The sequence below is a fragment of the Pseudomonas sp. NFX224 genome (assembly GCF_048565165.1).
GTDB lineage: Bacteria > Pseudomonadota > Gammaproteobacteria > Pseudomonadales > Pseudomonadaceae > Aquipseudomonas.
On record NZ_CP183416.1, the window covers coordinates 403,700 to 461,370 of the forward strand.

Here is a 57,671-nt window from a genome sequence, read left to right on the forward strand (position 1 = left end):
CAACGGCGCGCCGAATTCGGCCTGACTGATCTCGAATACATCGCCCGGTTGCGTGCGTATCCCATCGGCAAACGACAGGGTCGCGGTGCCGAAGAAGTGAATGTGCACATCCCCCGGACGCAGGAACTGACTGTATTTGAAATGGTGGAATTCCAGGTTCGCCAGGCTATGGCACATGTTGGCCTCGCCGCTGAGGAACTCGTTCTGCCACAGCACTCCGCCGTCGCGCAGGATGCGGCTGGTGCCGGCCAGGTGCTGCGGCAATTCGCCAACGCGCAATTCCGGGCCGTAGCTGCAACTGCGCAGTTTCGAGTGGGCCAGATACAGGTAGTTCTTGCGCTCCATGACGTGGTCGGAAAACTCGTTGCCCACGGCAAAACCGAGGCGATACGGTTTGCCATCATGACCGATGACGTACAGGCCACTGAGCTCCGGCTCTTCCCCTGCGTCTTCGGCAAACGGCGGCAGCGGGAATGGCTGGCCGGGACGCACGACGATGCTGCCGTCGCCCTTGTAAAACCATTCCGGTTGCACACCCGCCTGACCCGCTGGCGGCTTACCGCCCTCCACGCCCCATTTGAAAATGCGCATGGTGTCGGTCATCGCCGCTTCGTCGCCGGCCTGCTGGTGCATTTTGTCCCGGGCCGAGGCGCTGCCCAAGTGGGTCAAACCGGTGCCGCTGACCAGCATGTGCGCCGGGTCCGGATGATCCAGCGGCGGCAGGATGCGCAATTGCGCCAGTAGATCGGCGTAGTCGTGGCTGATGCCCAGGCCCAAGGCGTTGACTTGCTGCTCAAGGCCGACGCCCGCTTCGATCGCCGCCAGGGCCAGGTCGCGCACGGTGCGTGCGTCCTGCACTTCACGCACCAGCCCCTCCTCGACGACACCAACGCGGCGCTCGCCGTTACTCAATTCGAATTGAACCAAACGCATGGATTTTTCTCCTGTAGACGCAACACTTCAAAACAACGCAGCCCCCCTGAGGGAGCGAGCCTGCTCGCGATGAGGTCGTAAGATCCGACATTGATGTCGACTGATGGACCGCTATCGCGAGCAGGCTCGCTCCTACAGTTGATCGGGGCTGATCCCAAGATTCAGCTACGGATTGCGCCCCGCGCACTCGCCGCAAATTCATCCGCGGGCAGCACGCGCTTGCGCTCCAGCAACCGGTAGACCACGCCCGTCAAAATCAGGCCGAAGACCATCACGCAGGACAGGAAATACAGCCCTGAAGCCAGGTTGCCGGTGTATTCCTTGAGCGCGCCGATGACGAACGGGCCGATGTAGCCACCGAGGTTGCCCACCGAGTTGATCAGGGCAATCCCCGCCGCCGCACTGGCCCCGGCAAAGAAGCGACCGGGCAAGGTCCAGAACACCGCCGTGCAGGAGAACAGCGAGAACGCCACCAGGCACAACGCCGCCAGTTGCAGCACCGGCACCGACAGCCAGGCACTGAGGAACAGGCCAATGGCACCCAGTACATAAAGCACCGCGAGGTGACCGTAGCGATCATTCAAACGGTCGGAACTGCGCGGGATGATCAGCAGGCCAATGATCCCGAAGATGTACGGCACCGATGACACGAACCCGGTGACCAGGTCGCTGCCGCCGAACTGTTTGATCAGCGTTGGTAGCCACAAACCGAGGCCATAGATGCTGAGAGTCACCGGCAGGTAGAACAACGCCAGCAGCAAAACGCGTTTGTCCTTGAGGGCGTGCAGCGGGTTGCCGTGGCGGGTCTGGCCGTACTGTTCCAGGTCTTTTTTCAGCTCGCCGGCCAGCCAGTCTTTTTCCGCCTGGTCCATCCACTTCACTTGCTGCGGGCCGTCGGGCAACCAGCGCAATACCGGCCAGGTTAGCAGGATCGCCGGGGTGCCGATGACGATGAACAGCCACTGCCAGCCATGTAGCCCGAGCACGCCGTCCATGCCCAGCAAGCCACCGGACACAGGGCCGGTGATCATCATGGCGATGGGTTGGGACAGGATGAACAGCCCGAGGATCTTGCCGCGATGGCGAACCGGGAACCACTGGGTGATGTAGTACAGAACGCCCGGGAAGAACCCGGCTTCGGCGGCGCCGAGCAAGAAGCGCATCACGTAGAAGCTGTTCGGCCCCTGGACAAAGGCCATGCCGATAGTGATGGCGCCCCAGGTGATCATGATCCGCGCAAACCAGCGTCGTGCGCCGAAGCGATCGAGCATCAGGTTGCTGGGGATTTCCAGCAGGAAGTAACCAATGAAGAACAACCCTGCGCCGAGACCATAAGCCGCATCGCCCAGGCCGATGTCGGCGCCCATGTGCAATTTGGCGAAGCCCACTGCGGAGCGATCCACATAGGCGATCAGGTACAGCAGGATCAGGAAGGGAATCAGTTTCAGCGTGATGCGACGAATAAGCCGCAGTTCCTGGCTCATGAGATCGGTCTCCGATTGTTGTTTTTATAGAACCTCGGGGGACGCCTCTCGCGACAAATCGCCAGGGCCATCCCTCCGCTGAAAATGACTATATAGTAATACTATTTACTCAACAACACTTCCAAAGCGGCGAATTTGCGCTTATGTTACGCATCAGCTCGAACAATATAGTCATACAATAAGAGAATCGATCATGTCTGATAAGAAACCCACCCTGCGCTCCGCCCAATGGTTTGGCACCGCCGACAAGAACGGCTTCATGTACCGCAGCTGGATGAAGAATCAGGGCATCGCCGACCACCAGTTCCACGGCAAGCCGATCATCGGCATCTGCAACACCTGGTCGGAACTGACCCCGTGCAACGCGCATTTCCGCCAGATCGCGGAACACGTCAAACGCGGCGTGATCGAGGCCGGTGGTTTTCCGGTGGAATTCCCGGTGTTCTCCAACGGCGAATCGAACCTGCGCCCGACCGCCATGCTCACCCGTAACCTGGCCAGCATGGACGTGGAAGAAGCCATTCGCGGCAACCCGATTGACGGTGTAGTGCTGCTGACCGGCTGCGACAAAACCACCCCGGCCTTGTTGATGGGTGCGGCCAGTTGCGACGTGCCGGCCATCGTCGTCACCGGCGGGCCGATGCTCAACGGCAAGCACAAAGGCAAGGACATCGGCTCCGGCACTGTGGTCTGGCAGCTCAGCGAGCAGGTCAAGGCCGGCACCATCACCATCGACGATTTCCTGGCAGCCGAGGGCGGCATGTCGCGTTCGGCGGGCACCTGCAACACCATGGGCACAGCGTCGACCATGGCCTGCATGGCTGAAGCACTCGGCACTTCCCTGCCCCACAACGCGGCAATTCCAGCCGTCGATGCGCGGCGTTATGTGTTGGCGCACATGTCCGGCATGCGTGCCGTCGAGATGGTCCGCGAAGACTTGAAGCTGTCGAAGATCCTGACCAAGGAAGCGTTCGAAAACGCCATCCGCGTCAACGCTGCCATCGGTGGTTCGACCAACGCGGTGATCCACCTCAAAGCCATCGCCGGGCGCATTGGCGTCGAACTGGATCTGGACGACTGGACCCGCATGGGTCGCGGCATGCCGACCATCGTCGACCTGCAACCGTCCGGGCGTTTCCTGATGGAAGAGTTCTACTACGCCGGTGGTTTGCCAGCGGTATTGCGCCGCCTCGGCGAAGCCAATCTGATTCCGAATCCGAATGCCTTGACCGTCAATGGCAAGTCCATCGGCGAGAACACCAAGGATGCGCCGATCTACGGCGAAGACGAAGTGATCCGCACCCTCGACAACCCGATCCGCGCTGACGGCGGCATCTGTGTGTTGCGCGGCAACCTGGCACCGCTGGGTGCCGTGCTCAAGCCCTCCGCCGCCAGCCCTGAGTTGATGCAGCATCGCGGCCGTGCGGTGGTGTTCGAGAACTTCGACATGTACAAGGCGCGGATCAACGATCCGGAACTGGATGTGGATGCCAACTCGATCCTGGTGATGAAAAATTGCGGGCCGAAAGGCTATCCGGGCATGGCCGAAGTCGGCAACATGGGCCTGCCGGCGAAACTGCTGGCCCAGGGCGTGACCGACATGGTGCGCATTTCCGATGCACGCATGAGCGGCACCGCGTACGGCACCGTTGTGCTGCACGTCGCGCCGGAGGCGGCGGCAGGCGGACCTCTGGCAACGGTGAAAGAAGGCGACTGGATCGAGCTCGATTGCGCCAGCGGCCGACTGCACCTGGACATCCCGGACGCCGAACTCGCCGCGCGCATGGCTGACCTGCAACCACCGCAGCAATTGCTGGTGGGCGGTTATCGTCAGCTGTACATCGACCATGTGCTGCAAGCGGACCAGGGCTGCGATTTCGACTTCCTGGTCGGCTGCCGCGGCGCCGAAGTACCGCGTCATTCTCACTGACACCACCCTCCCCCTGTGGGAGCGAGCCTGCTCGCGATGGACGTCAACGATAACGCGCGCTGTCTGAATTTACGCGTCGTCGTTGCGTCCATCGCGAGCAGGCTCGCTCCTACAGTGTCTTATGCCTTCCTCAGGAGGGTGTCGTGCCTGCTATCATGCGCGACACCCCACCGCTCAGGACCGCGTCGCTCCCCATGGATTACCGCAAACCTTCCGACCGCAAAAGCATGCACTCGCGCATCGTCCAGGAACTGGGCATGCAGATCGTCTCCGGACGCTTCCTGCCGGACGACAAACTGCCCGCCGAAGCCCTGCTGTGTGAGGAATATGCCGTCAGCCGGCCGGTATTGCGTGAAGCCACGCGGGTGCTGGTCGCCAAGGGCCTGGTGTACTCCCGCCCGCGGGTCGGCACCGTGGTCAAGCCGCGTCGGGAATGGCACATGCTCGACCCGGACGTGCTGCACTGGCTGATGCAAAGCAGCCCGCAGAATGAATTCTTCAACCTGTTGACCAGCGTGCGCAGCATCATCGAACCGGCCGCCGCTGCCCTTGCCGCACAATTTGCCACCGACGCCGACATCGCCTCCATCGGTGAAGCCTACCAACGCATGGAAGCCGCACCGACGCCGGAAGCCTTGCTGCAACCGGACCTGGACTTCCACAGCCGCATCGCCGATGCGACCCACAACGACTTGCTGGCCAACCTGTGCAACATGCTTTCGGTGGCCATCGCCGAAGCCTTGAAGCATTCCAACCAGCGACCGAACCTGCATGAACTGGCCTTGCCACGGCACAGGGCGATTCTCACTGCCATCGAGAACCGCGATGCCCTCGGCGCGCGGCATGCGACGCTGGTGCAACTCGATGATGCGCGCAGTGCGTTGAATGTGGTGTTGGGTAGCGATCCTGCCTGACCGCTTCAGCCCGGTAGCAGTTCGTCGATGTGTCGATAATCGGACTGCAACTGCGCCGCCAACACCTTGCTGCGACCGAGCCGAATCGGCCCGCGCTCGATGTCGATCAGCAGGCCCGGACATTCAAGCACGGGCAACGTCTGCCAGTCCTTCAGCCGCCCATCGGTGACCAGCAGTAGCCGTTGCTGCTCCGCCGGAAAACGCTTCTGCCGCGCAGTGAGCCAGCGTCCCGCTTCGCCCAACGCTGCCAGCAACGGTGTGCCGCCCCCCGCGCCGAGGCCATCGAGCCAATGGCGCAGTCCGCTGGACGCTTTCAACCCTTGAACCTGCCACTTCGGCACTTGCCCGCTGGCCGTCAGCAAAGCGAGGCGCGCGCGTTGGCGATAGGCGTCATCGAACAGCTGCGCAAGCAAACCCTTGGCATCGCTCAACGCCTGATGACGGCGGGTGGACGCCGAGGCGTCGACAATCACCAGCCACAATTCATGGGGCGAACGGGTGCGCAGATGGAACACTAGCTCTGAGTGCTGACGCGGTCGGCCATTGAGCAGCGTGCCAGGCCAGTTGACCGTGCCGTTGCGGGCGGCGTGACGCTTGCCTTGTTTGCCGTGATCCAGCTGTCCGGCGCGGGGTCTGGCATTCGCCCCCGCGTCAGATCGAGGGCGAATGCCTAGGGCTTTTTTGGCCAGCTCGGCACTTCACGTCGGGTGCCGATGGGCAGCGTTTGAGCGGGCATTTCGCCCCACTGGCCCTGGCCTTCGCTCGAATGGGTGTTTTGCGCAGCCGCCTGTTGCGGCGCTGGCGCGGATTGCGGCGCGGGCGGTGTGTGTTCGCGACGGCGATGGCGCAAGGCGAATTCGGCAACGGCGTCGATATCTTCCTCGGCAATGCTGCTCGCCCCGCGCCAGGCCGCGTGGGCACGTGCGGCACGCAACCAGACCAGGTCCGCCCGCAAGCCATCGACCCCGGCAGCAAAACAGCGCTCGGTGATGTGCGCCAGCGCTGCATCGTCGAGGGGAATGTTCGCTAAAGCGCTGCGCGCCTTCTGACAACGCTCGCGCAGGTTCGCTTGCTCGCTTTCCCACTCGCCACAGAAGCCTTCGGGATCGCTGTCGAAATCCAGGCGTCGACGGATGATCTGGCCGCGCTCGGCAGGCTGGGTGTGTCCGCTGAGCGCGACGTTCAAGCCAAAGCGGTCGAGCAGTTGCGGACGTAACTCGCCCTCTTCCGGGTTCATGGTGCCGATCAACACGAACCTCGCCGAATGCCGATGGGAAATACCATCGCGCTCCACCAGATTGGTGCCGCTGGCTGCCACATCGAGCAGTAGATCAACCAGGTGATCGGGCAGCAGATTGACTTCATCGACGTAAAGCACGCCACCATCAGCCTTGGCCAGTACACCGGGAGAAAACTGCGCACGACCTTCGCTCAGGGCCGCATCCAGGTCGAGGGTGCCGACCAGACGTTCTTCGGTCGCACCCAAGGGCAAAGTGACGAACTGACCGCTGGCGAGCAGATCCGCCAGGCCCCGGGCCAGGGTCGACTTGGCCATGCCACGCGGACCTTCGATCAGCACGCCGCCGATCTTCGGGTCGATGGCGGTCAGGTACAACGCAAGCTTCAAATCGTCGGCGCCGACCACGGCGGAGAGCGGGAAATGCGGGGTGTCGGTCATTGTTCTGTCTCAGTCATGGTCGGTGATGTCATGAACACCTTCATCCCTGTGAGAGCGATGCGGTCAGCCATCTTCTTCTATATCCAATAGCAGGTTTTCCAGCGCCGCACGGTACTCGCCCGGCTCTTTCCACATGCCCCGTTGTTGCGCTTCGAGCATGCGTTCGGTCATGTCGCGCAAGGCATGGGGATTGTGCTCCCGGACAAAATCCCGGGTGCTCGGGTCGAGCAAGTAGGCATCGGCGAGCAAGGCGTACTGGTGATCGTCAATCAGTTGCGTGGTGGCGTCGAAGGCGAACAGGTTGTCAACCGTCGCCGCCATTTCGAACGCGCCTTTGTAGCCGTGACGCTTGACCCCGTCGAGCCACTTCGGATTGGCCGCCCGCGAGCGAATCACCCGATTCAGTTCTTCTTTGAGCGTGCGGATTTTCGGCAAGTCCGGCTGACTGTGATCGCCATGGTAACTGGCCGCCGCGGCACCGCTGAGGCTTTCGACTGCCGCGAGCATACCGCCCTGGAACTGGTAATAGTCGTTGGAATCGAGCAAGTCGTGTTCGCGGTTGTCCTGATTTTGCAGCACAGCCTGCACCTGGCTCAGACGCTGGGCAAACTGCTCACGGGCCACGGTGCCTTCGTCGGAACCGCCATAAGCGTAACCGCCCCAATTCAGGTAAACCTCGGCCAGATCCTCACGACTCTGCCACAGGCGACCGTCGATCGCGCCCTGCACACCTGCGCCATAGGCACCGGGTTTCGCACCGAAGATCCGCCAACCGGCCTGACGCTTTGCAGCCTCTTCATCGAGACCCGATTGCAGCAGCACTTCTCGTTCGGCGCGGACCTTGGCTGCCAACGGATTGAGGTCGTCCGGCTCATCCAGCGCGGCGACGGCTTGTACAGCGGCGTCGAACAAACGGATCAGATTGGCAAAAGCGTCACGGAAGAAACCCGACACTCGCAAAGTGACATCGACTCGCGGGCGGTCGAGCAGGCTCAGCGGCAGAATTTCAAAGTCGTCGACCCGCTGACTACCAGTGGCCCACACCGGACGCACACCCATCAATGCCATGGCCTGGGCGATGTCGTCGCCGCCGGTGCGCATGGTCGCCGTGCCCCAGACCGACAGGCCGAGCTGGCGCAAATGATCGCCGTGATCCTGCAAGTGCCGTTCAAGAATCAGGTTGGCCGACTGGAAACCGATGCGCCAAGCCGTGGTGGTCGGCAGGTTGCGCACGTCCACCGAATAGAAGTTGCGCCCGGTGGGCAGCACATCTAGACGACCGCGACTCGGTGCGCCGCTGGGCCCGGCCGGGACGAAACGACCGTGCAAAGCGTCGAGCAGACCGCGCATTTCTGCCGGGCCGCAGGCATCGAGGCGCGGTGCAATGACATCGCGCAGGCTGTCGAAGATGGCTTGGACTTCAACCCAATCTGCTCCCGAGGGTGTGCCAGTCGACATCAACGCGGCTGACGCTCCATCGCGAGCAGGCCCACTCCCACAGGGGTCATTCAGGGTCTGCGAGATCAGTTGTGCGGCGAACAGCTCAAGGCGTTCTCGGGTATCGCCGGCCGTACGCCATACCTCATCACTGACCATTAACAACGCGCCTGGTCGCGGCCCGGTCCACGTCTCGGCCAACGCACAATCCAGCGGATCGAACCCCAGGGCAAACGCCTTGGCCATCGCACGCAGCAAACTCGATTGCGCCCCGCGTCCATCGCCGCGCGGAATGCGCAAGAGCGCGAGCAAGGTATCGAGGCGCAAGCGACCGACCGGCGACTCGCCAAACACATGCAAGCCGTCGCGGATTTGCGATTCCTTCAAGTCGCACAGGTAAGTGTCCAGGCGCGGCAACCAAATCGTCGCATCGGCGTCGCTATCGAGCTTTTCGTCCAGTTGCAGTTCGCGGTCGATGTGGGTATCGCGCACCAGTTGCAGGATGTCGCGCTGCAATTCCCGGGCGCGGCGCGGATCGAGCAGTTGTGCTTCGTAATACTCGTCGGCCAATAGCTCTAGATTGCGCAGCGGACCGTAGGTTTCGGCGCGGGTCAGCGCCGGCATCAGGTGATCGATGATCACTGCCTGGGTGCGGCGCTTGGCCTGAGCACCCTCGCCCGGGTCGTTGACGATGAATGGGTAAATATTCGGCAGCGGACCGAGCAACGCATCCGGCCAGCAATGCTCGGACAACCCGACACCTTTGCCCGGCAGCCATTCAAGGTTGCCGTGCTTGCCGACATGGATCACGCCGTGAGCGCCGTAGGTGTTGCGCAGCCAGAAATAAAACGCCAGATAGCCGTGGGGCGGCACCAGGTCCGGGTCGTGATACACCGCGCTCGGGTCCACTTGATAACCGCGCGCCGGCTGAATGCCGACGAAGGTCAGGCCGAAACGCAGACCGGCGATCATCATCCGCCCGCCGCGACACATCGGATCGCTTTCAGGCGCGCCCCAACGCTCCAGCACCGCTGCGCGATTGACTTCGGGCAACGCAGTGAACATTGTCAGGTACTCATCCATTGCCAGGCTCTGCTGGCACGGACGCTGGTCGATCGTGTCCAGGTCATTGCTGACACCGCCGAGCAGTTGCTGGATCAATGCGGTGCCGCTGTACGGCAAGTCGGCTGGCAATGGATACCCTTCGGCGTGCAGCGCCCGCAGGATGTTCAACGCCGCAGCCGGCGTGTCGAGACCGACACCGTTGCCGATACGACCGTCGCGAGTCGGGTAGTTGGCAAGGATCAGCGCCACGCGTTTTTCTGCGTTGGGCAGGCGCGCCAGATCGATCCAGCGTCGCGCCAGTTCGGCGACAAAATCCATGCGCTCCGGTTGTGGCCGATAACAAACCACATCGGACTGACTGCGCTCGCTGCGCCATGCCAGATCCTTGAAGCTGATCGGTCGGCTGATGATCCGCCCGTCCAGTTCCGGCAACGCAATGTGCATCGCCAGATCACGCGGGCCGAGGCCTTGTTCACTGGCGCGCCAACCCGGTTCGTTGTCCTGGGCGCAAATTGCCTGAATCACCGGGATATTACGGCGAAACGGTCGTAAATGCGGCGCTTCCGGGCTGGATTGGGCGAAACCAGTGGTATTCAGAATCACCCCCGCTTCGACTTCATCCAGCCAATCCTCGACCACCGAAAGGCAGCCGGGCTCCTTCAAACTGGCCAGCGCAATTGGCAACGGGTTCAATCCCGCCGCCTGCAAGCGCTGGCAGAAAACATCGATGAATCCGGTATTCGCCGCCTGCAAGTGCGAGCGGTAGAACAAGACTGCCGCCACCGGTTGACCGGCCTGCCAGTCGACTTGCCAATCCTGCAGTGTTGCGGGGCTTTTATCGGGATGGTAGATCGCCGTGCGTGGCAGGGTTTGCGGCTCGGTCCAAACATAATCCCGCGCCAGCCAACGGTTGGCCAGACAGCGGAAGAAATCCAGAGCGTTGCCCATGCCGCCTTGACGCAGATACTGCCAGAGCCGGTCGCGATCATCGACGCCGACGGTGCTCAGGTCACTGAGCTCCGGGTCGGGACGATCATCCCCCGGCACCAGAATCAGTTGCACCCCTTGTTGCGACAACTCGACCAACCGCTCGACGCCATAGCGCCAATAGGCAATGCCGCCGTGCAGCGAGATCAGAATCACCTTGGCGTGACGCAGCACTTCATCGACATACAAGTCGACCGAGGCATGGTTCTGCACCTGCATCGGGTTGGCCAGACGTACGCTGGGGTAATCGTCGGGCAACTGCTGCGCCGCTTCGGCGAGCAGCGCCAGGCTGGAGTCGCCGCTGCACAGGATCACCAGCTCGGCGGGGGTTTGGCCAAGGTCGGCGATGTTGTCATCCGACACGAAGCCGCCGGGCTGGGTCCTGAGCAGGTGCATGGGTTACACGCTGAGCGCGGCGCGCAATTGCGCTTCGAGCAGTGCGGCGTCCAGTGCCTGGCCGATCAACACCAGACGGGTGACACGCGGCTCTTCGGCGCCCCACTGACGGTCGAAGTGTTTGTCGAAACGCGTGCCCACACCCTGAATCAGCAGGCGCATCGGTTTGTTCGGGATGGCGGCGAAACCTTTGACGCGCAAGATGCCGTGTTGCACCACCAGTTGGGTCAACGCGTCCATCAGCAGGCTTTCGTCGGCTTGCGGCAATTCGATGGAGATCGAATCGAAGGCATCGTGATCGTGGTCGTCGTGATCGTCATCACCGTCATGGTGGTGATCGTGGTGGCTGTGACGGCTGTCGATGTGCTCTTCGGAACCGGCGCCGAGGCCGATCAGCACGTCCAGTGGCAGGCGACCGCTGCTGGCTTCGATGACTTTCACCGCTGGCGGCAATTCTTCAGCGACTTCCAGGCGCACGCGGGCCAGGTCTTCCGGGCTGATCAGGTCGGCCTTGTTGAGGATCACCAGGTCGGCGCTGGACAGTTGGTCGGCGAACAGCTCGTGCAGCGGCGATTCGTGGTCCAGGTTCGGGTCGAGTTTGCGCTGGGCGTCGACCTGATCCGGGAACGCGGCGAAGGTGCCGGCGGCTACGGCCGGGCTGTCGACCACGGTGATCACCGCGTCGACGGTGCAGGCGCTGCGGATTTCCGGCCATTGGAAGGCTTGCACCAAGGGTTTTGGCAGGGCCAAACCGGAGGTTTCGATCAGGATGTGATCGAGATCGCCACGACGGGCGACCAGTTCGCGCATCACCGGGAAGAATTCTTCCTGGACGGTGCAGCACAGGCAGCCGTTGGCCAGTTCATAAACGCGGCCGCTGGCTTCTTCTTCGGTGCAACCGATGGAGCACTGCTTGAGGATTTCACCGTCGATGCCCAGCTCGCCGAACTCGTTGACGATCACCGCGATGCGGCGGCCCTGGGCGTTGTCGAGCATGTGCCGCAGCAAGGTGGTTTTGCCCGAGCCGAGGAAGCCGGTAACGATGGTGACGGGAAGTTTGGCCAGTGTTTTCATCGGATGCCCTTTGGCAAGGTGGCGGGCATACGGGACGAGTACCGGCAACGCACCTGCGCGCCGGAAGCGTTCGCCACCGGATCACCCCGCCCGGTTGTAGTGAGAATCTGTATCGAGGCAGGTCTCCTGGCTGACGGTGTGCCAGTCGTTCGACTGGCGTTTGCTGCGCCTTCCCGCGGGCTCAAGGGTTGAGCGTGCAGTGGCGTGGCAGCGAACATCACCGTTCACAGTTGCGGGGGCAGCCGCGGCATTGACCGCGTTCCCTTCTTAGCTTCGACAAACGCCGAAGAACCTCGAAAGCGCAAGGCTACGCATGGTATTGGGGCGGGTCAATGTCCGCAGGTTGATTGCGATCCTCTGTGGCGAGGGAGCTTGCTCCCGTTCGGCGGCGAAGCCGTCGCAAATCAGGAGTGCAGATTTTACCTGGATAATGGTAAGAGGGGTCGCTTCGCAACCCAGCGGGAGCAAGCTCCCTCGCCACAATTGGTTTGTGTAGACCCTTAAATGCGAACCCTTGCCAATTGACGCCCAACCCCTGCCCATGCTCTCCTACACACCTTGTTACGGGTGCCCTTCACAGGGTGAAACGGGAAACCGGTGAATCATGTGCTTTACTCAAAGCCATGTCAGTCCGGTGCTGCCCCCGCAACGGTAAGCGAGTGAAGCGTCAGATCCACTGTGCCAACCAGGCATGGGAAGGTGATGCTTGCAGGATCAGGCTCAGGCCTGCGCCCCTCGCGAGCCCGGAGACCGGCCCGCAACACAAAGTGAAAACACAATCACTGAATGACAAACCCGCGGTGGGCGGGCGCTGTTCGAATCTCTGCGCGCCCGTTCGTGCGGAGACTCTGCATGCGCTTTTGATTCCCCGCTGACAGACCAGAGGGAAACGCCATGTCGATCATCAGCAGCACCGGCCACAGCAGCTCTTCCAGCGCCACCACAACCCTGACTCAACGCCTGACCGCCGCCGTTTGCGCGTCGATCCTCGGCGCGTGCCTGGTGTACTTCGCCGGTTTCTCGCACATTGAAGCGGTGCACAACGCTGCTCACGATACCCGCCACAGCTCCGCATTCCCGTGCCATTGAGACCTGCCGACATGATCAAGCGTATTGCGCAAACCGCAGGTTTCACCGGGCTGCTCGCTGCCCTGCTGTTGACCCTGCTGCAAAGTTTCTGGGTGTCGCCGCTGATTTTGCAGGCCGAGACCTACGAGAAATCCGAACCGGCCGCTGTTGAAGTCCACGAACATGCCCACGCCGAGGGCGCTGCCGCCGCTCACACCCACGATGCCGAAGCCTGGGAGCCGGAAGACGGCTGGCAGCGCGTGCTGTCGACCACTGGCGGCAATCTGGTGGTGGCGGTCGGTTTCGCACTGATGCTCGCTGGCCTCTACACCCTGCGCGCACCGACCAAAACCTCTCAGGGCCTGCTCTGGGGCCTGGCCGGTTATGCGACCTTCGTGCTGGCGCCGACCCTCGGCCTGCCGCCTGAACTGCCAGGCACCGCTGCTGCCGATCTGGCGCAGCGGCAGTTCTGGTGGATCGGCACTGCCGCGTCCACCGCTGTCGGCATCGCCCTGATCGTGTTCAGCCGCCACTGGCTGATGAAAGTCCTTGGCGCGGCGATCATCGCCGTTCCCCATGTGATTGGCGCCCCGCAACCGGAAGTGCATTCGATGCTCGCGCCGGAAGCACTCGAAGCCCAATTCAAAATCGCTTCGCAGCTGACCAACGTGGCGTTCTGGCTGGCCTTGGGCCTGATCAGCGCCTGGTTGTTCCGCCGCAAAAGCGATGGTCAATACCACGCATGACTGATGTCAGCACAGCGCCGACCCTGGTGGTCGGCCTGGGCTGCCAGCGCGGCTGCCCCGTCAATACGTTGCGGGCGCTGCTGGATCAGGCGTTGCAAGCGCATCGAATCGGGCTGGATCAAATCAAGGCTTTGGCCAGTATCGACTTGAAGCGTGATGAACCGGCGCTGATGGAATTGGCCGCGCAACTGGCGCTGCCACTGATGTATTTCAGCAGCGAACAACTGGCCGGTTATCAGCCACAACTCAGTCACCATTCCGAGATCGCATTCGAGCGCACCGGATGCTATGGCGTGGCGGAAAGCGCCGCCCTGGCCCTGGCCGAACAACTGGCCAATGCACCGGCAAAGCTGCTGATCCCGCGACAGAAATATGCCCAGGCCACGCTGGCATTGGCCAGCGCCGCATAAAATCCCCGATAATCCGCGCATTCGATCATGAGCAATCTTCATCTGAAGCCTTGCGCAGACCCTTTTTCCCACAGGAACCGACGATGACCGTCTACTTCATTGGCGCAGGTCCCGGCGACCCGGAACTGATTACCGTCAAAGGCCAACGGCTGATTCGCAGCTGCCCGGTGATCATCTATGCCGGCTCACTGGTGCCCGCTGCAGTGCTTGAAGGCCATCACGCCGAAACGGTGGTCAACAGCGCCGAACTGCACCTGGAACAGATCATTGAATTGATCAAGACCGCCCACGCCAACGGCCAGGATGTGGCGCGGGTGCATTCCGGCGATCCGAGCCTGTATGGCGCTATCGGCGAACAGATTCGCTACTTGCGCGAGCTCGGCATTCCGTTCGAAATCATCCCCGGCGTCACCGCAACCGCGGCCTGTGCGGCACTGTTGGGCGCCGAATTGACGTTACCGGACATCTCCCAAAGCGTGATCCTGACCCGCTACGCCGACAAAACCGCAATGCCGCCGGGCGAGGAGTTTTCCAGTCTGGCGCAGCATGGCGCGACCATGGCGATTCATTTGGGGGTTAATCACCTGACGAAGATTGTCGAGGAACTGCTGCCGTATTACGGCGCGGATTGCCCAATTGCAGTGGTGCACCGGGCGACCTGGCCGGATCAGGATTGGGTGGTCGGGACGCTGGCGGACATTGCCGCGAAGGTTGAAGCCAAGGGCTTCCGTCGTACGGCGTTGATTCTGGTGGGTCGGGTGCTGGGCAGCGACCATTTCAGCGAATCGTCGCTGTATCGCGCAGGGCATGCGCATCTTTATAGGCCCTGAAGCACCTGTGGCGAGGGAGCTTGCTCCCGCTGGACCGCGAAGCGGTCCCAATATCAGCTAACACATTCATCACGGGAAAATGCATTGGCTGACTTTGTGATGGCTATGCCATCAAGCGGGAGCAAGCTCCCTCGCCACAGCGCCGTTTTTTCATTTCGCAGCGAACACCTTAGTAGTAGGCGTTTTCTTTCTGCGTGTGGTCGGTCACGTCGCGAACACCCTTGAGCTCGGGGATGCGCTCGAGCAAGGTGCGCTCAATGCCTTCCTTCAAGGTGACGTCTGCCTGGCCGCAGCCCTGGCAACCGCCGCCGAATTGCAGAACGGCGATGCCGTCTTCAACGACGTCGATCAGGCTGACCTGACCGCCGTGGCTGGCCAGCCCCGGGTTGATCTCGGTTTGCAGGTAATAATTGATGCGCTCGTTGACCGGGCTGTCGGCGTTGACCATCGGCACTTTGGCGTTTGGAGCCTTGATGGTCAGCTGGCCGCCCATGCGGTCGGTGGCGTAATCGACAACCGCGTCGTCCAGGAAGGCTTCGCTGAAGTGATCGATGTAAGCGGTGAAGCTTTTCAGCCCCAGCGCCGTGTCTTCAGGTTTTTCTTCGCCCGGCTTGCAGTAGGCAATGCAGGTTTCTGCATACTGGGTGCCAGGCTGGGTGATAAAGACGCGGATGCCGATGCCCGGGGTGTTCTGCTTGGAGAGCAGATCAGCCAGGTAATCGTGGGCGGCGTCGGTGATGGTAATAGCGGTCATGGAAACTCCTCGCAGGCTTGGGCGCAGTTTACGCCAATCATCGCCGCGGACAAAGTCCTAGTATTTTTGTCGGGAAAAGAAACACTGATTTCCCCTGGTTTTTTGCAGGAGCGAGCCGGCTCGCTCCTGCAGGGGTCGGCGATCACTCAAAGGTTTTCGTAGCGATTCATGTCCAGCACGCCCTCTTCCACCGGCTCGGCCTCATGGATGTAGCGGCTCAAGTCATGAAAATACCGCCAGAACTGTGGATGACTGCGACGGATCCCCCAACGTTCGACGATTTTCTCGAAACGGTGCGCGTCCTTCGCATTTTCCATCGCATCCACAAACGCCGGGACTTGATCGGCCGGGATGTTGAACATGAAGTTCGGGTAACTGCTGAGTACGCCGGGGAAAATGGTGAGAGTATCCAGCCCCGGCTGATAACGCAGCGATTCGCCGAGCAGGAATGCCACGTTACTGTGCGCGCGGTTGCGCAACAGGCTGTAGACCACACGCTGCCCGCTCGCGGTTTCGATACGCAGCATCGTGGCTTCCGGCAGTTGATCGATGACCCTGAGCCCGGCAGCCGGACGCGCCGTGAGCGTGCTCAAGGCTTGCTCGGCATTCTGCAAGGCAGGGTCGATGTTCGGTCGCGAACAATACGCGCCGTCGCAGCGATTGATCGGATCAGGCTTGGCGTTGAGCTCACCGTAACGCGCCAGCAACTGCATGGCGAAGTCGCGTTTGGGGTCTTTTTCATTGAGCTTCAGCGCGGTCGGCTTGTCGTCGTCGATGGCTTCATAGTCCAACCACATCTTGAATTTGCCGCTGTTCTGGTACCAGTCGTCGAGGTAATCGTCTCGTGAATCGGCCGGCATCAGGCGCAGGAAATTCTGCTCGGCGCCATTGCGGATCAGGTCGAAATACAGGCGTGTCTGGGCTTGATGGGAGACGTTGCCGTACACGTCGAAATTCACCGCCAACTGATAATACGTGCGCTCCAGCAAGGGGTAGTCGAACAGCCACATGGTCTGCGGCACCTCGCCGATCAAGCCTTTGGTCACGGCGGCGCTGTCGAAATGGCGGAAAATACTCAGCAGCGCATTGTCGTTACCCGCCCACAGCGTCGACCAACTCGGTGCCGGCTCATCGGCGTAGCTGTCCCGGCGCAAGGCCTCGTATTCGTTACGTTTGTCGCGGTAATCGTGCCAAAGGGTCAGGACGCTGCCGACATCATCGTTCTGCCCCGGCATCGCCAGTAACGGCGTGGCCTGGCCGCGATAGTTCGGGTCGGTGATATAGAGGTCGTGTTCCGGCGCCTGGAACATTGCCCAGAAGTTATCGCGGATCACGTCCGTGGCGATCTGCCCCCGACACACGGGGCCGCGAATAAAGGTGCGCACGAAGTATTCGGCGTTATCGAGCATGAACTGGTAACGCGCCTGGGCCGGGATGGCTTCGAACGTGGAAAACGGATTGGCCCGACGTTCAGGCCCATAACCCGGCAAGGCGCTGACCTGCCAATTGCCGTTGTAGAACAGGCTTTTGACCCGCGCCATTTTCGCCGCGCTCAGCGCATAGGTGATGTGTGTCTTGTGCACGATCGCACCCTGGACCGGCCACAAGCGGTAATAGAACTGCGTGCCCGGATCGTCGTTCGGGCGACGGGTGTTGATCACGTCGATGGGCTGGCCGGTCGGCGTGCGCGAACGCACCCACTGGAAGAAATGCCCCGGTTCACCGTCCTTGAAATAAATGTGCGCGAGGAACCAGTGTTCGAACAGCCAGCGCCCCACCAGACTTTGCCGGGCGCCCGGTGCGTTGAGCAGGTTCTCCCATTGCACCACTTGCAATGCTTCTTGTGCGCTCGGCACCAGGCCTTGCTCGTCAATTGGCGCACCAGATGCCAGCCAGCGTTGCAGCGTCTGGTATTGCTGATCGGTCAGGCCGGTGACCGCCAGCGGCATGCCTTCTTTCGGATGAGCGTTGGCATAGCTGTCGAACTCAGCAGGCACGGCGCACAGGTTGTCGCGGTTCAGGCCCAGGACGATGTCTTCGGGCAGCTTGGCATTAGGTTGCAGCGGCACGCTGTGGCCCAGTTCAAGCATTCGCGCCATCAGTGCAGCCTGGCTGCCCTGGGCGTCGAGTACCGAATAAAAGCCCTTTTGCTGCCAGGCCCGCTTGCCGGTAGCGTCATAAAACAACCGGGTCGGCGCAACCGCCTGAGCGCGATCACCGTCGTACACCGGGATTTTCGTTGCGCCGCGTGCCGCGCCTTCGCCGCTGCCCAGATTGAGCTGACAGGCGGCGTCGTTGCAGGCGTGGCAGGCCACACATTTTTCGGTGAAGATCGGCTGAATATCGCGGGTGTAGGAGATTGCAGGGGACATCGCCGGACTCTGCGCGACCGCGCCCCAGCTTAAAAACATCAACACACTGCTGATGACGACGCGATACGACATGTCCCTGGTCCCGATCCTTTGAAAAACGCCGAGATTCTACCGGTCTGACGCCGGCACCAACATGAGCGATATTCATGCAAAACCCGAACATGCTCTAAAAGCGTACAGGTTTGCTATTATCCCGGCCCTTCGTCATGGCCTTACCGAGTAGTCCAAATGTCCGATCGCAGTGTTCGCCTTCAAGCTCTCAAGCACGCCCTTAAAGAGCGCATCCTGATTCTCGATGGCGGCATGGGCACGATGATCCAGAGCTATAAGCTCGAAGAACAGGACTATCGTGGCAAACGCTTCGCCGACTGGCCGAGTGATGTCAAAGGCAACAACGACCTGTTGGTGCTGACGCGCCCGGACGTGATTGGCGGCATCGAGAAAGCCTACCTCGACGCCGGCGCCGACATCCTGGAAACCAACACCTTCAACGCCACCCAGATTTCCCTGGCCGATTACGGCATGCAAGGTCTGGCGTACGAGTTAAACGTAGAAGGCGCGCGCCTTGCACGCAAGGTGGCGGATGCCAAGACCCTGGAAACCCCGGACAAGCCGCGCTTCGTTGCCGGCGTGCTCGGCCCTACCAGCCGCACCTGTTCGCTGTCGCCGGACGTCAACAACCCCGGCTACCGCAACGTGACCTTTGATGAGCTGGTGGAGAACTACACCGAATCCACCAAGGGCCTGATCGAAGGCGGCGCTGACCTGATCCTGATCGAAACCATCTTCGACACCCTCAACGCCAAAGCCGCGATCTTCGCCGTGCAAGGCGTGTTCGAAGAGTTGGGCATCGAATTGCCGATCATGATTTCCGGCACCATCACCGATGCCTCCGGGCGTACCTTGTCCGGGCAGACCACCGAAGCATTCTGGAATTCCGTGGCCCACGCCAAACCGATTTCGGTCGGTCTGAACTGCGCCCTCGGTGCCAGTGAACTGCGTCCGTACCTCGAAGAGCTGTCGAACAAGGCCAACACCCACGTCTCGGCACACCCGAACGCCGGTCTGCCAAACGAATTCGGCGAGTACGACGAACTGCCGTCGCAAACCGCCAAGGTCATCGAAGAGTTCGCCCAAAGCGGCTTCCTCAACATCGTCGGCGGTTGCTGCGGCACCACGCCGGGCCACATCGAAGCCATCGCCAAAGCCGTGGCCGGTTATGCGCCGCGCGAGATTCCGGAAATCCCCAAGGCCTGCCGTCTCTCGGGTCTTGAGCCGTTTACCATCGATCGCAACTCGCTGTTCGTCAACGTCGGCGAGCGGACCAACATCACCGGTTCCGCCAAGTTTGCCCGCCTGATCCGCGAAGATAACTACACCGAAGCCCTGGAAGTCGCCCTGCAACAGGTCGAGGCCGGCGCGCAGGTGATCGATATCAACATGGACGAAGGGATGCTCGATTCGAAGAAGGCCATGGTGACCTTCCTCAATCTGATTGCCGGTGAACCGGACATCTCCCGCGTACCGATCATGATCGACTCCTCGAAGTGGGAAGTGATCGAAGCCGGCCTGAAATGCATCCAGGGCAAGGGCATCGTCAACTCGATCAGCATGAAGGAAGGCGTCGAGCAGTTCATTCATCACGCCAAACTGTGCAAACGCTACGGTGCTGCGGTGGTGGTGATGGCCTTCGACGAAGCCGGCCAGGCCGACACCGAAGCACGCAAGAAAGAAATCTGCAAACGCTCCTATGACATCCTGGTCAACGAAGTCGGCTTCCCGCCGGAAGACATTATTTTCGACCCGAACATCTTCGCCGTGGCCACCGGTATTGAAGAGCACAACAACTACGCTGTGGACTTCATCAATGCCTGTGCCTACATCCGCGATGAACTGCCGTATGCCCTGACCTCGGGCGGCGTGTCCAACGTGTCGTTCTCGTTCCGCGGCAACAACCCGGTGCGTGAGGCCATTCACTCGGTGTTCCTGCTGTACGCGATCCGCGCCGGCCTGACCATGGGTATCGTCAACGCCGGTCAATTGGAGATCTACGACCAGATCCCGGTGGAACTGCGCGACGCCGTGGAAGACGTGATCCTCAACCGCACCCCGGAAGGCACCGACGCCCTCCTCGCCATCGCCGACAAGTACAAGGGCGATGGCAGCGTCAAGGAAGCGGAGACCGAAGAATGGCGTAACTGGGACGTCAACAAGCGTCTGGAACACGCGCTGGTCAAAGGCATCACTACCCACATCGTCGAAGACACCGAAGAATCCCGTCAGTCGTTCGCTCGCCCGATCGAAGTGATCGAAGGCCCGTTGATGTCCGGCATGAACATCGTTGGCGACCTGTTCGGCGCCGGCAAGATGTTCCTGCCGCAGGTGGTGAAATCCGCGCGAGTGATGAAGCAGGCCGTGGCGCACTTGATCCCGTTCATCGAACTGGAAAAAGGTGACAAGCCGGAAGCCAAGGGCAAGATCCTGATGGCCACGGTGAAAGGCGACGTGCACGATATCGGCAAGAACATCGTCGGCGTGGTACTGGGTTGCAACGGCTACGACATCGTCGACCTCGGCGTGATGGTCCCGGCAGAAAAAATCCTGCAAGTGGCCAAGGAGCAGAAGTGCGACATCATCGGTCTGTCCGGCTTGATCACGCCGTCGCTGGATGAAATGGTTCACGTGGCCCGCGAGATGCAACGTCAGGATTTCCACCTGCCGTTGATGATCGGTGGCGCGACCACTTCCAAAGCACACACGGCGGTGAAGATCGAACCCAAGTACAGCAACGATGCGGTGATCTACGTCACTGACGCCTCCCGCGCCGTGGGTGTGGCGACACAGTTGCTGTCGAAGGAGTTGAAACCGGCCTTCGTCGAGAAAACCCGCCTGGAATACATCGACGTCCGCGAGCGCACCGCCAACCGCAGCGCCCGCACCGAACGCCTGAGCTATGCCGCGTCGATCGCGAAAAAACCGCAGTTCGACTGGAGCACCTACGAGCCGGTCAAACCGACGTTCACCGGCACCAAAGTGCTGGATAACATCGACCTGAAAGTGCTGGCCGAATACATCGACTGGACGCCGTTCTTCATTTCCTGGGACCTGGCTGGCAAATTCCCGCGCATCCTCCAGGACGAAGTGGTCGGTGAAGCGGCTACCGCGTTGTACGCCGACGCCCAGGAAATGCTCGCCAAACTGATCGACGAGAAGCTGATCAGCGCCCGTGCGGTATTCGGCTTCTGGCCGGCCAACCAGGTGCGTGACGACGACATCGAACTTTACGGCGATGACGGCAAGCCATTGGCCAAGCTGCATCACCTGCGTCAGCAGATCATCAAGACCGACGGCAAGCCTAACTTCTCCCTGGCCGACTTCGTCGCGCCGAAAGACAGCGAAGTGACTGATTACGTCGGTGGATTCATCACCACCGCCGGCATCGGCGCCGAAGAAGTGGCCAAGGCCTATCAGGACGCTGGCGACGACTACAACTCGATCATGGTCAAGGCGCTGGCCGACCGTTTGGCCGAGGCCTGCGCCGAATGGCTGCACCAGCAGGTGCGTAAAGAGCATTGGGGTTATGCCAAGGACGAAGCGCTGGACAACGAGGCGCTGATCAAGGAGCAATACAGCGGCATCCGCCCTGCTCCGGGTTACCCGGCGTGCCCGGATCACACCGAGAAAGCCACGCTGTTTGCCCTGCTCGACCCCGAAGCTGCCGAAATGCGTGCCGGCCGCAGTGGCGTGTTCCTCACCGAGCACTACGCGATGTTCCCGGCGGCGGCGGTCAGCGGTTGGTATTTCGCTCACCCGCAGGCGCAATATTTCGCCGTCGGCAAGATCGACAAGGACCAGGTGCAGAGCTACACGTCGCGTAAAGGCCAGGAGTTGAGCGTAACCGAACGCTGGCTGGCACCGAACCTCGGTTACGACGACTGAGTGCCACCTGTAGGAGCGAGCCTGCTCGCGATGGTCGTTAACGATAACGCGTGTTTACTGGTTAAACACGGCGTTCTAGAGTCCATCGCGAGCAGGCTCGCCCCTACAGGTCATGGGTTTTAGCTGTTCGAGCCACCCGCCAACTGCGCAACCTCCTGTCGCGACAACTCGATCATCTTCGCGTTGCGCGCCGCCGTCTGTTCGAAAAGCTGACTCAAGAATTCAGCTTCATCGGCGTTATCCACCTCCTCCTGAACATCCATTTCATCAAGCCCCTGGAAGACCTCAGGGTATTTCTCCTTGAGATAACTCACCCAGTAGTCACGCTGGATCAGGTCTTCAAGAAACGTGTCGGAGCGTTCCGCATTGAGGATTTCAATGCGCGCATCGGACATTTGACGAGGCGTGACGCCTGAGGCATAGGTCATGTGCTTGGGTTGCCCTGGCAGGCTCAGGCCATCATCCCAGCCGTCCGTCAGACCGATTCGATAACCCAGGCGTACCTCGGCCTCATCCTGACCGGTACGAGCGGCGGTTTTCGTGGCCAGATCATCAACCTTGTCCAGTCGAAACAGCTGGCGGGATAGCCTCAGCAGCACTTCACCCTTCGCACGTCCAGCGGGAACATCAAGCAAGGCGTTGTGAGTGAACACTTTGCTTTCCAGCCCGCTGAACGTCAGGATCCGACCGTCTACACAGGTGCCATGGGTAGCGGAGCTGGCAAACAACACCTCACGAAGCTCGCTGTTGCTGGCGGCGGCGTCCATGACTGTCCACACTCGCCGGGTCAGGTCGGCATTCGCCACCCTGAACTCCTGCGTATCCTGCAACCGGGCAATCAAATGGAAGAACGCCGCGTTGTCGGGCTCCGCCATCAGTTGATCCCAGATCTCGTTTTTGCCGGCCAGCTCCTCGGGGGGAGCATTGGCTAACCAGGGTTCCTTTTTTGCGGACTCAGGTTCGGTTTCAGTGAGCTCTTCATCAGACTCGACACTTTCGTTGCCCTCTTCTTCGTCGAAACCATGGGCATCATCAATCAACTCATCAAGATCAGCGCGTGTGAACCCCAGCACGCTCTCGTGCAAACCCTGTTCGCGATAGGTCCTCAGTCGCTCAAGGCTCTCCAGTTGCAGGTTGTAGTTGTCGCTCAGATCAATACCGCGCAACAGAACTTCGTGGCTGCCATCCAGCGCCGACTCAGGAATCGATGGGATGTCGTTGCCACTGAGGTTCAACGTTCCGAGACGAGAGGAGTCGAGCACGCCGTCCGGCCATTCGGTCAGGTTGTTGTTGCGCAGATCAAGCGTCTCCAAAGCGTGAAAAGTACCGACATCGAAGGTATCCAGTTCGTTGTAGCTCAGGTCCAGCCATTTCAACCGTTCCAGGTGAGCCAACGAGGCATACAATTGCGCGTTGTCGCTTACATGATTCGAGGACATTTCGAGCCGTTCCAGCTTATCCATGTGTTGAACCGGGCCAGGCACGCGTTCCAGTCCATTGCCATTGAGTTCCAGCGTTTTCAGTTGCGTAAATGCCCTGAGGAACCCGTCTGAACCTTGAGCCGTCAGTTTCACACTCGTCAGGTTCAAGCTACTTACATGGTCGAAGGCTACCGGCAGCTCGGGCAGATCGCCCAGTTGCAGGCCATTCAGACTCAACCCCGCCTGCGCAACACCCTGCGCACCGGGCAGGCCTTCACGCCAGCATTCAAGGATTCGCAGTGCACCCAGCCTGCGAGTCCCCGCAGACGTCATCCAGCCTGTGCCTTCAATGCCTCGCGTATACAGCCAGCCATTCAAACGACGCACCAGCAATTCAAAGGTGTGCTCCCATTCGGCAAGTCGCTCGCTGATGTGCACGTCCGTCAAACCATTCGCGCGCATCTGTTCGGTCACCTGCAAGGCGTCTTCATCCGCGAGGTCCGGTTTCAGACGTTTCAGGCGCTCTGTCAAAACCGCAGGCCCCTCTCCCAACGGGACTTGCGTCAACGGCAGCAAATGACGTGCGATCGACTTGCCGCTTTCGGACGGCGGGAAAACCGCTGGCACCGCTTCCAGGTCAAACCGCTCCAGGGTCCCGAGTGGCAACCCTTTGGCGACCTCCAGACGCTGCCGGGTGAGCTTTAGCGTTGCGATGGATTGCGCAGTCAAGGGTGTGCCGGTCAGATTGGTCTTGAGCAGCATGTCATCCGCAAGTTGCACGGGCAGTTCACTGAGCTGGCTGTCACGCAGATCCAGCCAGCTCAGTTCCGGCAAGCCTTGCGACCCTATTGGCCATTCATGCAGCTCGGTGCCGCGCAGACCCAAGGCCTCGAGACGAGTCAGTGCGCTGACATCCAACGCGTGCAGCGGGTTATTGCCCAGGTTCAGGTATTCGAGAGCCGGCAGCCCCGCAATACTTTGCGGTGCTGCTGAGCCGGCTCCAATGCTATTGCTGGAAAGGTCCAAATGAATCAATTTCCCTAGCTCGCCCGGCGCTATCGGCACTTCAGTCAATCCATTGCGGTTCAAGTCAAGTTTTTGAAGTTCGGTAAATCCACCAACGAACCGGCGAATCTGTTCTGCCGGCGCCTTGCTGCCGTTCAAATACAACGTCTGCACATGCGGAAAAGCACCGGCCGGCAGCTTGGGTAATTCACTGAGTTCCAGATACGGAAAATCGAGTACCGACGCATCGGCTGTCGAGCCATAACGTTTGAAGGCACCATTGCGCCAGCAGTCTTGCAGGGTTTTTTTCGCCAACATCCGCCCCATCATCTCCTTGGTCATTGGCGTCTGTATCGCACGACTTGACCAGGCATCGAGTTGTCGGTCGAGCACGCTGTATTGCTCACTCAAAGCCTCAACAGCCGCGAACCGGGCCTCGGCATCCTGCCATTGCCCGGTAAACTGATTGAACAGCCCGTCGAAAGAGTCGCTGATACCTGTGCCAAGACGCTTTAGCTCACCCTTGCTGTAACCCCTGACCATTTCCTCCAGATCAACAAGGTGCGCAGGTTGACGCTTGGCGTACTCATACGCCGGCTTGAAGTTTTCCCGCAGGAAGTTTGACCAGTCCAGCGACAGTCCGGACCAGAGTTTTTCATGCCCTTCGAAAACCCCGTCGGGCAAGGTTCTGATCCCTGTCCCTTTCAAGCTCAAACGCTCAAGGCGCGGCAGTTCGAGAACCCCGGCAGGCCATTCGAGCATCGAAGGGGCAACCACCTCCAGGCTACGCAATTTTTGCAACCGGGAGACATCCAGGGCTAGCGGCTCGTAACTGGGGGTAGAGACCGTGACGTCTTCAAGCCCCGTCAACGCATTCAGCCTCGACGGCATATCCACCGCGTAAGAAGTCGCGGAGAACAGGCTCAGGTCCCTGAGGTCGTGCATTTCGCTCAAGGCTTGGGGGACGTTGCTGAATTCGTTGCCTGTGGCATTGATTCGCAGCCTTTTGAGCTTGGGGAAACTCGCTAAAAGGGCATCGGCGTTGGCGTCCGTGATGCACCGGCCCCGGACATTCAGATCACGTACATGGGAGAAATCCGCCGACAGCTGAGGTATTGGATCGTTGCAGACCAAATCAAGCAACCTGTAGCGGGAGCGCTCCCCGGCCAACGGTGAATCGCGCCAGCTTTGCTTGATGTTCTGTGCGACCGAGCTCCTGCTTCCCAGCATCGACTGCAAGATGGACTCCGGCACCGGCTCGCCAACCCATTGATCGAGCGTCGATTCCAGTACTTCCCATTCACGCATGCGCACCTGCAACAGGCTGTAAATCTGTGCTTCGGTTTTGCCCGCCCGCAACTGCGCCAGGATAAATCCGTTGGCTTGCTGGTCGGTAAGCCCCGGGTGAACATCCTGCACCCGGGTCACCAGTGACGGATTCAAACCTTGCCCGCGCCCGCTGGCGTAGTAACCGACCCTGCGCTCGGTGACCCGTACCGGAGGCTTGAACGACTTGCTGTTACCGGCTCGCTCCGCCAACAGACGTGACAACGTCGCCCGATTTTCGACGACCGATTCGATCACGGCGTGCCGCAGATTGGCACTTTGACTGATATGAGGAACACCCAGTGCCTGACGGGATTCATCGGGCAAGGCGTGCATGATCGAGGCAAAAAAGTTGTCGCCGCTGGTGGGTATGCCATTGAGCGACTCGCCACGCTCATCAAATGCTTGAAAGGAAGGCCCCTGTTTCACGACGTACTTGCGACGGGTGGCTGATTCACTGCCAATGCCGTCAATGAGCGGGCCGTTGATATGGCCGTCACGAACTTCAAGACGTACTTCAGCGGACCAATCCGGCAACTTTTCCAGGGCATGCAGAGCGAGCCACCGACTGTCAGCGGTCGTCATGTTGTCCATTTGCAAGTCGATGAAGGCCTTGGCCTCACGCCCCTGCCGGGTGTACCAACGGGCCTCTTCCAGCATTTTCAACGGTATCCGGCGCGTTGCATGCAGGCGCGACAGCTCTTCGGCATTGGCATCCAGCAGAATCCTCCGGGCGGCGGCATTACTCAACCCCGGACTGGCACGTCGCAACTTTTCGACCCATTCGCCGCCAATGCCAGGATCGCCTTCGAATAGTCGCAAGGCATCCGCCAGCGCTGGAGGCGGTGGCAGATGATCCCTGTGCATCTTGCGCAAGGCACTGTCCTCGACACCGCAGGCGTCGGCGATATTGATCAGTTGCTCATCTGAGAACGCTTCAGTGGCATGCCCCATGCGCCGTAACAGCGTCAGACGATCCCACGCCAGCGGACGCTCCAGCGAATGGCGCCAGGCACCGTGCCCGTTGTGTTCGAGGATTGGCTGCCAGGCCTGCGCATCAGCAGGATGCCTAATGCGCCATTTTTTCAGGGACTCATCGAAGGTTGTCTCATAGACCTTGCCGCTCTGCCGGATGTAGGTTTTGTCGTTTACCGGGTGCAGCCCCAACGCGTCAGGGCCTTCACTGCGATCGAGTACGTCCTGACGTTCATAAACGCTCAGGTCCGGTTTCCATAACCGGGTTTCACCGTCGGCACGCTTGACAGGCTCCAGCCGCTCGATCACCGCTTCAGGTTTCACCGCCGTCAGCTTGGCCAACCCTTTACCCGCACCGGCCATCACCGCGATCAACGCCAGATTTTCGGCCACGTCGACCAGATGCCCTTTGGCGGCAATGCGATCGCCCTCACTCCACTCGATCGCACCCTCGAACGATTCGTACAGCAGTTGACCGGCCATCACCGTCAACATGATCTCGCCCAGCACCGGCACGAACATCGACACCATGTTCAACCCCAGCATGCCGATTTCCAGCAGGTGATTGAGCTTTTCTGCGCGCACCCTGGCATCGACGTCCGCCGTGGGCACCGCATGACTGCGCGCATCGGCGATCACCTTGGCGCAGTTTTGTTCGTAGAGATAAGTCCACAGATCAGTGTTGGGGGCCCAGATACCGCCCGCGCCTTTGCGAAGGGTCCCGAAAGGATTGAGATACGGATCGTCCACCGGCTCACGTTTACCCGGGCGCTCGGGGGGCAACTCTTTGATGCCCGCAACCGTTGAAACCGCCGGCACGTACTGCACGACCTTCATCCACCACGAATGCAAAGGATCGACTGGAGAGTCAGCGGCGTTGCGGGTGAACTGACTGAAGTAATAAGGGCGGTCGGCGTAGGCCACGAACTGGCTGAAAAACCGCTGGTAGGCCGTCGGCCCGTCACCAGAGGCAGCCGATGCATCCCGAGCGGTGAACTGGCGCTTGAACGCCTCACGCATCTGCTCGGAGGTGTAGCGCTTGAGCGGGTGCTCCGGATCATGGGGAATGTAAACGATGAAGTCGCTGGTGTAGCGATACTGTTCGCAGATGCTGAACACCACGCAGCCTGTCATCCGGCGCTTCATCAAGCTCAAGTCGCGAAACCAGACGGGGCGATTACCGACCTTGGGATGGATTTCGCCCTCGACGACCGAGAGGATCATTGTGTAATCCTGCGGCTCGATATCCTTTTTCAGCAGAGCCAGTTCGGCCGCCGCCCGCATTGCCGTTTTCTGACTGGCAATGAATTGCTGGCGAAGTGCCGCTGACTTCTGCGCATCCGCTGGATGGAAAAACGCTTTCACATAGGTCTGGTACTGCGCGCCGATATCCAGTTGGCGACACAGTGTCAGGAAGTCCCTGACCGTCATGGCGAAGGTAGCGTGCTGGAACGTGCCCGGTGTCGAAGTCTCGACAACAAACCCGGACTGGCGATGAAAGGCTCCGTCCTCGCACTCGGACGCTTCGAAGTTATGCAGCGCAGCCTGCAACAACGAAAGCTTCAGCACCTCGAACGATGAAACCTCTATTTCAAGCACGCCCACCTCCAGCGGGCGTCTGAGGCAGACCTGGGTCTTGTTGACGTCTGCTTCAACGCCAAAACGGTCCTTCAGGGCCTTGCTAAGTATCGGCTCGGCGAAAGTGTCGATGTTCTGAAGCGATGACATCGTCTTGTCGAGTCGGGACTGTGCGACAAAACTGGCGTTGAAACTTTCCTTGAGCGTCTGTTGTTGCCCGGTTGACGCCCGCTGATACCAGTCCGGCGCACGCGTGCCGGCGCCCTTGATGGCGGCCCGTCTTTGCGGCGTGGCGTTGATCAGCCATTCGGGCGTCAATTGCTCCAGAAGCTCACTGTGAATGCTGCTTTGGCCTGGAAGCGGCCTTGGCGAACTCGGCGGATGGTCAGGCATATTGTCTCTCCAAAAAAGTGGATCGACAGGACACCATTTCGCCAAGCCGCAACTGCGGTAGATAGTTATCGCATTGAGACAAACCGGTAACGAATTGCGTCGATCCGCAGACAGGTTCAACACAACAGAATTCGTCGTATTGGCTATGCTTGGAGGACTTGTTTTCAGGCGAGGGATATATGGACGATCCAGTCGACAACAAACCGCCGACGTTCTGGCAGATGCTGCACAGCGTCATGGCAGCGGCATTCGGCGTGCAGAGCGGGAAGAATCGCGCACGGGATTTCACCCACGGCAAGCCGAGTCATTTCGTGATTCTGGGGATCGGTTTCACAGCCATTTTTGCGCTGGCGCTGTTCGGCATCGTCAAACTGGTGCTGTATCTGGCGGGGATATGAAGAGGCTCAATGCATCAGGGTTTGCAGGGTGAACGGGTAACGCCAGGACGTCGGTCGCCCTTTTGCCGAGAGCTTGTGAAAATCCACACCGTAATCCGGCCTGGCGCCCATTGCCAGCAGTCGCTTGGCTTGTGCCCGGTCAATCAGCTGCAACAACGGAATCTGCCGGTCGCGACCGCCGTACTGGCTGATGTCGATGCCTTCGTCGAAGTCGTGTAATTGCACCAACGCCCAGCCACCCAGGCTGAAGTGCCCGCCGACCAGCACGCTCAAGCGCTTGTCCAACAACGCCTGCAATGCCGCGGGCGAGTTGTTGATGGTACCGAACAGCGCATCCTTGCCGGGTTTACCGCCAGACTCTTCAAAGGCGCGCATGACGCCAAAGCCCATTTCGTCATTGGCGGACCAGACCAGCGAGGTCTGCGGGTAGCGCTTGAACAAGAGCCTGGCCTGCTCATAGGCCCGCTCGCGGTTCCAGCCGCCGTACACCATCTGACGCAAATGCACTTCAGGATGCTCGGCCAATGCCCGGCGCATGCCTTTTTCGCGTAACTGTGCGGACGGTGTGATTTTCAGCCCAGAGAATGCCAGCAGGTCAATGGTTTGACCGGGTGCCAGCGGACGGTGCAACCGGATCAGCTCCTTGAGCATCAGGTAGCCGCCCTCCTCGTCGTTGGGCACCAGGCTGCCCACCCAATCGGGGTACTTGTCGGGTCGGGCACCGAGTAGCCGCATCTGGTCCGGGGTCAGGGCGTTGTTGACGATAAACAGCTTCACCCCGCTGCCCTGAGCCAGGCGCAGGATTTCCGGGGCGATGTACTGTTCGTTGACGAACACCAGATAGTCAGGCCGCTTGGGTCCTTGCAGTGCATCGCGCGCCTGCTTGATGGTGATTTCAGAGTCGCGGTCGGAATACTCGATGCGCAACTCCATGCCCAGGTCCTTGGCGGCCGCCTGCATGAATTGCGAGTAACTGACCCAGAACGCTTCTCGAGTGGTTCCCGGGTTGAGGAACAGCACCGACGACGCCTGCGCGCAAGGTCCCAGGACCGCACCCAGCGTCAGCAATACGCCACACAGAAACTTCAACATTGGTCGTCCGAGCCCCCGGAAATTCGCCGCGCATTATAGCCAGCGAACGCCCGCAAAACGGCGTTTATTCCGACTTCTTGTCCGACAATCGTCGGAACGAGGCCCGGACGGGGTCGTTTATTGGTGACTGACCCAAAATACCGCAGTGCCGACGACCAGAATGATCAGGAACAGAATCGCCCACGCATCGACCGTGCTATCGCTTTTGCTTGCTTTGGTTGGGTTGCTCATTGCATCGCCTCTTGTCGGTTTTATCGGTGATTGCATAAAGACTCGACCACAGTTAAGACGATGATTGTCCGCACGACAAATGTGGGTTAGTTGACAACTATTCTCGTTAGTCGATTTGGTTCTTTACATATACTCAAACATCACTTTTGCGCATAACTACAAACTGGTATCTTGCCCCGGCTCCATTGGGAGTGCGCGGCCGTGCGCGCAGAATTGCAGAGGCTCTTTCGGACTCAAGCAAGCACAAAAACGCAGCTGTATCCGAGCGACCCAAGCCTGAGAACAGGACTTATATGTACGTATACGACGAATACGATCAGCGGATCATCGAGGACCGCGTCAAGCAGTTCCGTGATCAGACCCGACGCTATCTGGCAGGCGAGCTGAGCGAAGAAGAATTCCGCCCCCTGCGCCTGCAAAATGGCCTCTACATCCAGCGTTTCGCGCCGATGTTGCGTGTCGCGGTGCCTTACGGCCAACTGACTTCGCGCCAAATGCGAATGATGGCCAGGATTGCTCGCGACTACGACAAGGGCTACGCCCACATCAGTACCCGGCAGAACGTGCAGTTCAACTGGCCGGCCGTGGAAGATATCCCGGACATCCTGGCTGAACTGGCCACCGTGCAGATGCACGCGATCCAGACCAGCGGCAACTGCCTGCGCAACGTCACCACGGACCAGTTCGCCGGTGTCGCTGCCGACGAACTGATCGACCCGCGCCCATGGTGCGAGATCGTCCGCCAATGGACGACGTTCCACCCGGAATTCGCTTACCTGCCGCGTAAGTTCAAGATCGCCGTCAATGGTTCGACCTCGGACCGTGCCGCCATCGAAGTCCACGACATCGGCCTTGAGCCGGTGCACAACGCCGCCGGGGAACTGGGCTTCCGTGTGCTGGTCGGTGGCGGCCTGGGCCGTACACCGGTGGTGGGCGCGTTCATCAATGAATTCCTGCCGTGGCAAGACCTGTTGAGCTACCTCGACGCCATCCTGCGTGTTTACAACCGCTATGGTCGTCGCGACAACAAGTACAAGGCGCGGATCAAGATTCTGGTCAAAGCGCTGACGCCTGAAGTCTTCGCACAGAAAGTCGACGCGGAAATGGAACACCTGCGCGGTGGCCAGACCACGCTGACCGAAGCCGAAGTGCAGCGCGTCGCCAAGCACTTCGTCGACCCGGACTACAAGGCGCTGGAAAACCAGACTGCCGCACTGGCCGAACTCGACCAGCAAAACCCGGGCTTCGCCCGCTGGCGCACGCGCAATACCCTGGCCCACAAGAAGCCGGGGTATGTCGCCGTGACCCTGTCCCTGAAGCCGACCGGCGTTGCGCCAGGCGACATCACCGACAAGCAGCTCGACGCCGTGGCCGATCTGGCCGACCGCTACAGCTATGGTCAACTGCGCACTTCCCACGAGCAGAACATCATCCTGGCCGACGTCGAGCAGGACAAACTGTTCACTCTGTGGGGCGAGTTGCGCGAGCAAGGTTTCGCCACGCCGAACATCGGCCTGCTGACCGACATCATCTGCTGCCCTGGCGGTGATTTCTGCTCCCTGGCCAACGCCAAGTCGATCCCGATTGCCGAATCGATCCAGCGCCGTTTCGACGACCTGGACTACCTGTTCGACATCGGCGAACTGGACCTGAACATCTCCGGTTGCATGAACGCCTGTGGTCACCACCACGTCGGCCACATCGGCATCCTCGGGGTGGACAAGAAAGGCGAAGAGTTCTACCAGGTGTCCCTCGGCGGCAGCGCCAGTCGCGACGCCAGCCTGGGCAAGATCCTTGGCCCGTCCTTTGCCCAGGAAGCCATGCCTGACGTGATCGAGAAGCTGATCAACGTGTACATCGAGCAACGTACCGAAGACGAGCGTTTCATCGACACCTACCAGCGTATTGGCATCGACCTCTTCAAGGAGCGCGTCTATGCAGCGAATCATTAAGAACAACGAAGTCGTCGACGAAACCTGGCACCTGCTGCCAAAGGATTTCAACATTGACGAGATCAGCAACTGCGACGACTACATCGTCCCGTTGCAACTGTGGCGCGAACACAGCCGCATGCTCCTGGCCCGCGACGGTGGCCTGGGCATCTGGCTGGATGCCGATGAAGAAGCCGAAGAAATCGGTGAAGACGTCGCGAGTTTCCAGGTCATCGCCTTGAACTTCCCGGCCTTCACCGATGGCCGCAACTACTCCAACGCCCGCCTGCTGCGTGACCGTTATGGTTTCAAAGGCGAACTGCGAGCGATTGGTGATGTACTGCGCGATCAGTTGTTCTACATGCACCGCTGCGGCTTCGATGCGTTCGCGGTTCGCCCCGATAAAGACCCGTATGAAGCCTTGGAAGGTCTCAAGGACTTCTCGGTGACCTATCAAGCTGCTACCGACGAACCGCTGCCGCTGTTCCGTCGTCGCTGATCAGCGAATCGCATAAAAAAACCGGGGAATCATCCCCGGTTTTTTTTATGCCTGCGTTTTAGCTTCAATCGTTACCAGAAGCGTTGCTGGGTCAAGCGACTCCACCAGCTCAGCAGAGCGCGGTCGACCGAACCGCTGGCCGCCATGCCGATACGCTCTTGCAGGCTTTTACGCTCGGCGTAGTGCAAGTGATAGAGCTCGGACTGCTTGGCGCGTTCGGCCAGGTACTCGTCGCTGGTCTTGAGTTCGTCCACCAATTGCTTGTCGAGTGCCGCGACACCGAGCCAGATTTCCCCGGTGGCGACCTCGTCGATGGCCAATTGAGGGCGGTAGCGTGACACGAAGTTCTTGAACAGTTGATGGGTGATGTCCAGGTCTTCCTGGAACTTCTCCCGGCCCTTCTCGGTGTTTTCGCCAAACACCGTCAAGGTGCGTTTGTACTCACCCGCGGTCAGCACTTCGAAGTCGATGTCGTGCTTTTTCAGCAGGCGGTTGACGTTAGGCAACTGCGCAACCACGCCGATCGAACCCAGGATCGCGAACGGCGCGCTGATGATCTTCTCACCGATGCACGCCATCATGTAGCCGCCGCTGGCCGCGACCTTGTCGATACACACGGTCAAGGGCACGCCGGCCTCGCGGATACGTGCCAGTTGCGAAGACGCCAGGCCGTAGCTGTGGACCATGCCGCCGCCGCTTTCCAGGCGCAGGACCACTTCGTCTTTCGGCGTGGCGAGGGTCAGCAGCGCGGTGATTTCGTGCCGCAGGCTTTCCGTGGCCGAAGCCTTGATGTCGCCGTCGAAATCCAGCACGAACACCCGGGGTTTGGTCTCGGGCTGTTTCTTCTGTTTTTTCTCGGTTTTAGCCTGGGACTTGCGCAGGACCTTGAGCTGGTCCTTGTCGAGCAGGGTTTGCTCCAGGCGCTCGCGCAGCCCCTTGTAGAAATCATTGAGCTTACTGACCTGCAACTGGCCGGCCGACTTGCGTCGACCCTTGCTGCGCAATGCGGCAAAACTGGCCAGGACCACCAGAATGGCGATCACCAGGGTCACGGTCTTGGCCAGAAAAACGGCGTACTCGGACAAAAACTCCACAGGGACTCCTTAGACGATGCGCGGCATCAACGCGCGCGGGATACCATCAGCATACTCATGCGCCGGCCTTGCGACCAGCCGTGAAACCTCTGGCAACAGGCCTGTAACGAGCATTTCAAACAAGCGTATGTTTTTTCATTGACAGCTCACCGTCATCCTCATAACCTCGCCAAACCTTCAACGTACGGGGATGACGCGGACGTGGGCAGCATCTATTTGATTCGACATGGCCAGGCCTCCTTTGGTGCAGACGACTATGACGTCCTGTCGCCGACCGGTGTTCGCCAGGCAGAAATCCTCGGCCAGCACCTGGCCGAGCTCGGCATCAGCTTCGATCGCTGCCTTGCAGGCGACCTGCGCCGCCAGCAGCATACCGCCAACAGCGCGCTGGAACAGTTCGCTGCCGTGGGCCTACCGGTGCCAATCCTGGAAACCGATTCCGCGTTCAATGAATTCGATGCCGACGCGGTGATTCGCGCCTTGTTGCCCGCCATGCTGGCGGACGAACCCGATGCCCTGAACATCCTGCGCAACGCCGCGCAAAACCGCGCCGAGTTCCAGCGTATCTTCGCCCTGATCATCGAACGCTGGCTGGCCGGGACCTATGACACGCCGGAGCTGGAAAGCTGGCTGGGCTTTGTCGAACGGGTTCGCGCCGGGCTGCACCGCATCCTCGAACAGGCCGACAACACGCAGAAAATCGCCGTGTTCACCTCCGGCGGCACGATCACCGCCCTGCTCCACCTCATTACGCAAATGCCTGCCAAACAGGCCTTTGAATTGAACTGGCAAATCGTCAACACCTCGCTCAACCAACTCAAGTTTCGTGGTCGCGAGGTGGCCCTGGCTTCCTTCAACAATCATGCGCACCTGCAACTGTTGAAGGCCCCGGAACTCATCACGTTTCGCTGAGTCCGGACTATTGTGACCCTGGCTGTAATCACCCAGCTCTAATTACCCAAGAAAGGATCGAACCATGACCTCCGTAGCTGATGCCGTACAAGCAATGAAAGCCAAGTTCAACCCAGCCGCTGCTGCCGGTCTGGACCTGGTCTTCGGTTTCCGCATCGACGACACCAAGAACTTCTCGCTGGTCGTCAAGGACAGCACCTGCGAGCTGCTGGAAGGCGAAAACCCTGACGCCCAGGTCACCCTGGTGATGGACGGCGAAACCCTGGAAGGCATCGTCAGCGGCGAAACCGACGGCATGCAAGCGTTCATGGGCGGCAAGCTGCGCGCTGAAGGCGACATGATGCTGGCGATGAAACTGTCCGAGCTGTTCCCTTCGTAAGATGACGGCTCTCTTCTTGGGGAGCCTTCGTTGTTGCACACGAAACCCGTCCCTTGTGGCGGGTTTCGTTGTTTTTGGATTCACGTCCGGTCGAACATCCTCCAGCGCCGCAATCGCCACCCGGACCAGAAATGGACGCCTTTCGCCGACGCCGCAAGGCCGCTCCCGACCCTGGCCCACTCGCCACAGATCAGTCGTACTCATACAATGCCAGCACTTCCCACACCGGCCACCCCATGGACATCGACCTCGCCCGCACCTTCCTGGAAATCGTCCGCCACGGCAGCCTTGCAGCCGCCGCCGAGAAACTCCACGTCACCCAGACCGCGATCACCGCACGGGTGCAGAAACTCGAAAGCCAGTTGGGCAGCACCCTGTTCGTGCGCAATCGCGCCGGGGCGCGGCTGACGCCCAATGGCGAGGCCTTCGTGGTGTATGCCAATCAGTTGGTGGAAACCTGGGAAGCGGCGCGACGGGACTTGCCGTTGCCGGAGGGTTACCACGATGTATTGCACATCGGTGGCGAGGTCAGTCTGTGCAACCCGCTGATGCTCAGTTGGGCCGGCGAGCTGCGAGAGAAAATCCCCAGTCATGCCTTGCGCATGGAGATCCGCGACGGCGAAAACCTGCTGCGCCAACTGGAATTGGGGGTACTGGATGCGGCGCTGGTCTATCAACCCGAGTACTGGCCGCGCCTGCAAGTCGAGCAGATTCTGGAAGAGAAACTCATCCTCGTACGCCTGCCCGGTTGCGCCGATCCCTATGTGTACATCGATTGGGGCCCGGACTTCCGTCGCCAACACGATGCCGCGTTGCCGGAAAAAGCCAAGGCTGCCCTGAGCTTCAATCTCGGTCCACTGGCCTTGCAATACATTCTGGAGAATGGCGGCAGCGGCTACTTCCGTACCCGCGTCGTGCAGAGTTACCTGGAAAGCGGCGTGCTGGAGCAAGTGCCCAAGGCCCCGGAATTCAGCTACCCGACCTACCTGGTCTACTCCCGCGATCGCGACTCGGAAACCCTGCAGCGAGCCTTTGATCTGTTGCGCGAAGTGATCCGGTCCGATGATGACTGGTCGCAACGCTGGAACCCGCTGATCTGAATCCGGTTTGCACCGGATCATGGCAGTTGTGCCCCCAAGGTTCGGCCCGCCAAAATGCCGTAATCGTCTAATCTGCTGGAGAAAACAATAACGACAGGTGATTGCAGTGAGGCAGACCACCGAAGCATTCCGCAGCCGTTACCGCGCCAACGTCCATCCGCTCTACAACCCGTGGCTGCACGGCACCTTTGTGCTGTTGTTCGGCCTGTTGGCCATCGCCGCATTCTGGAGCACCGTGCAACAGGTGCAACCGCTGGAGTGGCTGGCGGTGCCGCTGACCTTGCTGTTTTTCAACCTCGGCATATACATGGTCCATCGGCACCTGGGCCATCACAAAAAAACCTTCGCGCGGATGTTCTACGCGCGCCACGCTGGCGACCATCACAGTTTTTTCGCCCCCGGGCATATGACCTACGACAGCGCCCGCGACTGGCGGGTGATTCTGTTTCCGGCCTGGCTGATTGTGTTGCACACCCTGGTTATCACCCTGCCCCTGTGGTGGCTGCTCAAGCAGTTCGATGCCAATGTCGCCGGGCTGGTGGGCGGTTGCCTGGTGCTCGGTTACCTGGCCTATGAGGTGTTTCACGCCTGTGAGCATCTGCCGCCGCACAATCCGTTGACGCGCCTGCCGTGGATTCGCCAGATGCGTCGCCTGCATGAACTGCATCACCGCCGCGAGATGATGCAGGAGCGCAATTTCAACATCGTTTTTCCGTTGATGGATTACCTGTTCGGCACCCTCTACTGGGAACCGGAACACGACACCCCGTACCAGACGAGAACGCCCATGACCCGCATGCAGCATCAGATCGAGATTGCCGGAACCCCCATCGACGTACTCGCCTACGCCAGCACTGTGACCCGTTGGCCGGAATGGCATCCATCGTCGCTCAAGATCAATGGCCCGAAAGGCGCCTTGCATGCAGGCGCGCGGTTCGAAGAGGACATTCGCGCCGGCGGTCGCGATGGGCATTTGAGCTGGGTGGTCGACGAGTATTTGCCGGGGCGTCGCTGGAGTGCCCGAGCCGATGGCGATCATGGTCTGTCGTTGCTGGTGACCTACGAATGCGCGGCCGAGGGCAATGGCACACGGTTCGTACGTACCCTCGAATACCAGTTCAGTGGCCTGGGGATGCGCATGGCCAACGCACTGCTGCTCAAGCGGCGGATCGATCGCGAGTCGGCCGAATCGATGCTGGCCTTGCGCGAAATGGCGCAAAAACATCTGGCGCAATCGGGAGTCAATGCGTGAGTCGATCGATCAGGTTGCGCCATTGGCTACTGCTGGTGATCATCGCCATCGGCGGGTTCCTGCTGCTGATGCCGACCAGAGTGCAACCGGTGGCCTGGACGCCGCCGCCCGCCCCATCCCTGACCCGCGGCGTTTATGCCGATAATCAGCGACTCAAAGGCGTGGAACGGGTCGGTGCCGCAGACATCGACGGCCCGGAAGCGCTGCTGCTGGAAAACGATTCGCTGATCACCGGTTTGCATGACGGCCGGGTCATCCGCACCCGTCTCGACGGCAAGGTCACCAAAGTCCTGACCGACACCGGTGGCCGCCCGTTGGGGCTGGCGCGTCACCCCAATGGCTTGCTGGTAATCGCCGATGCGGTCAAGGGTTTGCTGTCGCTGGACGCCCAGGGTCGGCTGGTCGCGATGACGACCGAAGCCAACGGTGTGCCCTTCGGTTTTACCGATGACGTGGCCATCGACAAACCCGGGCATTACGCCTACTTCAGCGACGCTTCCACTCGCTTTGGCTACGGCAAGGACGGCGAGGCAATCATCGAGCATGGCGGCGACGGCCGTTTGCTGCGTTACGACTTCCAGACCGGCAAGACCACGGTGTTGCTGGACAAACTGGAGTTCGCCAACGGTGTCACGCTAGGGCCGGACGATGCCTTTGTGCTGGTCAACGAAACGGGTGCCTATCGCATCAGCCGCTACTGGCTGACCGGACCGAAGGCCGGTACCCACGATCTGTTCATCGACAACCTGCCGGGCCTGCCGGACAACCTGGCCTTCAATGGTCGCGACCGTTTCTGGGTAGCGCTGTATGCACCGCGCAATGCCTTGCTGGATGCCACGGCGGAGCACCCATTCGTACGCAAGATGATCGTGCGGGCCATGACCGTCCTGCCCAAACCGGTGGAAAAACGCGCCTTTGCCTTGGGCCTGGATCTGGAAGGCAAGGTCATCGCCAATCTGCAGGACGGCAGCAGCGACAATTACTCTCCGATCACCACGGTGCGTGAGTATGGGGACTGGTTGTATTTTGGTTCGCTGAAGGCGAAGAACATGGCGCGATTGCCTTTGAGTAGCGCATTGCAATAAACACCACCGAATCCATGCAGGAACGAGTCTGCTCGCTCCTGCAGGGGATTTGCGTTAGTCCATGAGCCCCCAATCGCCGGGAGTGGACTCCGTGTGCAACTTCAATCGCAATCGCAGATTGTTCACCGAATCGGCATGTTTCAACGCCTCTTCCTCATCGATCACACCTTCAACGGCCAAGGCATAAAGCGCCCCGTCAAACGTCTGCATCCCCTGCGCCGCTGACTTTTCCATCACACCCTTGAGCTCGGAAAACTGATTGAGCCGGATCAAATCGGCAACGGTCGGCGTCCCCAGCATCACCTCCACCGCTACCCGCCGTTGCCCATCGCGGCTACGTACCAGCCGCTGGGAAACACAGGCCTTTAGGTTATTCCCCAGATCATTGAGCAATTGGCCCCGGCGCTCCTCGGGGAAGAAGTTGATGATGCGGTCCAGCGCCTGATGGGCGTTATGAGCATGCAGCGTGGAGATCACCAGATGCCCGGTATCGGCGAAGGCCAGGGCATGCTCCATGGTTTCGCGGTCGCGGATTTCGCCGATCAACACCACGTCCGGCGCCTGGCGCAGGGTATTTCTCAACGCGGCATGAAAGCTGCGCGTATCGACGCCGACCTCACGCTGATTGATGATCGATTGTTTATGCCGGTGGATGTACTCGATCGGGTCTTCGATGGTGACGATATGGCCGCGACTATGGCGATTGCGGTGGTCGATGAGCGCCGCCAGCGAGGTAGACTTGCCCGAGTCGGTGGCGCCGACGAACAGTATCAAGCCTTGCTTGAGCATTACGGTTTCCAGCAACACCGTCGGCAACTTGAGGTCTTCGAAACGTGGAATGTCGAGTTTGACGTTACGCACGACCATCGACACATCGTTACGCTGTTTGAAAATATTGACCCGGAAGCGACCGATACCGGCCAGGGAGATGGCCAGGTTCATCTCCAGTTCACGATCGAACTCCAGACGCTGTTCGGCGTCCATGATGGAGCCGGCAATCGCCGCGATGTCCCCCGGTTTGAACGGCTGATCGGTCAGGGGCGCAAGAACACCGTCGAAACGCGCACAGGGCGGCGCGCCGGTGGAAAGGTAAAGATCGGAGCCATCCTGGCTGGCCAGGCGTTTTAACAACGCATCGATTTCCATGGCAAAAAACACCTGCGAAGCATTCAATGAAAAAAAATGACCCGAATCGGGGCATTCAGCGTCAACCAAGAATAGTAGATGCCGCCACACCGACTCATGTGCAGGACACCTTGATGAACGCATCACCCACCGGCAGCGATGCCCAGGCCTTGATTGCCCGACTTGACTGGGCGAACAGTCCATTGGGCGCCGCCAGTACCTGGCCGCAGAGCCTGCGCACCGCCGTGGACATCGTGATTCATTCACCGATGCCGATGCTGTTGCTCTGGGGCCCACAGCTGACGCAGATCTACAACGATGGCTTCGCCTTGCTGGCCGGCAGCAAGCATCCGCACGCTTTCGGACAGCCGACACACCAGATCTGGCCAGAACTCAAAGACTTTACCGACCCGATTTACAGCGCCGTCCTACAAGGCCAGGTGCGGACCTACAGCGAGCAGCGCTTTACCCTGCAACGCGAAGTCAAGGATTCCGACTTCTGGCTTGACCTGACCTACAGTCCGATCCGCGACGAAAATGCCGAAGTCGCGGGCATTCTGGTCACCGCCATCGAAACCAACGAGCGTCGGCGCATCGCCCTGGAGCTGGAACAGCGCTCGGCCGCCAGCCTCAAGGCGCAACAGGTAACCGAAGAACGCTTGCAATTGGCCCTCGCCGCCACCGACGCGGTAGGCACCTGGGATTGGGACATCAGCGAGGACCGCTTCATCGCCGACGCGCATTTCGCCCAGTTGCACGGCATCGATCCGCTCATGGCCGGCCAGTTGCCAATCAGCGCTTACTTGCACGGCGTTCACCCCGAAGACCGCGCCTTGATCGCCCGCAGCATCAAGCACTGCATCACCCATGGCACCGAATACGCCGAGGAATATCGCTTGCTGCAAACCGACGGTCAGCTGCGCTGGGTATTTGCCCGCGGGCGTTGCTACAAGGACCATCACGGCCGGCCCATCCGTTTTCTCGGTGCCGCGCTGGACCTGACCGATCGCAAAAACACTGAGCAGGCTCTGCGCCAGAGCCAGACCGAGTTGCAGCTGATCATCAACGCCATGCCGATCCTGATCAGTTATGTGGATCGCGAAGAACGTTTTCGCCTGAACAACGCCGCGTACCTGGACTGGTACGGTCTGACACCCCAGGAACTCTATGGCCGGACGATTCGCGAAGTGCTGGGGGATGAGGCCTATGCCTTGCGTGCCGAGCACATTGCCCAGGCGCTGACCGGCAAGCCGTGCTGCTTCAGCATCAACTCGCCGCACCGCGACGGCAGCATCCGTCATGCGCTGATGAACTACTTGCCGCGTCACGGTGCGGATGGCGCGGTGAACGGTTTCTATATCTTCGTGATCGACGAAACCGAGCGCAAACAGACCGAAGAAGCCCTGCGCAACCTCAACGAAACCCTCGAAGAACGGGTCGCCGCCCGCACCCAGCAACTGGCCGAGACCAACCAGCGCCTGCAAAACGAGATGTTCGAGCGCGAACGTGCGGAAGACGCCTTGCGCCATGCGCAGAAAATGGAAGCCGTGGGCCAGCTCACCGGTGGCATCGCCCATGACTTCAACAACATGCTCACCGGGATCATCGGCAGCCTCGACTTGATGCAGCGCTACATCGCCGATGGGCGCACCGAAGAAATCGGCCGCTTCACCGAGGCCGCCGTGTCCTCGGCCAATCGTGCCGCCGCCCTGACCCATCGCCTGCTGGCGTTCTCCCGGCGTCAGTCGCTGGATCGCAGGCCGCTGAATGCCAACGACCTGATCCATTCCCTGGAAGACCTGCTGCGCCGGACCAAGGGCGACCATATCGAGCTCAAGCTGCAATTGGCCGAAGACATCTGGCCGGTCAGCACCGATGTCAGCCAATTGGAAAACGCCCTGCTCAACCTGGTCATCAACGCCCGGGACGCCATGCCCGATGGCGGCAAACTGCGGATTGAAACGGCCAACGTCTATCTCGACAGCAGCGACATCAACACCCTCGAACCGGTCAAGGCCGGCGACTATCTGATGATCGCCGTCAGCGACAACGGCACCGGCATGACACCCAAAGTACTGGCCAAGGCGTTCGATCCGTTCTTCACCACCAAGCCCATCGGCCAGGGCACCGGCCTGGGGTTGTCGATGATTTATGGTTTTGCCCAGCAGTCGGGCGGTCACGTCAGCCTGTTCAGCCTGCCGGGCCAGGGCACCAGCGTGCGTTTGTATCTGCCACGCCTGCATGCGGTGGAACCGCAAGACGTGCTGTCACCGGTCATCAGCCAAGCGCCGCCGGCCATTGCCGGGGAAACCGTGGTGTTGGTGGAAGACGACCCGGCGGTGCGTATGCTGGTCCTCGACCTGCTCAAGGCGCTGGGTTATCACGCCCACGAAGCCGAAGATGCGAAGGCCGCCCTGCCCTTGCTCGAATCCGATCTGCGCGTCGATCTGCTGGTCACCGATGTCGGCCTGCCGGGAATGAACGGCCGACAACTGGCGGAGATCGCCCGCCAGCATCGTCCGCAACTGAAGGTGCTGTTCATGACCGGTTATGCGCAGATGGCTGCCGAGCGCCAGGGTTTCCTTGAGGAAGGCATGGACATGGTGGCCAAGCCGTTTTCCATTGATCTGCTCGCCAACAAGATTCGCACGATGATCGGCCGTTCCGAGTGAGTTAAGGCATAATCGCGCGCGCCCTCTTTCTCACCAGCATTGTCACCTCCGTTACAAGGTATTCGCCCCATGAAAGCTCAAGCCCGCCATATCCTGGTGAAAACCTCGGAAGAAGCCGAGCAACTCAAACAACGCATCGCCAAGGGCGAAGCCTTTGATGTGCTGGCCAAGAAGTACTCGACCTGCCCGTCCGGCAAGCGTGGCGGTGATTTGGGCGAAGTGCGGCCGGGGCAAATGGTCGGTGCGATCGATGCGGTGATCTTCAAGAAACCGCTGCGAGTGGTGCATGGGCCGATCAAGAGCAAATTCGGCTATCACCTGGTGCAGGTGTTTTACCGGGATTGATGGTGTTGGCTTTCGGCCCCTGTGGCGAGGGAACTTGCTCCCTCGCCACAGAAAATGTATTCAGTACCTCGGGATCAACGCCCCCGACACCTGAATCACCCGGCTCGCCAACCGATGCCCCGCCTCGGCAGCCTCCGCAGGGCTTGCGCCCTCCAACCGCGAGGCCAGGTACGCCGCGCTGAACGAATCCCCCGCCGCCGTGGTGTCCACCACTCGCTCAACCTTCTGCGCCGGCACCTCGAATGACTCGCCCTCACAACGAATCAAACACGCCTCGGCACCGCGCTTGAGCACCACTTCCGGCGTGCCGATCTGCTCGTACGCGGCAAACACCGCTTCCTCATCGGCAAAATGGAACAGCGCCTGCTCGTCATCGACAGTCAGCAAGGCGAGGTCAATGTACGGCAAGACACTGCGATAAGCCGCTCGCGCGTCTTCCACCGAAGCCCAGAGCCGTGGCCGGTAGTTGTTGTCGAAGACGATCCGCGCATCGCGCTGTCGGGCTTCGATCAGGGTGAGCAGCAGTTTTTCCCGGCCTTTCACGCCCAGCACCGCCAGGGTGATGCCGCTGAAATACAGCACATCGTAATCCGGCAGCGCCGCCAGGATCGGTGCGGCGGCCGGGGTGGTGAAGCAATCGCGCACCGCCGCTTCGTTGCGCCAGTAGAGGAAACGTCGCTCGCCCGCCGCGTCGGTCTGGATGCAGTACAAACCCGGCAAACGCCCGGGCAAGCGCTGAACCATGTCCAGGCCAATATTTTCTTCAGCCCAGCTCTGGCACATGGCATCGCTGAAACTGTCATCGCCCAATGCGGTGACGTAATCGACGCTGCCGGCTGCGCCCAATTCACGGGACAGGTAGACCGCCGTGTTCAAGGTATCGCCGCCGAAGCTCTGTTGCAGGCTGCCGTCGGCTCGGTGTTGCAATTCGATCATGCATTCGCCGATCAGGGCGATGCGCGGGGTGTTGGGGCCGAGGGTGTTGATGGTTTTCATTGTTGTGGGGTCTCTGGTGTTGCGATGTTGTCCGGGCCGCCGCCATCGCGAGCAGGTTCGTTCCTACAGGAGAACGAATTCCAATGTGGAGCCTGCTCGCGATGGCCACGCCTCGGTTTCAGAGTTAGAAACAGGTTTCCATGTTCTCGATGACGATCAACTGCTCATCCACCAGACACCCCGTGCGCCACTTGTCGAACGTCAGGCACGGGTGCGAAGTGCCGAACGAAATGATGTCGCCCACACGCAACTCAACCCCCGGCGCCACGGTCATGAACGCATGCTGGTCCATCACCGCCGTCACCTTGCAGGCACCGACATCGTCGCCCTTGGTCGGTACCACACCCGCCTTGTAACGCAGCAATGGCACCGGTAGACCGGCGTCGTAAGCCACGTCGCGCTTACCCAGGGCAATCACCGCGAAGCCCGGCTCCGGCAACGACTGCACGTGCGCCCAGACTTCCAGCGCCGGACGCAGGCCTTCTTGCAAATCGCTGCGACGATCAAGGACGCAGCATTGCGCTTCCTTGTAGATGCCATGGTCGTGGGCCACATAACTGCCCGGACGCAACACGCTGAGGAAACGCCCGGCAGCGTTTTGCGCTTCGAATTCCTCGGCAATCAAGTCATACCAGGCCGAGCCGGAAGCGGTAATGATCGGTTTGGCGATGGCGAACGCGCCGCTGTCCTGCAACTGCACCGCCAGTCGTACCAAGGAACCGGCGAACGCACGGATTCCGCTGACAGCGTGATCGCCATGAATCACACCCTCGTAGCCTTCGATCCCGGTCAATGCCAGCGCCGGTTGTGCAGCGATGGCCTTGGCCAGGACACGTACTTCCTGTTCGCTGCGGCAACCGCAACGCCCACCGACCACGCCGTACTCGATCATCACGTTCAGGCGCACGCCGCGCGAGGCGAAATAGGCGCCGAGGTCGGCCACGTTGTCCGTGTGATCGACCATGCAATAGAAGTCGAACGTCGGGTCGGCCAGCAGGTCGGCAATCAACCCCATGTTCGGCGTACCCACCAGTTGGTTGGCCATCAACACCCGGCGCACGCCGTGGGCGTAAGCCGCACGGGTTTGCGTGGCGCTGGCCAGGGTGATGCCCCAGGCACCGGCGTCCAGTTGCCGACGAAACAGCGCCGGGGTCATGCTGGTTTTGCCGTGGGGCGCCAGTTCCGCGCCGCTGTCACTGACGAACTTCTGCATCCAGCGAATGTTGTGTTCCAGCGCTTCACGGTGCAGCACCAGTGCCGGCAGGCTGACATCACGGGCCAGGCTTGCGCCGATCCGGGCAGCGCCTTTATCCACGTTGGCAGTATTGGGGGCAGTAGACATGGTCGAACTCCTCACATTCGCGGCCGCAAGCAGCCGCCGTTATTCGTTGATGCGACGGGCCAGGCTGTTCGCACTGTCGATCAGCACCCGGCGGTAGTCGTTGTAATTGTTCTTGGCATCGGCCCGTGGGGCGACGATGCACAGAGTCGCGATGGCCACGCCGTTGGCGTCTTTGACCGGAGCGGCGAAGCAATGGGTAAAGGTGTCGGCAACGCTATCGAACGAGAAGAATCCGTCGATACCGGCCTGGCGGATTTCCTTCAGGAATTGCTCAAGCGGCAAGCGTTCGCCGTCGGGCAGGATGAAGTCGTCATGGTCGATCAGGTCGACGATTTCCTGGTCGCTGAGGTGCGCCAGCAACAGGCGCCCGGAGGCGGTCCAGGGAATCGGGGCGTTTTCGCCGATGTCGGAGGAGATACGGAAATGCCGCTCGCCCTCCTTCATCAGCGCCACGGTGTATTTGCGCCCGTTGAGCAAGCACATCTGCGCGGTTTCATGGGTCTGGCTGACAATCTCCTGCAAGGCGTGATCCGCCTCACGGGTCAGGTCGAAATGACGCAAATGCGCCTGCCCGAGGAAGTACAGCTGGCGACCGAGGTAGACGTGACCGTCCTTGCCGACCGGCTCCAGAATCCGTCGTTCCAGCAGCGAAGCCACCAGCTCGTAGACCGTGGATTTCGGGCTGCCGATGCCGTTGGCGATGTCGTTCGGGCGCAGGGGCTGGCCGACTTCCTTGAGGAAGTCGAGGATATCGAACGCCCGGTCCAGACCGCGTGCCCGGCGCTTGATGGTGTCTTCGGTCATTTCAGTGGTTCCCATTCATAGTCGCCGGGAGTTTAACCAGAGTGCTGCGGTGACCGTTAGGCCGCCATCGCCAGCAGGCTGGCTCCCACAGGGAAACGCATTCCAAATGTGGGAGCCAGCCTGCTGGCGATGAAGCCACCTCGGGTCAGGCCTTTTTCTTGTAGGCAATGCAATCGATCTCAACCTTGCAGTCGACCATCATGTTCGCCTGCACACAGGCCCGCGCCGGGGCATGCTCGGGTTTGAAGTACTCGGAGAAGACCTTGTTGAAACTGGTGAAATCCCGCGGATCTTCCAGCCACACGCCTGCACGCACCACGTCTTCAAGGCCATAGCCGGCCTCTTGAAGTATGGCGATCAGGTTCTTCATGGTCTGGTGAGTCTGCTCGACGATGCCCCCCGTGATGATCTCGCCGTCCACCGCCGGCACCTGCCCGGAAACGTGCAGCCAGCCATCCGCTTCAACGGCGCGGGCGAAAGGACGAGGCGTGCCGCCCGCAGCGGCGCTGCCGGTGCCGTAACGCGTAATGCTCATGAGTGTTTCTCCTGATTGAAAATCGAGTGTTTAAAACCGCGTGCTTTTCAGAAACTCAGCCAGCCGCGGCGATTGCGGACGCTCGAACAGGTCCTTGGGCGGACCCTGCTCTTCGATGCGACCTTGATTCATGAAAACGATCTTGTCCGAGACCTCGAAGGCGAAGCGCATTTCGTGGGTCACCAGCAACATGGTCATGCCGTCATCCGCCAGGCCCTTGATCACGTTCAGCACTTCGCTGACCAGCTCGGGGTCCAGGGCCGAAGTGACTTCGTCGAACAGCATCAGGCTCGGATTCATCGCGATCGCCCGGGCAATCGCCACGCGCTGTTGCTGTCCACCGGACAGTTGGCCGGGAAAGTGATCGCGGCGCTCCAGCAGACCGACCCGCTCCAGCCATTTCTCCGCCAGGGCCACGGCCTCGTCCTTGTGCAGCTTTTTCACCTTGAGCAAACCCAGGGTGACGTTCTGCAATGCCGTCAGGTGCGGGAACAGGTTGAACTGCTGGAACGCCATGCCGGTCATGGCGCGATGGCGGGCGATGACTTTTTCCGGGTGGCGGATGCGTTTGCCGTTGACTTCGTCGTAGCCGATGGACTCGCCGTCGAGCAGGATTTGCCCGCCCTGGAATTCTTCGAGCATGTTCACGCAGCGTAGCAACGTGGTCTTGCCCGAGCCGCTGGAGCCGATCAACGTCACCACGTTGCCGCGTTGCATGGTCAGGTCGACGCCCTTGAGCACTTCGAGCTGGTCGTAACGCTTGTGCAGGCCGCGAATGTCCAGCAGCGGTTGGCCGTTTTGGGTATTGGTTGGAGTCTGAGTCATGGCAAGGCCACCCGCTTTTCAATGTGCCGGCCGAGTAATTCGATGCCGTAGTTGATGACGAAGAACAGAAAACCGGCGAACAGGTAAAACTCCAGGGTCATGAACGTCCGGGCGATGATCTGCTGGGTGCTGAGCAGCAATTCGGCTACGCCGATCACCGACAACAGCGTCGAGGCCTTGACGATCTCGGTGGACGAGTTAACCCAGGTTGGCAGAATCTGCCGCAGTGCCTGAGGCAACAGCACATAACCGAGGGCCTGGTAGAACGTCAGGCCGATGGCTTTGCTCGCTTCCATCTGCCCGCGCGGCAAGGCCTGCAGGGCACCACGCACGATCTCGGCGACGTGGGAGCCGCAGAACAGCGTCAGGCCCAAGGCACCGGCCTGAAACGCGCTGATCTGCCAACCCAGCGCCGGCGCCATGTAGAAGCAGGCCAGGACCAGCACAAACACCGGCGTACCGCGAATCACATCGACGTAAAAACGAAACGGTGCGCGCATCCAGAACTTGCCGTAGGTCAGCACCAGGCCGGCGAACACACCGATCACCGTGCCAAGCAGAATCGCCAGCGCCGACACCTGCACACTGGTCAGGAAGCCTTGCCAGAGCGGCTCGCGTGCGATCCACAACTCATGCAACCAACTGGGGGATTCGTACATGGGGCCTCCTATCGGCGGATCGCCAGACGCTGTTCGAGGTAACGCAGCATCATGGCAATGAGGTAGCAGGCCGCGACATACAACGCCGTGGTCACCATCCAGGTTTCAATCACCCGGTAGCTCTCGACATTGATCTTGCGCGCGTAATAGGTCAGCTCCGGCACGGCAATCGCCGCCGCCAGCGAGGTGTCCTTGAACAGCGAAATGAAGTTGTTCGACAGCGCCGGCAGCACGTTGCGCAGCATCACCGGTACGGTGACGTAGGCCTTGACCTGCCACTCGCCCAGGCCGATCGCCAACCCGGCTTCACGCTGGCCCTTGGGAATACTCAACAAACCGCCGCGAAACACTTCGGTCAGGTACGCCCCGGCATACAACGACAGGGTGATGATGAACGACGGGATCTTGTCCAGACGGATCCCCAAGCTCGGCAACGCAAAGTAGATCAACAGAATCAACACCAGAATCGGCGTGTTACGGATCACCGTCACATACACCGATGCCAGCACCCGCAACGCGCGGTGCTTCGACAACAAAGCAAACGCCATCAGCAGGCCGATCACGCAGCCGATGGCGATCGACACCAGCGCCAGTTCCAGGCCCAGACCGAGACCCGCCAGCAAGGTGTCGAAATCGCGCCACACGGCGGCAAAGTTCAACTGATAGTTCATGGTCGGCAGTACCTTGAGCGGGGCGATTCAACACCGCCCCGCTCTCACGGGATCATTTGAATTCGACAGGGAAACCGATGGCTGGCGACGGCAGATCGACACCGAACCACTGTTTGAACGACGCCGCGTAAGTCGGGAACTCAACGCCGGTCATGGCTTCATGCAGGGCGGTGTTGACGAAGTTCAGCCAGTCCTGATCGCCACGCTTGACTGCGCACGCGTAGGTTTGCGGGCTCCAGGCGTAGGCCGGGCTGCGATAGCGGCCGGCGTTCTGCACCATCAAGTATTTCACCGACGACTGATCGGTGGCTGCCGCATCGGCGCGTCCTGAGTTCACCGCCTGATACATCAGGTCAACGCTGTCATACTGATCGACCTTGGCCTTGGGCAATGCCTGATGCACCAGCTCTTCGGCATAGACGTTTTGCAGCACCGCCACGGTCAGGCCATCGCCGGCGGCTTTCATGTCTTCGATTTCCTTGTACTTGCTGTTGGCCGGTAACAGCAGACCAACGCCTTCGCGGTAGTACGGCAGGGTGAATGCCACCTGCTGGGCCCGGCTGGCGGTCACGGTGATGAACTGGCAACTCATGTCGACCTTGTCGGTCAGCAGGTTGGGAATCCGCGCATCAGACGACTGCACCACGAACTCGACCTTGCTCGGATCGTTGAACAAGCCTTTGGCCACGATGCGCGCAATATCGATATCAAAGCCCTGCAACTTGCCATCGGCGCCCTGGAAGTGCCACGGCGCGTTGGTGCTGCCGGTGCCCACAATCAATTTGCCGCGGGCCAGAACGCTATCGAGCTTGCTGTCCGCCGCCTGGGCCACGCCCATGGCAGCAGCAGACGCTGCGAATAGAAAAACACACGCTTTGAACAAGGAAGGTCGGCGATGCATGGCAAGCACTCCAGGTGATGTGTATTCCGCTATACCGGAACTAGGTATGTAACAACGGAATAGACAGCAGAAAGTGTGCCACAGGTTGTGGGGGGAATGTAGGGGGGATTGAAATGTGTTTTGAATCAGGGGGATGCGCGGCCGCGCTGGCAATACGTTACCTGACGCACGCTCGAGGGGCCGCTACCGTTGGCCACAGCCAGCGGGTATCAAGTTCACAATTGGGGCGAGTTGACCGAATGAGGTGCGAATCCCTGCAGCAGCTGCCGAAGGCTGTGTTGCACCATGAGCAATGGCATTGGACAACCCCCCATCTGACTGCTTTATTCAATACCCAAGTGATAAATAGTCTTAACAGCTGCCACGCATTCGGCGTGGTTTGCCTTGGGAGGAATTCATGTCCTTCAAAGTCATGATGGTGTTCGGCACACGACCGGAAGCCATCAAGATGGCACCCCTAGCACGGGTCCTGCGTCACTGGCCCGGTATCGAACTGAACATCTGCTCCACCGGCCAGCACCGGGAGATGCTCAAGCAGGTTCTGGATTCATTCGAGTTGGCGGTCGATGAAGACCTGCAAGTGATGACTCAGGGCCAGACCCTCAATGGTCTGTCCGAACAATTGCTGGAACACCTGGATTCAGCCTACGAGCGGGTGAAGCCGGATATCGTGCTGGTCCATGGCGATACCACCACCAGCTTCATCGCCGCCCTCGCCGCCTTCAATCGCCAGCTGCCCATTGGCCATGTCGAGGCTGGATTACGTACCGGCAACCTGCGTGCACCGTGGCCGGAAGAAGCCAACCGGCACCTGACCGGGGTGATCGCCGACCTGCATTTCGCGCCGACCAACAAGAACCAAGACAACCTGCTGCACGAAGGCGTGCCCAAGGCCAACATCGAAGTCACCGGCAACACGGTGATTGATGCGCTGGTGTGGATGCGCGATCACCAACAGGCAACCCGGTGGCATCCGGCCGCCGATTCACCGCTGGCGGTACTCGAAGACAACCGGCGTATGGTGCTGATCACGGGCCATCGCCGCGAGAACTTCGGCGGTGGCTTTCGCAACATCTGCCTGGCCCTGGCCACCCTCGCCGAGCGTTACCCGGATGTGCAATTCGTCTACCCGGTGCACCTCAATCCGCAGGTGCAAAACGCGGTCTACAGCGTTCTGTCGAACAAACCCAACATCTACCTGATCGCGCCGCAGGATTATCAACATTTCGTCTGGCTGATGGGGCGTGCGCATTTCATCCTGACCGACTCCGGCGGTATCCAGGAGGAAGCGCCGGCAATCGGCAAACCGGTGCTGGTGTTGCGCGATGTGACCGAGCGGCCATCGGTGCTCGAAGGCGGCACCGTGCTGCTGGTAGGGACTGATACTGACCGTATCATCAAGGAAGCCAGCCTGTTGCTGGACGACGAAGCCACGCTCCAGCGCATGAGCCGCGTGCATTGCCCGTTCGGTGACGGTCATGCCAGCGAGCGGATCGCCAATCGACTTGCCATTTGGCTCAAACACCGCAAAGCGTCGGGTAAAGGAGCATGACTCTGGGCCTGGTCGATTTCTTCGCCTATGTGCTCTTCAGTCTCAAATACCTTGCCATTACCCTGGCCCTGTTGATGTTCGTGCTGGGGCTCGATGACTTGTTCATCGACCTTGTGTACTGGACCCGCAAGCTGATCCGCCGCTGGCGGATCTACGAAAAATTCAAGCGCGCCGACGAGCAGCGCCTATACACCATTGGCGAAAAACCGCTGGCGATCATGGTACCGGCGTGGAACGAAGTCGGCGTGGTCGGGGAAATGGCGCGCCTCGCGGCCTCCACCATCGATTACGAGAATTACCAGATTTTCGTCGGCACCTACCCCAACGACGCCGAAACCCAGGCTGATGTCGATGCGGTCTGCCTGCACTACCCCAACGTGCATAAAGTCATCTGTGCCCGCCCCGGCCCCACCAGCAAGGCCGACTGCCTGAACAACATCATTGACGCCATCCTGCGTTTTGAAAGCGAGGCAAAAATCCAGTTTGCGGGGTTCATTCTCCACGATGCCGAAGACGTGATTTCGCCGATGGAGCTGCGCCTTTTCAACTACCTGCTGCCGGGCAAAGACCTGATCCAGATTCCGGTCTACCCGTATGCCCCGGAATGGAAAGGCTTCACTGCCGGGCACTACGTTGACGAGTTCGCCGAAAATCACGGCAAGGACGTGATTGTTCGCGAGGCGCTGACCGGCCAGGTCCCCAGTGCCGGCGTTGGCACCTGCTTCAGTCGCAAGGCCATCAGCGCCTTGCTAGAAGATGGGGATGGCATTGCCTTCGATGTGCAGAGCCTCACCGAAGACTACGACATCGGTTTCCGTCTCAAGCAGAAAGGCATGAAATGCATCTTCGCCCGCTACTCGGTAAGCGACCCGAAACTGGCACTCCAGCAGCCGTGGGTGTTCGGTATGAACCGCGCCTTTTCCCAGGTGATCTGCGTGCGCGAACATTTCCCTCGGGACTTGCAGCACGCGATCCGGCAGAAATCGCGCTGGATCGTCGGCATCGTGTTCCAGGGCACCAAGAACCTCGGCTGGAGCCCCACCGGCCTGCTCAATTATTTCCTGTGGCGCGATCGTCGCGGGCTGATCGCCTACCTGCTGAGTTTTCTGGTCAACCTGTTGCTGCTGGTGTTGCTGGCGATGTGGCTGGTGACGGTTATTTTCCCAGAAGCCTGGCGTTATCCATCGATTCTCACCGACAGCACCCTGCTCACCACGTTGCTTTGGCTCAATGGCCTGATGCTGCTCAACCGGTTGTTCCAGCGCGGCTGGTTCGTCACCCGTTACTACGGCATTGTCGAAGGTTTGCTGTCGGCGCCGCGGATGATGTGGAGCAACTTCGTCAATTTCTTCGCCAACCTGCGGGCCTTGCGGCAAGTCATGGAAATGGGCGATTCGCGGCGCGTGGCCTGGGACAAGACCACCCATGAATTCCCGGCTTTAACCCAGGCGAAACGCACGCCGCTGGGTCATCGTCTGGTGGAAAAAGGCCTGCTCAGCGAAGAACAATTGGACGCCGCCATCACCAACCCGGTACGTCGACGCCTCGGCCATGAACTGCTGCTGCGCGGCCACATCAACACCACGCAACTGGTGCAAACCCTGGCCGAACAACTGGACATGGAATGGGCGCCGCTCAACCCGTTCAAACTCGACAAACGCCTGATCGACGCCGTGCCGCGCAAGGTCGCCACGCACTACGGCGTGCTGCCCGCCGCCGAAGAAGGCAACACCTTGGTGCTGGCCTCCGAGGGCCCGGTCAGCCAGGTGTCGCTGGGCGCCATCAGTCGTCAGCTGAAACGACCCGTTCGCTGCCGTCTCGCGCCCCAGGGCCGGGTGACATTGGGGATCCGATTCTGGTACCCGAGCGCCCGACAAAGCGCAGACGTGCACCACATGCTTGAAGTGCTTGAGCGTCATCAGGACGATGAAGCCTTGCTTGAGCGTGTCAGCCACCATCAAGTACTGCTGGGCAATTTGCTGCAAGTGCGAGGGAGGGTGCCGCCATCGCTATTCAATCAAGCGTTGATCGACTTCGATGCCGAGCGCATGTCGCTGGGTGAACACCTGATCTCGCGCGGCATCATTACCCAGCAAGTGCTCGAACAGGCGCTGGAGGATCAGGCCGCCGAACAACAAGCCGCTTTCGCCATTGCCAGGGAGGTCGAATGAAACCTGGTCATCGTCAGCGCCTTCTCGTTGGCAGCCTGTTGCTGTGCCTGAGTTCCACTGCATGGGTGCAGGCCGAGCCGTTGACCGATTTTGAAGAGTTCCGCAGCTTCCCCTACATGGACCGCAGTTATCGCGAGGCGAAAAAAGGTAACTGGGCCGAAGTCGAACGCTTGATGCGTCACCTGCTCGGCAAAGTGCCGAAAAACGACGAAGCGCGAGCCATGCTGGTGCAAGCGCTGGCCAAACAGCGACGCTACAAGGACGCGGTACAGGCGCTGCCGGACAACCCGCAAAACAGCGACGCCCTGCTCAACCTGCGCCTGACCTGGATTGAACAGGACCCACCGGGCAGTGAACAGGTCGAACAGTGGATTGCCACCAGTAACATGACCCAACGCATTCGCCTGTGGCAGGCCTACAGCTTGAGCCTGGCCAAGTTCGGCGGCGCGGCACGGGCGCACGATTGGCTGGCGCAACTGGCGCCCAAAGGTGATCAACGAATTCTGCAACTGGCCCGGGCCAATTGGTCCGAGCAATTGCGCGACTGGGACGGCACCATCAAGGAGTTGGCGCCGTTGGCCGCGAGTCAGCAATTGGATGCACAAGGCTGGCAGCGGCTGGCCAACGCCTACGTGCAACGCCTCGACGAACAGCCGCTACAGCAATTGCTGCAACAGGCGCCCACCCCGGAAGCCGCGCGCAAGGCTCGATTGGCCATGGTCGACCGGGCCATTGCCATGGGGCATACCCAGCAAGCGCTACGTTGGATGCAATCGCTACCAGCCGCCGACCTTACCGATCCAACCCAGCGCCAGCGCTTGTGGGAGCTGGCGCGGCAGACCGGCGACAGTTCGACCGTGCAACGCTTGAGCGGCGAGTTGCAGCGCCCGTGCCTGGAAACCGCCGAATGGCTTTCGCGTCATGACCCGCAGGCGGCACTCACTCAGTTGAAAAACTGCCGCCCCGAAGACGATCCCCAGGCCTGGCTGATTCTTGCCCAGCGCCTGCAAGCCACTGACCTGTTGCAAGGCACACGCTTGCCCGAGCCCTGGGACACGCGGCGCCGCGAACGCCTGTTGGACGTCTGGCAAGACGAAGGCCACAGGGACAAAGCGCTGGCCTTTCTTGCCAACCAGCCACAGACCGCCGAGGTGGTGAAACGCCGCGCCGAAATGCTCCAGGCTTTGGGGCGCAATGCCGAAGCGGCAACGCTTTGGGAACGGCATTACCAGCAGACCGGCAATCTGAACTCGCTCAATCAGGCCAGTTATCTGGCACTCAATGCCGGGCAACGTGAACACACTCAACAACTGCTCGAAAACGCCTACGACCGCCACGGCGGAAAGCTTCCCGCCGCCCTGCTGCAACGCCTGGCCGGGTTGTATGCCTCGTCGACACCGACCCCGGCGCAACAACAACGCATCGTGTCGCTGCTCAATCGCGTCGACCCCGCGACTCGCGGCCAGCTATTGGCGCAACTGGCGGAAGGTGGCCAGTGCACGGCGGTGCGACAGGCGATCGGCGATCATCCGCAAAGTGTCGGCGACTACCGTGCCCTTGGTCGTTGTGCGATGCCGGAGCGTCCTGGTGAAGCAGTGGTGTATTACCAGCGCGCAGAAAAACTCGGCGACCATGGCAGTCGTCAGCCGTTGGCCTACGCGCTGGAAGCCGCCGGAGACTCGCCCGCTGCCCTGGCCATTTGGCGCAGCATCCCGGCGTCTGAACTGAGCGACAACGCTCGACTCACCGCCAGCCGCAGCGCCCTCAATGCCGGCGATGCGCAGACGGCGGAACGCTACTGGCAGCAAAGCCGCAGCCGAGGCGCCAATGAGTGGGCCCTGGGCGCGGCGATTGCCGATGCCCGGGGCGATCACGCGCTCGCCTTGCAGCGCCAGCGCTCCGCCCTGCAACAGTCAGCGGATGCCGGACATTTCTATGCCGCATCGGTCACCGCGCAAAAGGCCGGCGACCTGCAACAAAGCACTGCGTGGCTGGCCGAAGCCGTACGCCTTGAACCGGACAACCCGCGTTATCGCGCCGATTACGGCATGCGTCTGGCCGGTGCAGACACCCGGGAAGAACGCGCCCGCGCCATCCCCTATCTGCAAAGCGCGACCAAAGACTTTCCGGAAGACTATCGCCTCGGTGAGACACTGGCCTGGCGTTACGACGAAGCCGAAGACAGCGCCTCAGCCCGCAAGGAATTGCGCCGCGTGATCGACCTGGAACAGAACCCGGTCGCCGCCGACGACGAGGACGGCAGCATGGAAGCCCGCCGCTACCGCCAGCGCCGTGCCCATGAAACCCTGTCCCGTCGTGACACGCGCACCATCGCCAGCACCTGGTCACCGGCCGGTGTCTCGACCAACGACTTCCTGCTGCCAGACAACACCCCCGGTTCCAGACGTCGCTCGACCTCGCAAAACGTGCAACTGGCCATGTGGGACCACGCACTCGGTGAGGAACCTAGCCGTGCCGGCAGCACGCTGTCGGTCTACGGGCGCGTCTTGCTCGGCGGCGTCGGCCGCTCAAGCTACGCCGAATCCCTCGGCACCGGCGTAGGCTTGCGCTACAAACCCTGGGGTACGGCGAACATCAATTTCTATGGCGAAATCTACAAGCAAAGTCAGTTCGATGATCAGGACAACCACGGCTTGAGCCTGGGCCAAATGCTGGTTCCGGAAAAACTCGGAGATCAGGTCGAAGATCACCGCAAGGACGGCCACACCACCACCGATTACCTGCTGCGCGCCACCGCTTCGTTTCTCGATCAGGGGCGATTCCGCAACGATTGGCGGGTCGACGAAAGCGATTGGGAGGAGCGCTTCCTCTACCTCGATGCGGCGTGGTGGACCAAGGCTGGTGACCATCAATGGCTTTCACGCTTCCAGCAAGGTCACACGTGGAAGCTGCCGTTCAATGGTGCGCAAACCCTCATGCCCTACGGCTTTCTGGAGTTCGCCAGTCAGGACCCGAGCAACGACTGGCGCCAGGACCTGCGCACCGGTATCGGCCTGCGTTGGCAGTGGTGGTTCGACGACGATATCTACAATGCCTACCGCGCCCACCTGTCGGTCCGTACCGAATATCAGCAGTCGTTGGGCGGTAATTTGTATGAAGGCGGCAACGGCGTGCTGCTGGGCGTGGAGTTGAATTTCTGATGCGGCGATTTTTTTTGATCCTGTGCCTATTGCTGGGCAGCGCTGCGGCCCGCGCTGACGAGCGGATTTTCTACCAACCGCTGAACGTCGACGCGAGCCTCAGCGAGGCTCAGTGGCGCACGATTTGGCGAGACACCGCCAAACAAGGTGTGCACACACTGATCGTGCAATGGACCGTCTATGGCGATTCTGACTTCGGCGGCGCCACTGGCTGGTTGGCCAACAGCCTGAAACTCGCCCGCGAGCAAGGCCTGAACCTGGTGCTGGGCTTGAGCATGGACCCGGCCTATTACCAGCGCATCAATGAAGTCGACGGTGCCAGATTGGCGAGTTACTGGCAGGCGCAGTTGGGGCAATCGCTGGCCCAGCAGCAGAAGTTGCGCAAAGACTGGAAACTGCCGGTCAACGGCTGGTATTTGCCGATGGAGCTGGATGACCTGCACTTTCTGGCACCTGATCGCAGGCAAACCCTGCAACGCCAACTCAAGGGCTTCGCCGGCAAACTCGACGCACCGCTGCATGTCAGCGTCTTCAACGTCGGCAAACTTGCGCCGCAGGTGAATGCCCTGTGGCTGGGTGAACTGGCAAGCGCCGGGATTCAGGTCTGGTGGCAAGACGGAGCCGGCACCGGACGTTTGCCGGTATTGGTGCGCAACGGCTACGCCAATGCCTTGCCCTGCTCCATCGGCATTGTCCAGGAAGCGTTCCACCCGGTCAGCACTGCCGGGCAACCCTTCCGTGCCGAGCCAGCCAATTTGCAAAAGTCGTCGGGTTGCCACCCCACAGCGGTTTTTTCTCTGCGTTACCGGCCGTGGGGCAAGGTGATTCTCGACAACCAACACAAGAACAAGGGCAGCGATGTACAAAACCATTGAAGATGAAGTGCTGAAAAAAACCGTGCCAGCGGCGCTGAAAGCCGAGTTTCTCCAGCATGAGTTCGACCGACTGCACAAATTCTGCGTGCTGATTTACATCGCCAGTATCGGGATCTGGATTACTTACGATCTGATTCTCAGCTTTGTCGGCAACCAGAGCTTCACGTGGCGCTCAGTGGTGTTTATCGGCATCCTCACGATCCTGCTGATCATCTTGCTGTTCACCCACAACGCACGGCATTTCCAGAAGCTGAACCTGTTGTTCATCTTCACCATGGCCTTCGGCACGCGGTTGTTGACAGAAGGTGTACCCGAAGACCACCAACCGGCCTGGCTACTGCTGGCGGGA

General features: G+C 60.4%; 42 protein-coding genes and 2 riboswitches (2 of these 44 running past the window's edge). Of the genes, 22 read left to right on the plus strand and 20 right to left on the minus strand.

Features of this window, described 5'->3' with window-relative positions:
• Both araD1 and ACNYC6_RS01690 read right to left on the minus strand, forming a co-directional pair.
• Positions 1-933: the 5' portion of an AraD1 family protein gene (gene araD1, locus ACNYC6_RS01685; protein WP_419710790.1), read on the minus strand. Its footprint begins 60 nt before the window's first position; 933 of the gene's 993 nt are visible here — the first part of the coding sequence; the start codon lies at positions 931-933; the stop codon falls past the left edge of the window.
• Between the two features lie 161 nt (positions 934-1,094).
• Complete coding sequence (locus ACNYC6_RS01690; RefSeq protein ID WP_419710791.1) at positions 1,095-2,417, minus strand: MFS transporter; 1,323 nt, start codon at positions 2,415-2,417, stop codon at positions 1,095-1,097.
• Positions 2,418-2,610: 193 nt separating this feature from the next.
• Between ACNYC6_RS01690 and ACNYC6_RS01695 the strand changes: the two genes are divergently transcribed.
• Together ACNYC6_RS01695 and ACNYC6_RS01700 are read left to right on the plus strand one after the other, a co-directional pair.
• Positions 2,611-4,347: an IlvD/Edd family dehydratase gene (locus ACNYC6_RS01695; RefSeq protein WP_419710792.1), complete on the plus strand. Its 1,737-nt coding sequence runs from the start codon at positions 2,611-2,613 to the stop codon at positions 4,345-4,347.
• A 194-nt stretch (positions 4,348-4,541) separates the two neighbouring features.
• On the plus strand, positions 4,542-5,261 hold the full coding sequence (locus ACNYC6_RS01700) for a FadR/GntR family transcriptional regulator (protein ID WP_419713056.1): 720 nt from the start codon (positions 4,542-4,544) through the stop codon (positions 5,259-5,261).
• 5 nt (positions 5,262-5,266) lie between these two features.
• On the opposite strand, the gene ACNYC6_RS01705 is transcribed toward ACNYC6_RS01700, so the two are convergent.
• The 4 genes from ACNYC6_RS01705 to cobW all read right to left on the minus strand — a co-directional run bounded on the left by ACNYC6_RS01705 (position 5,267) and on the right by cobW (position 11,898).
• Positions 5,267-5,812, minus strand: coding sequence for a vWA domain-containing protein (locus ACNYC6_RS01705; protein WP_419713057.1), 546 nt, complete (start codon positions 5,810-5,812; stop codon positions 5,267-5,269).
• 119 nt (positions 5,813-5,931) lie between these two features.
• The gene (locus ACNYC6_RS01710; RefSeq protein WP_419710793.1) at positions 5,932-6,939 is read right to left on the minus strand and encodes an ATP-binding protein; all 1,008 of its coding nucleotides are present in this window, start codon (positions 6,937-6,939) and stop codon (positions 5,932-5,934) included.
• Between the two features lie 63 nt (positions 6,940-7,002).
• Positions 7,003-10,824 carry a cobaltochelatase subunit CobN gene (gene cobN / locus ACNYC6_RS01715; protein WP_419710794.1) on the minus strand — a complete coding sequence of 1,274 codons (3,822 nt, stop codon included), beginning with the start codon at positions 10,822-10,824 and terminating at the stop codon, positions 7,003-7,005.
• A 3-nt stretch (positions 10,825-10,827) separates the two neighbouring features.
• On the minus strand, positions 10,828-11,898 hold the full coding sequence (gene cobW / locus ACNYC6_RS01720; protein WP_419710795.1) for a cobalamin biosynthesis protein CobW: 1,071 nt from the start codon (positions 11,896-11,898) through the stop codon (positions 10,828-10,830).
• Between the two features lie 98 nt (positions 11,899-11,996).
• Positions 11,997-12,209: riboswitch (cobalamin riboswitch) on the minus strand.
• A 237-nt stretch (positions 12,210-12,446) separates the two neighbouring features.
• Positions 12,447-12,672, plus strand: a riboswitch (cobalamin riboswitch).
• 120 nt (positions 12,673-12,792) lie between these two features.
• Here cobW and ACNYC6_RS01725 point away from each other — a divergent pair.
• The 4 genes from ACNYC6_RS01725 to cobM all read left to right on the plus strand — a co-directional run bounded on the left by ACNYC6_RS01725 (position 12,793) and on the right by cobM (position 14,952).
• Positions 12,793-12,987: a CbtB domain-containing protein gene (locus tag ACNYC6_RS01725; RefSeq protein ID WP_338581071.1), complete on the plus strand. Its 195-nt coding sequence runs from the start codon at positions 12,793-12,795 to the stop codon at positions 12,985-12,987.
• Positions 12,988-12,998: 11 nt separating this feature from the next.
• Positions 12,999-13,712: a CbtA family protein gene (locus ACNYC6_RS01730; RefSeq protein WP_419710796.1), complete on the plus strand. Its 714-nt coding sequence runs from the start codon at positions 12,999-13,001 to the stop codon at positions 13,710-13,712.
• Positions 13,709-14,122: a cobalamin biosynthesis protein gene (locus ACNYC6_RS01735; protein WP_419710797.1), complete on the plus strand. Its 414-nt coding sequence runs from the start codon at positions 13,709-13,711 to the stop codon at positions 14,120-14,122. The genes ACNYC6_RS01730 and ACNYC6_RS01735 overlap by 4 nt, the downstream gene beginning before the upstream one ends.
• Positions 14,123-14,205: 83 nt before the next feature.
• Positions 14,206-14,952 (plus strand): precorrin-4 C(11)-methyltransferase, encoded by a 747-nt coding sequence (gene cobM, locus ACNYC6_RS01740; RefSeq protein WP_419710798.1) that lies wholly within the window; start codon positions 14,206-14,208, stop codon positions 14,950-14,952.
• 169 nt (positions 14,953-15,121) lie between these two features.
• Here the strand turns inward: cobM and nfuA are convergent, their stop codons facing one another.
• The gene (nfuA, locus tag ACNYC6_RS01745; protein WP_007912592.1) at positions 15,122-15,706 is read right to left on the minus strand and encodes a Fe-S biogenesis protein NfuA; all 585 of its coding nucleotides are present in this window, start codon (positions 15,704-15,706) and stop codon (positions 15,122-15,124) included.
• 146 nt (positions 15,707-15,852) lie between these two features.
• Positions 15,853-18,150, minus strand: coding sequence for a fatty acid cis/trans isomerase (locus ACNYC6_RS01750; RefSeq protein ID WP_419710799.1), 2,298 nt, complete (start codon positions 18,148-18,150; stop codon positions 15,853-15,855).
• Positions 18,151-18,306: 156 nt separating this feature from the next.
• Between ACNYC6_RS01750 and metH the strand changes: the two genes are divergently transcribed.
• Positions 18,307-22,017 carry a methionine synthase gene (gene metH, locus ACNYC6_RS01755; protein ID WP_419710800.1) on the plus strand — a complete coding sequence of 1,237 codons (3,711 nt, stop codon included), beginning with the start codon at positions 18,307-18,309 and terminating at the stop codon, positions 22,015-22,017.
• Positions 22,018-22,136: 119 nt separating this feature from the next.
• On the opposite strand, the gene ACNYC6_RS01760 is transcribed toward metH, so the two are convergent.
• On the minus strand, positions 22,137-28,715 hold the full coding sequence (locus tag ACNYC6_RS01760; RefSeq protein WP_419710801.1) for an NEL-type E3 ubiquitin ligase domain-containing protein: 6,579 nt from the start codon (positions 28,713-28,715) through the stop codon (positions 22,137-22,139).
• A gap of 179 nt (positions 28,716-28,894) precedes the next feature.
• Here ACNYC6_RS01760 and ACNYC6_RS01765 point away from each other — a divergent pair, with 179 nt between their 5' ends.
• On the plus strand, positions 28,895-29,113 hold the full coding sequence (locus tag ACNYC6_RS01765) for a DUF2970 domain-containing protein (RefSeq protein ID WP_419710802.1): 219 nt from the start codon (positions 28,895-28,897) through the stop codon (positions 29,111-29,113).
• Positions 29,114-29,119: 6 nt separating this feature from the next.
• Here the strand turns inward: ACNYC6_RS01765 and ACNYC6_RS01770 are convergent, their stop codons facing one another.
• Complete coding sequence (locus ACNYC6_RS01770) at positions 29,120-30,205, minus strand: ABC transporter substrate-binding protein (protein WP_419710803.1); 1,086 nt, start codon at positions 30,203-30,205, stop codon at positions 29,120-29,122.
• A 524-nt stretch (positions 30,206-30,729) separates the two neighbouring features.
• On the opposite strand from ACNYC6_RS01770, the gene ACNYC6_RS01775 reads away from it, so the two are divergent.
• Both ACNYC6_RS01775 and ACNYC6_RS01780 read left to right on the plus strand, forming a co-directional pair.
• Complete coding sequence (locus ACNYC6_RS01775; RefSeq protein WP_419710804.1) at positions 30,730-32,388, plus strand: nitrite/sulfite reductase; 1,659 nt, start codon at positions 30,730-30,732, stop codon at positions 32,386-32,388.
• Positions 32,372-32,866, plus strand: coding sequence for a DUF934 domain-containing protein (locus tag ACNYC6_RS01780; protein ID WP_419710805.1), 495 nt, complete (start codon positions 32,372-32,374; stop codon positions 32,864-32,866). The genes ACNYC6_RS01775 and ACNYC6_RS01780 overlap by 17 nt, the downstream gene beginning before the upstream one ends.
• A gap of 71 nt (positions 32,867-32,937) precedes the next feature.
• Here ACNYC6_RS01780 and sohB read toward each other — a convergent pair whose 3' ends face one another.
• Positions 32,938-33,960 carry a protease SohB gene (gene sohB, locus ACNYC6_RS01785; RefSeq protein WP_419710806.1) on the minus strand — a complete coding sequence of 341 codons (1,023 nt, stop codon included), beginning with the start codon at positions 33,958-33,960 and terminating at the stop codon, positions 32,938-32,940.
• Positions 33,961-34,161: 201 nt separating this feature from the next.
• Between sohB and ACNYC6_RS01790 the strand changes: the two genes are divergently transcribed.
• From ACNYC6_RS01790 to ACNYC6_RS01810, 5 genes are all read left to right on the plus strand, one after another.
• A complete protein-coding gene (locus ACNYC6_RS01790) occupies positions 34,162-34,872 on the plus strand; it encodes a histidine phosphatase family protein (protein ID WP_419710807.1) in 711 nt (236 codons plus the stop codon).
• A gap of 64 nt (positions 34,873-34,936) precedes the next feature.
• Positions 34,937-35,251: an SCP2 sterol-binding domain-containing protein gene (locus tag ACNYC6_RS01795; protein WP_019409572.1), complete on the plus strand. Its 315-nt coding sequence runs from the start codon at positions 34,937-34,939 to the stop codon at positions 35,249-35,251.
• A gap of 236 nt (positions 35,252-35,487) precedes the next feature.
• Positions 35,488-36,351, plus strand: coding sequence for a LysR family transcriptional regulator (locus ACNYC6_RS01800; protein WP_419710808.1), 864 nt, complete (start codon positions 35,488-35,490; stop codon positions 36,349-36,351).
• A gap of 106 nt (positions 36,352-36,457) precedes the next feature.
• Complete coding sequence (locus ACNYC6_RS01805) at positions 36,458-37,603, plus strand: sterol desaturase/SRPBCC family protein (RefSeq protein ID WP_419710809.1); 1,146 nt, start codon at positions 36,458-36,460, stop codon at positions 37,601-37,603.
• The gene (locus ACNYC6_RS01810) at positions 37,600-38,688 is read left to right on the plus strand and encodes an SMP-30/gluconolactonase/LRE family protein (protein WP_419710810.1); all 1,089 of its coding nucleotides are present in this window, start codon (positions 37,600-37,602) and stop codon (positions 38,686-38,688) included. The genes ACNYC6_RS01805 and ACNYC6_RS01810 overlap by 4 nt, the downstream gene beginning before the upstream one ends.
• 54 nt (positions 38,689-38,742) lie before the next feature.
• On the opposite strand, the gene ACNYC6_RS01815 is transcribed toward ACNYC6_RS01810, so the two are convergent.
• Positions 38,743-39,834: a PilT/PilU family type 4a pilus ATPase gene (locus tag ACNYC6_RS01815; RefSeq protein ID WP_419710811.1), complete on the minus strand. Its 1,092-nt coding sequence runs from the start codon at positions 39,832-39,834 to the stop codon at positions 38,743-38,745.
• A gap of 113 nt (positions 39,835-39,947) precedes the next feature.
• On the opposite strand from ACNYC6_RS01815, the gene ACNYC6_RS01820 reads away from it, so the two are divergent.
• Positions 39,948-42,485 carry a PAS domain-containing protein gene (locus ACNYC6_RS01820; RefSeq protein WP_419710812.1) on the plus strand — a complete coding sequence of 846 codons (2,538 nt, stop codon included), beginning with the start codon at positions 39,948-39,950 and terminating at the stop codon, positions 42,483-42,485.
• 69 nt (positions 42,486-42,554) lie between these two features.
• A complete protein-coding gene (locus ACNYC6_RS01825; protein ID WP_007933743.1) occupies positions 42,555-42,830 on the plus strand; it encodes a peptidylprolyl isomerase in 276 nt (91 codons plus the stop codon).
• Between the two features lie 60 nt (positions 42,831-42,890).
• On the opposite strand, the gene ACNYC6_RS01830 is transcribed toward ACNYC6_RS01825, so the two are convergent.
• The 8 genes from ACNYC6_RS01830 to ACNYC6_RS01865 form a co-directional block, all read right to left on the minus strand.
• Positions 42,891-43,826, minus strand: coding sequence for a sugar kinase (locus tag ACNYC6_RS01830; RefSeq protein WP_419710813.1), 936 nt, complete (start codon positions 43,824-43,826; stop codon positions 42,891-42,893).
• A gap of 124 nt (positions 43,827-43,950) precedes the next feature.
• Entirely contained in the window at positions 43,951-45,168 is a 1,218-nt protein-coding gene (locus tag ACNYC6_RS01835; protein WP_419710814.1) for an amino acid deaminase, read from the minus strand.
• A 39-nt stretch (positions 45,169-45,207) separates the two neighbouring features.
• Positions 45,208-45,972 (minus strand): IclR family transcriptional regulator, encoded by a 765-nt coding sequence (locus ACNYC6_RS01840; RefSeq protein ID WP_419712895.1) that lies wholly within the window; start codon positions 45,970-45,972, stop codon positions 45,208-45,210.
• A gap of 145 nt (positions 45,973-46,117) precedes the next feature.
• A complete protein-coding gene (locus tag ACNYC6_RS01845) occupies positions 46,118-46,507 on the minus strand; it encodes a RidA family protein (protein WP_034147161.1) in 390 nt (129 codons plus the stop codon).
• 30 nt (positions 46,508-46,537) lie between these two features.
• Positions 46,538-47,332 (minus strand): amino acid ABC transporter ATP-binding protein, encoded by a 795-nt coding sequence (locus ACNYC6_RS01850; RefSeq protein ID WP_419710815.1) that lies wholly within the window; start codon positions 47,330-47,332, stop codon positions 46,538-46,540.
• Positions 47,329-47,991, minus strand: coding sequence for an amino acid ABC transporter permease (locus ACNYC6_RS01855; protein WP_419710816.1), 663 nt, complete (start codon positions 47,989-47,991; stop codon positions 47,329-47,331). The genes ACNYC6_RS01850 and ACNYC6_RS01855 overlap by 4 nt, the downstream gene beginning before the upstream one ends.
• 8 nt (positions 47,992-47,999) lie before the next feature.
• The gene (locus ACNYC6_RS01860; RefSeq protein ID WP_017339153.1) at positions 48,000-48,662 is read right to left on the minus strand and encodes an amino acid ABC transporter permease; all 663 of its coding nucleotides are present in this window, start codon (positions 48,660-48,662) and stop codon (positions 48,000-48,002) included.
• A gap of 52 nt (positions 48,663-48,714) precedes the next feature.
• Positions 48,715-49,563, minus strand: coding sequence for a transporter substrate-binding domain-containing protein (locus tag ACNYC6_RS01865; RefSeq protein ID WP_338580519.1), 849 nt, complete (start codon positions 49,561-49,563; stop codon positions 48,715-48,717).
• A gap of 397 nt (positions 49,564-49,960) precedes the next feature.
• On the opposite strand from ACNYC6_RS01865, the gene wecB reads away from it, so the two are divergent.
• The 5 genes in view from wecB to ACNYC6_RS01890 are tightly spaced (each overlapping or abutting the next) and all read left to right on the plus strand, a layout consistent with a single transcriptional unit that may run on beyond the window.
• Positions 49,961-51,115, plus strand: a complete 1,155-nt coding sequence (gene wecB, locus ACNYC6_RS01870) for a non-hydrolyzing UDP-N-acetylglucosamine 2-epimerase (protein ID WP_419710817.1) — start codon at positions 49,961-49,963, stop codon at positions 51,113-51,115.
• Complete coding sequence (gene nrfB / locus ACNYC6_RS01875) at positions 51,112-53,286, plus strand: cyclic di-3',5'-guanylate-activated glycosyltransferase NrfB (protein WP_419710818.1); 2,175 nt, start codon at positions 51,112-51,114, stop codon at positions 53,284-53,286. The genes wecB and nrfB overlap by 4 nt, the downstream gene beginning before the upstream one ends.
• On the plus strand, positions 53,283-56,447 hold the full coding sequence (locus ACNYC6_RS01880; RefSeq protein ID WP_419710819.1) for an NfrA family protein: 3,165 nt from the start codon (positions 53,283-53,285) through the stop codon (positions 56,445-56,447). The genes nrfB and ACNYC6_RS01880 overlap by 4 nt, the downstream gene beginning before the upstream one ends.
• Entirely contained in the window at positions 56,447-57,322 is an 876-nt protein-coding gene (locus tag ACNYC6_RS01885) for a DUF4434 family protein (protein WP_419710820.1), read from the plus strand. Before ACNYC6_RS01880 ends, ACNYC6_RS01885 begins: the two co-directional genes overlap by 1 nt.
• Positions 57,306-57,671, plus strand: partial view of a GGDEF domain-containing protein gene (locus ACNYC6_RS01890; RefSeq protein WP_419710821.1) — the start only. The gene runs 711 nt beyond the window's last position; only the first 366 of its 1,077 coding nucleotides appear in the window; its start codon is at positions 57,306-57,308; the stop codon falls past the right edge of the window. The genes ACNYC6_RS01885 and ACNYC6_RS01890 overlap by 17 nt, the downstream gene beginning before the upstream one ends.

Coding starts and splice junctions, on each gene's coding strand:
- ACNYC6_RS01690 (WP_419710791.1), bottom strand. CDS start 2,417: ATGAGCCAGGAACTGCGGCTTATTCGTCGCATCACGCTGAAACTGATT.
- ACNYC6_RS01695 (WP_419710792.1), top strand. CDS start 2,611: ATGTCTGATAAGAAACCCACCCTGCGCTCCGCCCAATGGTTTGGCACC.
- ACNYC6_RS01700 (WP_419713056.1), top strand. CDS start 4,542: ATGGATTACCGCAAACCTTCCGACCGCAAAAGCATGCACTCGCGCATC.
- ACNYC6_RS01710 (WP_419710793.1), bottom strand. CDS start 6,939: ATGACCGACACCCCGCATTTCCCGCTCTCCGCCGTGGTCGGCGCCGAC.
- cobN (WP_419710794.1), bottom strand. CDS start 10,824: ATGCACCTGCTCAGGACCCAGCCCGGCGGCTTCGTGTCGGATGACAAC.
- cobW (WP_419710795.1), bottom strand. CDS start 11,898: ATGAAAACACTGGCCAAACTTCCCGTCACCATCGTTACCGGCTTCCTC.
- ACNYC6_RS01725 (WP_338581071.1), top strand. CDS start 12,793: ATGTCGATCATCAGCAGCACCGGCCACAGCAGCTCTTCCAGCGCCACC.
- ACNYC6_RS01730 (WP_419710796.1), top strand. CDS start 12,999: ATGATCAAGCGTATTGCGCAAACCGCAGGTTTCACCGGGCTGCTCGCT.
- ACNYC6_RS01735 (WP_419710797.1), top strand. CDS start 13,709: ATGACTGATGTCAGCACAGCGCCGACCCTGGTGGTCGGCCTGGGCTGC.
- cobM (WP_419710798.1), top strand. CDS start 14,206: ATGACCGTCTACTTCATTGGCGCAGGTCCCGGCGACCCGGAACTGATT.
- nfuA (WP_007912592.1), bottom strand. CDS start 15,706: ATGACCGCTATTACCATCACCGACGCCGCCCACGATTACCTGGCTGAT.
- ACNYC6_RS01750 (WP_419710799.1), bottom strand. CDS start 18,150: ATGTCGTATCGCGTCGTCATCAGCAGTGTGTTGATGTTTTTAAGCTGG.
- metH (WP_419710800.1), top strand. CDS start 18,307: ATGTCCGATCGCAGTGTTCGCCTTCAAGCTCTCAAGCACGCCCTTAAA.
- ACNYC6_RS01760 (WP_419710801.1), bottom strand. CDS start 28,715: ATGCCTGACCATCCGCCGAGTTCGCCAAGGCCGCTTCCAGGCCAAAGC.
- ACNYC6_RS01765 (WP_419710802.1), top strand. CDS start 28,895: ATGGACGATCCAGTCGACAACAAACCGCCGACGTTCTGGCAGATGCTG.
- ACNYC6_RS01770 (WP_419710803.1), bottom strand. CDS start 30,205: ATGTTGAAGTTTCTGTGTGGCGTATTGCTGACGCTGGGTGCGGTCCTG.
- ACNYC6_RS01775 (WP_419710804.1), top strand. CDS start 30,730: ATGTACGTATACGACGAATACGATCAGCGGATCATCGAGGACCGCGTC.
- ACNYC6_RS01780 (WP_419710805.1), top strand. CDS start 32,372: ATGCAGCGAATCATTAAGAACAACGAAGTCGTCGACGAAACCTGGCAC.
- ACNYC6_RS01795 (WP_019409572.1), top strand. CDS start 34,937: ATGACCTCCGTAGCTGATGCCGTACAAGCAATGAAAGCCAAGTTCAAC.
- ACNYC6_RS01800 (WP_419710808.1), top strand. CDS start 35,488: ATGGACATCGACCTCGCCCGCACCTTCCTGGAAATCGTCCGCCACGGC.
- ACNYC6_RS01815 (WP_419710811.1), bottom strand. CDS start 39,834: ATGGAAATCGATGCGTTGTTAAAACGCCTGGCCAGCCAGGATGGCTCC.
- ACNYC6_RS01820 (WP_419710812.1), top strand. CDS start 39,948: ATGAACGCATCACCCACCGGCAGCGATGCCCAGGCCTTGATTGCCCGA.
- ACNYC6_RS01825 (WP_007933743.1), top strand. CDS start 42,555: ATGAAAGCTCAAGCCCGCCATATCCTGGTGAAAACCTCGGAAGAAGCC.
- ACNYC6_RS01830 (WP_419710813.1), bottom strand. CDS start 43,826: ATGAAAACCATCAACACCCTCGGCCCCAACACCCCGCGCATCGCCCTG.
- ACNYC6_RS01835 (WP_419710814.1), bottom strand. CDS start 45,168: ATGTCTACTGCCCCCAATACTGCCAACGTGGATAAAGGCGCTGCCCGG.
- ACNYC6_RS01840 (WP_419712895.1), bottom strand. CDS start 45,972: ATGACCGAAGACACCATCAAGCGCCGGGCACGCGGTCTGGACCGGGCG.
- ACNYC6_RS01845 (WP_034147161.1), bottom strand. CDS start 46,507: ATGAGCATTACGCGTTACGGCACCGGCAGCGCCGCTGCGGGCGGCACG.
- ACNYC6_RS01850 (WP_419710815.1), bottom strand. CDS start 47,332: ATGACTCAGACTCCAACCAATACCCAAAACGGCCAACCGCTGCTGGAC.
- ACNYC6_RS01855 (WP_419710816.1), bottom strand. CDS start 47,991: ATGTACGAATCCCCCAGTTGGTTGCATGAGTTGTGGATCGCACGCGAG.
- ACNYC6_RS01860 (WP_017339153.1), bottom strand. CDS start 48,662: ATGAACTATCAGTTGAACTTTGCCGCCGTGTGGCGCGATTTCGACACC.
- ACNYC6_RS01865 (WP_338580519.1), bottom strand. CDS start 49,563: ATGCATCGCCGACCTTCCTTGTTCAAAGCGTGTGTTTTTCTATTCGCA.
- wecB (WP_419710817.1), top strand. CDS start 49,961: ATGTCCTTCAAAGTCATGATGGTGTTCGGCACACGACCGGAAGCCATC.
- nrfB (WP_419710818.1), top strand. CDS start 51,112: ATGACTCTGGGCCTGGTCGATTTCTTCGCCTATGTGCTCTTCAGTCTC.
- ACNYC6_RS01880 (WP_419710819.1), top strand. CDS start 53,283: ATGAAACCTGGTCATCGTCAGCGCCTTCTCGTTGGCAGCCTGTTGCTG.
- ACNYC6_RS01885 (WP_419710820.1), top strand. CDS start 56,447: ATGCGGCGATTTTTTTTGATCCTGTGCCTATTGCTGGGCAGCGCTGCG.